Raw genomic sequence first — 57,671 nt, 5'->3', positions numbered from 1 at the left:
CATCAGTATTGGGACGCACCCAGTCGATCTGGTCAGGTTCTCCATCTCCGTTCACATCGAAGGTGACATATTTTCCAACTGAGAACACGGTATAAAGTTTCTGACGCGACTGCGTGTGCCCGGTGATGTCGATCCGACCATTGCCGTTAAAGTCGATGATCAAAGGGCAGTCCCCCGCTCGGGCGATGGTCTGTTTCACCGTTGAAACGTAAATCATGAGCAGCACTGCCGGCATCATCAACGTTAGCTTGAGCACAAGTTTGTCCAAAGGGTTTTTCAGAACCTGTTTGCTTTTGGCTCGACCCGCCATCCCAACTTCCCCGCCCGTTTCCCGACCAAAGAAACTGCACTTTTTCCTTTGCGTCAAGTAGGGTAAGCGGTGCCCCCCTCGCACGTTGACCGGAAGTTCTGTGTCTGCGTAGAGGACCAGTGACCTAAACATTCACGGCAACTCTACGCCACAAGCAGTCATTGCAGATGTATTAACTGATTATGCATTCCTATTTGCCAACATCCGATATGTTCCCTGTCCAAGTGGTCAAAGAAAGCAACCGGCGTTGATTGAAACAATAGGAATGGTGCTGAGGATACCGCTGTCGACCTCGGTCTTCTTGACCCATTCGTGCAGCGTCGCTGGCGAGCAGCCAATTTTGGCAGCGATAGATGAAACGGCAGCCCAGCGCGATGCGTGCTCGGCTTCGTGGTCCAGCACCATACGGATGGCCCGTTGACGGACTTCAGGTGAAAACTTGTTCGTTGCCTTTCTCATAATGGCTCCATTCTCTCAGAAGTTGGTTCCTCCGGCAAACCCGGGGCGGTTCACTTAACTCAGCGTCCGAAAAACCGGCAGCGGCTCAAACGGCCCCATTGCGGAAATAATTTCCGCTAGTGAAACCGTCTGAAAGCGCACGTGGCGTGTCGCAATATGCTCACCAACTCAGCCGTCATTTGTCATCAATTACATACAGAAACATAGCGAGGTGCGTCGGCCCTGCGATCATCGGATGGTTGATTGTATTTTCACAACCTGCTGTCTATCATGAGATAATTCCTGTCGTTCAGATAGTTAGGTATTCCGATGAAAGCGTTCGAATTTGATCACCAATTGATAGGCGCTTATGAGCACTTTTCGCGTTCGTTCAGTGCGATCCGGGCACCTGACCTGAAATCAGAGATCGACGCCCAGTATGATGCGGGGAAGTTCTGGCCTGACGCCCTGTTGTCACTTAACCCGAAGTTCATGGCCGGGCCGACAGCCGATGAACTCGTTGCCACAGGCGACCTCGACGAGGGCACAGGAAATGTCTTCCGCTTTGGCAAGACCCCCCTACGCTTCCATCGACATCAAGCTGAAGCAATTGCGAAGGCGAAGCAGGGCAAGAGCTATGTCGTCACAACCGGTACTGGTTCGGGGAAATCCTTGTGTTTCTTTGTACCGATCGTTGATGCCATCATCAGGGCGCGTCGGAAGAACAAGGTTCGGCGAACCGCTGCAATTATTGTCTATCCGATGAACGCCCTGGCGAACAGCCAGATGAAAGAAATTGACAAATTCATTACCAGCTCTGGCCTGCCCGCCGACCTCAGGCCCGTCGTGAAGCGATATACAGGACAGGAGAGTCGTGAAGAACGCGAGCGAATCGCCGCGGACCCACCGGACATTCTCTTGACGAACTTTATGATGGCTGAATTGCTGCTCACGCGTCAGGATGAACTCGACTCGCAGGTAATCGCGAATGCCGCTGGTCTCGAGTTCATCGTTCTCGATGAACTGCATACTTATCGCGGGCGTCAGGGGGCCGATGTCGCCATCCTCGTTCGGCGCCTGCGTGATAGGTGCTCTCCGGACAAAGAACCGATCTGCATCGGCACCTCGGCAACCATGGCCTCCGAGGGATCGGACGAGAGCCGCGCACTTGCGGTCGCAAAGGTCGCGTCGCGACTTTTTGGTGCCGACATTGGTCCAGACGCGGTCATCGACGAGTCTTTGCAGCGTGCCACTGATGACGCCTTGAAGTCCGAGCACGTCGTTGGCGCCTTGAGCAAAGTCCTAAGGCAGCCTCTGCCGGAAAATTTGGATGACGAAACTCTGAAGCGCCATCCGCTCTCTGTGTGGGCGGAGCTGGAACTCGGATTAGACGATGGTCTTGAACTCCGCAGAAAGAAACCGGTCCCATTTGAAAAGGCCGTTGAACGGCTGTCGCTGGCCAGTGGGGTCGATGCAGAAACTTGCCGCGACTATCTCGAGAAGTTCCTGACCCGAGTAAGTCTGCCTGAAAATGAGCGCGGCGGCGCAAGGGATAGTGCGTTTCTCGCCTTCAAGCTCCACCGGTTCATCTCCGGCGCAGGAGAGATTTTCACGACACTCGCAGCCAGACCCCGGCGGATTCTTTTTGAAGGTCAGCTTGAGGATCCCGAAGCACCAGGCAATCGCCTGTATCCCACCCGGTTTTGCCGAAGCTGCGGCCAAGAGTACCATGTCGTGACGAAGGTCGACGATGATGGGAAGCTGCGCTTCTTGCCCCGAAGCATCGACGACACACCGCTCGACACAGAGGACGACGAAGTCGCGGGCTATCTCTGTCCAGTGAATCCTGATGATAGCGAGTTTCAATTCACCGGCGAGCTTGAGGGATATCCTGAAAGCTGGCGGGAAGAAAAGAATGGCATCGAACGGCTGAGAGGCTATCGCAAGAAGCGTCTGCCGGTATCCTACGTGGTTGGTGCAGATGGCCGTCATGGGGCAGGCGGGAATGACTTCTGGTTCATTCCCGGGAAGTTCGCGTTCTGCGTTTGCTGTCACGACGAGCCCACGCAAGGTATGCGTGAACGCAGCAAACTTGCCGGTCTATCTGGCGAAGGGCGTAGCTCTGCAACAACACTGCTCGTGGCCAGTGCCTTGGAGTGGATGAACAGGCCGGGCAGCGGCGTGACCGAGACGAAGCGCAAACTGTTGGGCTTCACAGACAATCGTCAGGATGCGGCACTGCAGTCGGGACATTTCAACGACTTCCTGTTCGTAAGCCTGTTGCGGGGGGCCATCCTTCGTGCGGTAATCTTTGCCGGTTCCGGAGGTCTCGGAGAAGACGAGTTCGGCATTCAGGTGGTGAAGGCACTAGGCTTCACCGCTGCCAACAAGGAGGCGCGGCAGCATTGGCTGCTGGACGCGACTGCTGGCGCTATAATTCGGGAAGACGCACAGCGTTCGCTTGCAAAGGTGCTAGCTCATCGTGTCTGGACAGACCTGCGTCGTGGTTGGCGCTTCACCAACCCCAGCCTGTCTGTTCTTAACCTGATCGATGTGAGTTTCCTCGGTCTCGAGGAGCTTGCGCAAGATCGCGAACGCTTCATGGCCATCCATCCCGCGCTAGGTGATCTGGATAATGATCAGCGGCAGGCAATTCTCAAAGCGATTTTGTCCGCGATGCTCGAAGGCCTGGCCGTTCAGACGGAGGCCTTGGATCTGACGGTTCTTGATGGTGTGGCACAGAAATCTCGGATGCTGCTTCGAGCGCCTTGGGCAATCGACCAGAAGGAAAATCCGAGAGCACGCTCTTCGCTGGTCCTGCGCGCGGGCAGCAAGAATGTCGTCACGCTGCGTGAAGAGCAAACTCTTCTGCGGGCTGGTCCCAATTCCAGAGTCGCGAGGCTCGTGAACCGGAAATCCGTCCTCGGCACGAAACTGAACAAGGATGAATATTACGAGTTTATGGAGGGGATGCTTACCTTTCTGAGCGATGAGGGACTGCTTCTACCCGTCGAGCTTGATAGTGACATGACAGGCTGGCGCCTGTCGCCATCCGCGGTCCGACTCATTCCGGGGCCGGCTGTTTCTGATGAAAGCCAGCGTGGCAACCGATACTTCCATGACCTTTATACCACGATCGCGAACGACCTGGGCGACGGGCGTAGTCCCTATTGGGGCCTGGAGGGGCGCGAACATACTGCGCAGGTTTCACAAAAACAGCGCGAATGGCGTGAATGGCGGTTCCGGTTCGAACAGGATGATATTGAACATCTGGCGACATCGGAGCACCGCAGTGAAATTCGGGCAACCGGTGAGTCTGACCGTTTCTTGCCAGCGCTATTCTGCTCCCCCACAATGGAACTCGGCGTTGACATCTCGGCTTTGAGCGCAGTGTACTTGCGTAACGTGCCGCCCACGCCGGCAAACTACGCACAAAGGGCTGGACGGGCCGGACGTTCTGGGCAGGCCGCGGTCGTCGTGACCTACTGCGCTTCGGGCTCTCCGCATGACCAGTACTTCTTCGAACGGCGCAATGATATGGTTGCTGGGGTTGTTCGGCCCCCGGCGCTTGACATCACGAATGAAGAGCTGGTTCGGTCACACCTTCATGCGGTGTGGCTGGCAGAAGCAAAACTGGCGATTTCCCCGGATATTCCGGAGATTCTCGACCTTCACGGTAATAAGTTCCCGCTGAAGGAGGAGGTTCTGGCGGTAATTGCAAAGCCCGCACTTGTTTCGCGAGCACTAGGTCCGATGGCGCGTGTTCTGAAACAGATTCTGGCTTCCGATGGTGGTAGCACCCCAATCTGGATGGAAGATCCGCACGAGTTCGTTCTTCACACAGCTATGAACGCACCGAGGGAGCTTGATCGGGCATTTGACCGTTGGCGTGAGCTCTATAGCTCCGCAAGAACGCAGTTGGCCGAGGCGAACAAGCGCTCAGAAATGACCGGCCTATCGGGAGCGGACCGACGCAAGATCAAGGCTGCGCAGATGCAGGCTCAGGATCAAATCGCTATCCTCGAACAAGGCAAAGCCTCGAATGGATCCGATTTCTATTCGTATCGGTATCTGGCGACGGAAGGCTTTTTGCCTGGATACAATTTCCCACGCCTGCCGCTATACGCGTTTGTACCCGGAGACGGGAAGACAGGCTCTTTCTTGTCGAGGGCCCGGTTCCTTGCAATTTCCGAATTTGGACCCAGAAGTCTGATTTACCATGAAGGCCGCGCCTACCGAGTTGTGAAGGCTAAGCTGCCGCCAGAGGTTCGCAAAGGCGATGGATCGGAACTGGCGACAAAAGACATCTACATTTGCTCGAACTGTGGCGCGTCCCACGAAGGTGAAGTGGAGCGCTGCCACGGGTGCAACAATCACATGGCAGGAGAGGTACCTATCAAGAAGACGCTTCGCATTGACAATGTGGAGGCGGCTCCGACTGAGCGGATCACGGCGAACGATGAAGAACGAGTTCGGCAAGGTTTTGATATCCAGACTGTGTTCTCTTGGCCGAGGAAGGGCGGTCAGGTCCAGGTCACTGACGCCGAGTTCGTATGCGAGGAAACCTCCTTGCTGGCCCTTCAATACGCTAATAGCGCCGAAATCAGCCGCTTGAACAAGGGCTTGAAGCGTAGAAGGGACCAGACCGTTTTTGGCTTCCATATTGATCCTAGGTCTGGTTACTGGGCGAAATCCGAGGACGAGGATAGCGACACCGATGTGCCGCCGGACGTGGTGAAACCAGTCCGAATAGTGCCAATCGTCCGTGACAGAAAGAATGCCTTGCTGTTCCGCTTTAAAAAGCCCGAACAATATGAGCCGGAAACGATCGCCACTATCCAACATGCATTGCTGCGTGGGATCGAGGTGGTCTTCCAGCTTGAGGAGGGCGAAATCCTGAGCGAGCCACTGCCCGCAAGAGACAACCGTCGAACAATTCTCACATACGAGGCGACCGAGGGTGGCGCCGGTGTGCTTACGCGCTTGATGGACGACGGAAAAGCAATTAATCAGGTCGCGAGGACTGCACTGAAGCTGATGCATTTCGAGAATGTGGATGCCGCGATTGCCGCAGGTGATGCAGGTCTGCTGCAGGAGAAAGAGAATGGGAGTTGTGTACGTGGCTGCTACCGCTGTCTTCTATCCTACTTCAATCAACCGGACCATGAGCTGATCAATCGTGCGAGCCCGGAAGTGGCGCAGTTTATGATCGATCTCAGCCGGGGGAAGCTTTCCCAAGCAGCAAAGGCAGCAGCCGGCACAAATGTTTCGCCTTGGCTTGAGGGGTTCGGAGCAGCCGGTATTCCTCAAATAGATACGATGCCCGCGCGATTTGGAGGCATTGAGTTAGAGTTCGTGTGGCGTGCGTTCGCGGTTGCTGCGACGACCAAAGAACTCACAGAGGAAGTTGAAGCGGATGCTGTGAGCAAGGGCTGGGTTGTATGCAAACTGCCAGAATCTCCGTCTGATGGGCTGCCGGACGGTTTCATCAAGAATTTTGAAGGTTGATATGAGTTTGAAATTTACTCCCGGAGACCTAATCAAAGCGCGCGGCCGTGAATGGGTAGCGTTGCCGACGCCCGGTGAGGGGCTTCTCGCTCTACGCCCTCTCTCAGGTAACGAAAACGACATCGTCGTTCTCGCACCGGATCTCGAACTGACACCTGTAGAAGCTGCTCGCTTTGACTTGCCAAACGATGCTCGCCCAACAGTCCAGTCGAAGGCGGCGCTCCTTGCGGATGCGCTCCGGCTAACCCTTCGTCGCGGCGCAGGCCCATTCCGGTCGGCCGCACAACTCGCATTCGAGCCGCGCAGCTACCAACTTGTCCCCTTGTTGATGGCTTTGCGTCTTCAGGTGCCGCGCCTCCTGATTGCCGACGACGTCGGCATCGGCAAGACGATCGAAGCCGGCCTGATTCTACGCGAACTGATGGATCGTGGGGAGGTTGACGCCTTTTCGGTGTTATGCCCACCTCATCTCGTTGATCAGTGGATCATCGAACTGAAGGATAGGTTTGGGATCGACGCTGTTGCCGTCACCTCCGGGACGGCTGCCCGTCTTGAGCGAAATCTGCCATTGGCGCAGACACTGTTCGACGCCTACCCCTTCACAGTGGTCAGTCTCGACTACATCAAGGCTGAAAAGCGTCGTGATGGTTTTGCCAGGGCATGCCCGGATTTCGTCATCGTTGATGAAGCGCATGCCTGCGTCGGCACGCATAAAGGGAGACAGCAGCGCTTCGACTTGCTGCAAGGGCTTTCGCGCGATCCCGAGCGGCGAATGATCCTGCTGACCGCAACGCCGCATTCAGGGGATGAAGAAGCGTTCGCACGGTTGCTGTCATTGATCGACAGGGAGTTCGGTACCGTGAACTTCGATGATGCCAAATACCGAGAGCGGCTTTCCAGACATTACGTCCAACGCAGACGCGTCGACCTCGTAGAAGGGGCATGGGACGAAAATCGTGCTTTTCCCAAGCACGAGACCACTGAATACTCGTACCGTTTGAGCGACCAACATCGAGCATTCCATGAGGCAGTACTCGACTATTGTTTCTCGGTAATCACTCGGGCGGGTGATACGCAAAGAGATCGTCGCCTCGCCTTCTGGGGCACACTCGCGTTAATGCGCTGTGTTGGATCTTCGTCCGCTGCGGCCATGAGCGCGCTGCGAAACCGGGCGTCCAACGAAGATGACCGACTGGAACCGCAGATCTTTGACGAGGATGGTGACGACGAAGACGCTGTCGATATCGAGCCAAATACGGTCTTCTCCAATGATCACGCGCTCCAAGGGTTGCTTGACAAGGCCAGCGCGCTACTTTTAGCGGATGATCCAAAGCTGAACGCCCTTATCAAGGCCCTCAAACCTTTGATCAAAGAGGGCGTGAACCCAGTCGTGTTCTGCCGCTACCTCGCGACGGCGGAACATGTGAAGGAAGGGCTTCGCAAAGCCTTTCCCAAGCAGAACGTCCAGGCGGTGACGGGAGAGCTGACACCCGACGAACGCCGCGACCGCATTGCCGAAATGGCAACCGGAAATGCTGACACCGCTGACCAACGGATCCTAGTTGCAACCGATTGCCTATCAGAGGGTGTCAACCTTCAGCAATTGTTCGACACGGTGATCCATTACGATCTTTCCTGGAATCCAACACGCCATCAACAGCGTGAAGGGCGCGTGGATCGCTTCGGCCAGCCTGCCGAGATCGTGCGGTCGATCATGATGTTCTCACCCGATAGCGGGATCGACGGCGCTGTGCTTGACGTGATCCTTCGTAAAGCGGAGGAGATTCGCAAGGCGACTGGTGTGACTGTTCCTCTCCCTGATGAGCGTGGGCCGGTCACCGATGCGCTGATGGCTGCCGTGATGCTTCGCCGCGGCGGCGGAGGCCATCAGCAGCTCACCCTCGACCTGCAACTGACCAACGGCGTCCAAGTGATGGAAACCCGTTGGCGCGATGCAAGCGAAAACGAAAAGCGGTCGCGTGCTCGATTTGCGCAGAATGCCATGAAGCCGAGTGAAGTAGCCCCGGAATGGGAGAAGGTCAAATCTCTGCTCGGGTCGCCCGAAGAAACGCTTGAATTTGTCGAACGAGCCATGTCGCGGTTCGGGGTTCCGCTTGAAAAGAAGAAGTCACTTCAGCTAGCACATGTGCATGCTCTTCAGCCTAGTCTGAAAGAAAAGCTGGAACAAAGTGGCCTTAAAGGATCCCTCAAACTCGCAATGCAGGAGCCGGCGCCGTCAGGGACATCCGTCCTGACCCGAACGCACCCGCTGACCTCCTCCTTGGCGGAAAGCCTTCTCGAGGCCTCGCTTGATAGTGAAGCGCTTCCGGACTTAGGTATCGGTCGCGTGGGCGCCTGGCCGAGTGCCGCCGTCTCCCAGATGACGCGTGTTGTCCTCTTGCGCATTCGCTACAAGCTAACGGTTCATGCAAGGCGCGAACGGCTGCTGCTGGCGGAAGAAGCCGCACTCGTTGCACTCGACAGCAACACCGTCATCACTTTCGGCAGCAAAGCGCGCAAGCTGCTCGCCTCTCCTGCGACTGCGGACCTCGCACCAGTTGCCCGTGATCGTATGATCAACGCGGCACGGGTGGCACTCCCAGATCTGCTGTCTGGTCCAATTGCTGAATTTGTGCGAAAGCGCGCCGCGGAGCTGGTTGAAGACCATGCGCGTTTGCGCGCCGCCGCTGGTTCGGCATCTCGTGTCAGTGTCGAGCCCATCTTTCCCCCTGATGTCATTGGCGTCTTCGTGCTTGTTCCGAGTGAGGTGTAATCATGGCACGCAAAACCATCACCGATATGTCGTCATGGCCGTCGCTGAGTCTTGAAGGCAACCTGATCGCTCCCGCTATGATCGCCAAGATCGATCAGCGCCAGGCTTCCGAGCAGTCCCCCGAGGATTATTCGGTTCGCAAGGGTCTGCAGATCCGCGAAGAAATCGCGACGGCCTTTCGTGTAGGACAATCGCATTTCGACGCCTTTGCAAAGATCGAGCGCCCGTCTGCTGCCGCAACCTCACGCTTTTTCTCCGGTTTTTTGAAGGAGACTTTCGGGTATGCCGACATCGCTGCCGCATCCGCACCGATTGCTCTGTCGACGTCCGGGCGGGTGCCCATCGTGGTTGTCCCGCCTCAGGAGCAACTTGACCGCCGCAGCCCGACGCTCTCGGCGGACCGGTCGCGCTCCCCGGCTTTCGCTCTTCAGGACCATCTGAACGACAGCGAAGATGCCCTTTGGGGCATCGTGACCAACGGTGTGCACTTGCGCCTGATGCGCGACAATGCCTCGCTGACAAGGCCCGCTTACATCGAAGCCGATCTCACCCAGATATTCACGAACGAAGACATCGCTTCCTTCGCAGTTCTCTGGCTTCTAATCCATCGCTCTCGCTTCGGCGCGGCCGATACCCCCGCAACTGATTGCGCTCTGGAACGCTGGCGGGACGCCGGTTCTAAGGAAGGGGAAGCCGCCCGTGATCGATTGGCAGATCAGGTCCAGCTCGCCCTCAAGCTCCTAGGCTCCGGTTTCATCGAGGCCAATCCCGATCTCGCTGCGAAACTGCACTCTGGCGAAGTAAACCTCACCGAGTGGTTCAACGAACTGCTGCGCCTCGTCTACCGTCTGATCTTCCTCATGGTTGCTGAGGATCGAAACCTTCTCCACCCAGACAAGTCAAAGCCCGAGGCCCGCAGCCTTTATGCCGAAGGCTACTCACTGCAGTCGCTGCGCAAGCAATGCTATCGCGCCGCGACCTGGGACAAGCACCATGACCGCTACGAGGGCATGAAGGTCGTTTTCCTTGCCCTTGCCTACGGCCAGCCCGCCCTCGAACTGCCGGCCCTTGGCGGCCTCTTCTCCAACGATAAGCTGCCTCACCTCGAATCCGCCCGCCTGCGCAACCGCGCCTTCATGGAGGCGCTTTACCGCCTCTCTTGGCTCGACCAGAAGACCGGCATGGTTCCCGTAAATTGGCGCGCGATGGAGACCGAGGAGCTGGGCTCCGTCTACGAATCCCTCCTCGAGCTCCAGCCGCAGTTGGGCGATGATGGCAAGACACTGGTCTTCGCGTCGGAGGCGGCCGAGCAAAAGGGCAACCAGCGCAAGACAACCGGCTCCTACTACACGCCTGACAGCCTGGTTCAGGCGCTGCTCGATACAGCACTCGACCCAGTGCTCGACAAGACCGAGGCCGAGGCAGACGATCCCGCCAAGGCGCTACTGAAGCTTTCGGTCATCGATCCCGCCTGCGGCTCGGGCCACTTCCTGCTGGCCGCCGCTCGCCGCATCGCCACGCGCGTCGCCCGCATCCGAGCGGATGGAACGCCGTCGCTTGCCGATTTTCGTCATGCCCTGCGCGATGTCGCGCGATCCTGCCTGCACGGGGTGGACCGCAACCCGATGGCGGTGGAGCTGACCAAGGTCGCGCTCTGGATCGAAACGGTGGACCCCGGCCTTCCCCTAGGCTTCTTCGACGCGCAGATCCGCTGTGGCGATGCGCTGTTGGGTGTCTTTGATCTCAAGGTGCTGGAGGATGGCATCCCCGATGCCGCCTACAAGCCGTTGACGGGAGACGACAGAGACACGGCGAGATACTACACCCGCGCAAATAGAGACGAAAAAGCAGGACAGGGAACTCTGGATTTTACCGGTGGCCGATCCCGTCTGCCGGCCATCCGGCCAATCGCCGCAGAATACACCGGCTTTCGTGCTCTGGGCGAAGACACGCTCGACGATATCATCACCAAGGATCGTCGGTTCCTGTCTATCCGTGAAAGCGAGGCCTTTCACAAGGCGGAAATGGCCTGCGACCTTTATATCGCAGCCTTTCTTTTGCCGAAGACCGGTGGTGCCCCGACTTCGCGGGGCACACGATTGGTTCCGACCACCTCGGATGTGTGGCAGGCGCTGGACGATGGGCAGGTCTGGGGGCCGATCATAGGGCAAGCGACTGCGGCACGTCGCGCCTGCGCCTTTCACTGGCCGCTGGAGTTCCCTGATGTGATACAGCGAGGCGGGTTCGACGTGGTGCTGGGCAATCCGCCGTGGGAGCGGATCAAGCTGCAAGAGCAGGAGTTTTTTGCCGCCCTTTCGCCCGAGATTGCCAATGCCTCGAACAAGGCCGGGCGCGACAAGCTGATCAAGGCGCTGGCTAACGCGCCCGAGGGAAGCCCCGAACGTGCGTTATCCGATACCTTTATTGCCGCCAAGCATGAGGCCGAGGCGACCAGCGAATTCGTTCGCGTGGCTGAAGATCAGGGCGGGCGCTTTGCCCTGACGGGGCGCGGTGATGTGAATACATACGCTCTTTTTGCGGAACTGTTCGCCAACCTCGCGCGGGAGCGCGCAGGGGTGATCGTGCCGACGGGTATCGCCACCGACGCCACCACTGCGCCTTTCTTTACACATCTGGTGGAACAGCAGCGGCTGGCGAGATTGGTGGATTTCGAGAACCGTGCCGGACTTTTCCCCGCTGTACACAGTGCAATGAAGTTCACTCTACTCACCCTGGGTCGCGACGAACCTCAGGCGCACTTCGCTTTTTTCCTAACTACACCCGCGCAACTATCTGAAGCCGAGCGCAATTTCACGCTCTCGCCCGCGCAGATTGCTGTTATAAATCCTAACACGATGACCGCGCCGGTTTTCCGCTCCCGCGCAGATGCGGAACTCACGGCCAAGATCTATGCCAACACTCAGGTCCTGATTGACGAAAGTAAAGGCGCGTCGGGCAACCCTTGGGGCCTGACCGTGCATACCCGCCTTTGGCATATGGCTGAAGACGCCGATTGGTTCCGAACCGCGTCGCAACTGGCTTCCGAAGGGTTGGTAAGAAACGGAAGCACATGGAACAGAGAGAAGTCGAACCCGCTGCAGCCAGAATATTCCCCGCTCACCGAAGCAAAGATGGTCACATATTATGATCACCGGGTCGCAACCTACGGTGAACGCGGAGATGATCGCGGCTATCGTGTTCTCCCTGAAACCACACTTGAACAACACCAAGACACGGCATTTGAACCCGAGCCTTTCTATTGGGTTCCTACAATCGAATTGAATCGTCGGCTCGACCCATTGTCCGGTTTTGGATGGCTCCTCGGATGGAAAGACGTTGCGTCCGCCACAAATGAGCGCACTGCGACATTCTCGATCATTCCACGTTCCGCCGTCGGCCACACGATGCCTCTCATGTTTCCCGTATCATCGCCGCCGACAATCGCGTGTTTGTATGCCAACTTGTGCTCATTAATCCTTGACTATCCCGCACGCCAGTCCATTGCCGGACTCCACCTAACATTGGGATATCTCAAGCAATTGCCAGTCATCCCTCCAGCCTTCTACACGGAACCCCGCCTCACTTTCATCACCCCAAAGGTGCTGGAACTCACCTACACCTCGCACAGCCTTGCCCCTTTCGCCCGCGATCTGGGCTATGATGGCCCGCCCTTCGCCTGGGACGAGGATCGACGTGCCCACCTGCGCGCTGATCTCGACGCCTTCTACGCTCGCGCTTATGGCCTGAACCGCGATGAGTTGCGCTATATCCTCGACCCCGCCGACGTGAAGGGCCCCGACTACCCTTCGGAAACTTTCCGCGTCCTGAAGGAAAAGGAAATCCGCCAGCACGGCGAATACCGCACTCGCCGCCTCGTCCTCGAAGCGTGGGATCGGATGGAGCAAGACGGTGCGTTTATAGCTCTTGGAATGGCTAGTGCTGTATCTGCCACGGCGCAGCCGATCCAGGCTCCGCAGCTCGAAAAGCTCCTGAATACAATATGGGCTTGGCCACAGGGTATCAATGAACGTGACAGGGTACGCGCCCAGCTTCGTGCCCTAGTAGGCATCCTGCCAGAGCCGTCCGACCGTCGCCGCGTCCGTTTGGCCGCGTTGGCCTGTTTGCAGCCAGGTTTGCTTGATGGGTTCCTTTCGGAAGCGGATCGTCGTGAATGGAAACGTCTTGTGGCACATCCAGAGGGCTTGACCCAGCTCGTTCCACCGACAAATGCAGCGTGGGGTGCAGCTTTCAACGAGCTCGTCTCATCAGCCGTACTGGATGTGTCGCCCGATGGCAGCCGCTGGGGTGCTGGCGTAAGGCTCGACCGCTCAACCCTGAATGCAAACGATCCTTCTATCGGTCGCGCACTTTTCGCCTGGTCACGGCTCGAGAGCGTTGATCTGGATCAGGGGCTCGGCCAGGTTCCATCGGCAATCTTGCCTTTCATCCGGGAGGGACGTCTTGCAGCCTGACCTATTTCAGCCAGATGAGATTGAGTTCACCTCGCCGGGAAGTCAGCAGGGCCCACGCCTTTGGGTTCGGCGCATAGCGCTCTGGCAGGATAGTAAGACCCTGTTGCGCAACATTTCGCTTCGGCCCGGAGTGAATATTGTATGGTCGCCGGACCTCTCGATGAATGGGACCGGCGCCACACCTCACGGCAGCGGAAAAACGACATTTTGTCGGCTGATCCGATACTGCCTGGGTGAGCGGCACTTCTCCAATGAAGAACAACGTCCACTCATGCAGCATAAGCTGCCAAACGGCTTTGTCGGTGCAGAGATCATCATTGATGGGGAATGCTGGGTAGTAACACGTCCTATCGGCATGAATCTGCCGTCGCGGACCGAACGTGCCGAGCGGATCGAGGATACGTTTGATCAGATTCTTGTGGGCACCGAACCTCCAACGATAGCATCGGTGATCTCGGAACGGTTTTGTGCTGGTTATAGAGATCAGGTCCCTGGTAACTTAAAGGCAGAGCAAGTCTGGGACGTCCTGCTGTCATGGCTCACCCGCGACCAAGAATGCCGCCTGGACGACTTGTTCGACTGGAGGTCCAAGCGATCTGGTTCCGGATCACCCGCGCAGGAGCTGTCGCTTGAAGCGAAGTTGAGCGTGGTGCGCCTTGCAATCAAAGCGCTCTCCGCTGACGAGGTTCAAGCCAGCATCGCGGCTCGTATACTTGCGCGCGAACGAGATACCCTGCGGGAGAAGCTCGGCCACATCGACTGGTTCCAGGGGCAGCGGTTTGCCGAACTTTCCGAAAGCCTTTCCATTCCCAGCGATCGCGACCCGAACGAGGAAGTGGTTCGCAAGGAGCTCATCGACAAAGCTCAAGAACAACTTGCGAGGGCTATGGGCGCCGACCATGCCATGGGCCAGAGGCCAAGTGATACGCTGCGAAAGAAGCGCCATGCGCTGCAGTCTGAACGGAATGACAGAAGCGAAGACAGGGCTGAGAAAAGAGCGCTTTTCAAAAGCTTGCCTAGTCAGATTGCCGCTGCCCGAGCGGAACAGGGAACCGAGCAAGCGAGGCTCGAAACTGGCGTCATTGTCCGCTGCACAATTTGCCATGTAAATATCGACGAAGTGACCGCAAAGGGATGCGGCATCTCTTTGGAGCGTTGTGACATCGACCAGTTGCGCTCCAGGATGGCTCGGTCAGAGCAACAGGTGATGGAGCTGGAGCGGCAGAAAGGCGCGATGCCCGACGAAATAGATCAGCTCGATCGAGAGATTGTTCAGCTCGACCAAGAGATCGCCCAGGTTGACAATTCGTTAGCGCAGCTTGAGCAACAGGACTCTGCCGCTAACAAGGTTGTCAATCGGGCACGCGAATTGGTTCGTGAGGCGACTTGGTTCGATCGCCAACTTAGTGATCGTATACCAACGGTACAACGCTTGGACGCCATCGATAAAAGGCTGGAAGTGCTCAGTCAGACGGTGGCGCTCGAGCGAGAACGTGTAGCAGCGGCAATAGGCGATCTTGGTGCACTGTTTCAGCAACTCGTTGCCGCCCTAATGCCGAAAGGATGCTACGGGAAAATGAAGCTCGACGGCAAACGCCTTCATGCGGAGATATCGTTTGCACGCGGCGCAGGGCTGTCTACAGCCGCGGTGGAGTCATTCAAAATTGTAGCCTTTGACCTCGCTGCTATGATCCTGGCTGGGAATGGCAAAGCCGACATGCCGTCGTTTCTTATTCATGACAGTCCACGTGAGGCAGACCTCGACGCTGGCATTTATTCGAACCTCTTCGATTTCGCCTTGGGCTTGGAGAGGAAGGCCGATCCTCCACCTTTCCAGTACATCGTTACGACAACAACGGCACCGTCGCAGATCAAACCCGATCATCCGGCCATGCGACTCCAGCTCTCCTCTACACCTCCCGAGGCTCGGCTGTTTGCGATGGATTTTTGATGGTCGGTGCCCCACAGTCATTCGTTACGAGTCACGAATGCGACAAGGTCGCGTTTCAGAATGGCTTTCGCCGGACACATGGCGAAAGCGGCGGCTGGCGGCACTACACCTCTACGACGGCGCAGGGTTCGCTCTGGCTCACGCGGGACAATACAGGCGGCTGGCTCCTCGCATTGGATCACGCTGGCGTCGTCGCGGAAATCGGCCTCGAGCCGCGCGATGCCGAGGGACCCGGCATCGCGCGCTTTTGGTTCGCTGACTTGGTTTTGCTGTATGCAACAATGCCGCGGGTTTACGAACTCGCTGTGAGCCTTCCGGATGCGCCGCTTCAGGAGTTCCTTCACCACACGGAGGTTCTACCTCGGTCGACCGAGGCGGAGCGGCTCGTGGTGCAACGGGTCGGGCAGAACATTTTCCGTGAGCGACTTATGGCATACTGGCAAGGGCGCTGCCCCTTGACGGGCATTACCGACAAAGCTCTTCTCCGCGCCTCCCACATCAAGCCCTGGAAGGACTGCGACAGCGATGCCGAGCGGCTCGACGTTCACAATGGCCTTCTCCTGTCGGCCCTCTGGGATGCCGCATTCGATAGCGGTCTCGTAAGTTTCGATGATGCAGGAAGGCCACTCTTTTCGCCCACGCTCAGCTCCGATGGAAAGGCGTTGCTCTGTTGGGAAAACCCGCTTCCGTTGAGCGATAAACATCGCGAGAAGCTGGCATGGCATCGAGCTTCATTTTTGTATGAGGATGCATCGGCATTTATATGAAGCTGAGGACGTCAAGCGGCTGTACCGGCGTCCGGGAGCGTTGGGTTGCCGAGCCGCAAGCTCAGCCGCTTGCGGCAATAGCGGAAATTATTTCCGCATCCTCAACCCTTGAACAATTTCTCGCGGTGGTATTGCAGAAACTGCGAATGCGGCCGCTCGTCCGCGCGTGCTGGGACAAGCAGGTGCCGCTCTGGATTGATGAGCCTTGTGATGGTGTCGGGCACACCGCTGTCGGCGATCAGCAGGCTGTAATCGTCATCGACCGAAATCAGGCCGCGGTCGAACATCCAGTGCACGGTTCCGGACAAGGCCATACCATTCCGAACACTATCCGGCCCACCATCTGCCACCGGGCGGATGTGTGCTGCCTGGACCTCGGAGCGTCCTCCACCGTTGATCAACTTGAGGCCGGTGACGGCACATGTGTCTTGGTAGGCCGACTTGATGGCCGCCGAGAAGGCCCGCTCCCGGAATGGACGCTGTAGCACTTGGGAGACGATCCGGCGATCGACGCTGTCGATCTCGAAGGGCATCTGCGGATTGTCTCCAAATCCGATGCGCGCCTCCTCGACGGGATCCGGCGCCGGTCTTTCACGATTCCGCTTGCCGAGCACATGCGCGAAGCCGGCGGCGAGGATCAGGTCATATTCTGCATCCGGAATATTTCGGACAGCGCGACCGAACGCTCCTTTGTTGGTCGAGCCGTCGTCCTTTCGTAGCCCGCTCTCATAATAGTGGTCCGCCTCCTTGAAGGGTACGGCGTGATCAAATGGCAGGAAGTCCTCGATCAGCGCATAGAAGTGGTCGGGCTTTGACGGGTCCTCAATGATATCGGTGATCCTGGCCGTTGCGAAATACGCCTGCCTGCCGCCCGTCTTCATGAGGTCGCCGCTTGGCCGCCGCGGCTCGTAGTAGACGATCCAATCTCCCCTCGCGGCCTCGACCTGACGCAGATAGGTGCGCGGGAAATGATACCGCTGCTCCGGAAGGTCGTCGTAGGTCGAGTCGACCTTGGTGGTCAGAATTGCCTTTGCCATAAGCGCGCTCTTTCATGCAGACGAGTTGCGGCCAGTCCGTCCTGACTACCAGGCCGGGCGGGATGTTGAAAGGGGCGCTTGGGTGTACATGGGCCGAAAAACGCCTCAGGCGGCACTCGTATTAAGTGTATACGTTTCTTGCCTCAACGAGAAGCAAGATTCCTTTGTCGATGGGTAAAAGCGCCCGTTCGTGGAGTATATATAGTATTGTTTTACGTATAAAACAAGGAAACAAATTATTGCAAAACCTTTAGTTGGTTTAACTATTTGGATATTGTGCGATAATAGTTGGGTAAGATCATGGAAGCTTACTTTCACAAAAACATAAGGAGATAGACTGTGAAGATCATCAATAAATCATCCGCTTTTGCTTCTGCCGCCCGCCCCTTTTATGAAGAGCACGCGATCGGCGATGATCTGAAGATGCGGCTTGAGGATGAGGCCAAGCTCCTCATCGGTGCGCAGCGCAGATCGACGGAAGAGGCTTTCGAATCCGGGGAGCGTCTCGATAGGGTTGCTTTACTCCTCCCGGAAGGCACCGTGGAGAAATGGGCCGTCGAGTGCTGCGGCTACACTTCGCGCCACATCCGCACTATGCGTGCTGTGGCCCGCAACTTGAATGCCTATAAGCAGATCCTTGTGGATCTCGCTGTTGGTCCGACCGTGCTTGGAAAGCTGAGTGCTGCCACGCCGGAGCAGGTCGAACAGGCCATCGGCTTTGCCGGCATGCACGGTCGCTTGCGGGTGCAGGACGTCACGGCAATTATCGCCGGGTCGAAGTCGGACGTCGATGAGAACCCGGACCGCGATCCGTATGATCTTGGCGGGCTCGACGGGCTCAAGGCGATCATCGCAATCAAGGTCCGCGATGGGTTGAAGTCGTTTGTGGCGCACATCGAGGAGATCCTCACCCATGTTGCCGACGCTTTGCCGAAGAACAACATCGTCAAGAAGACGCTCGCTCAACAGATCGCGCTTACGGCACGTCTCGCCCACCGCGAGCTGGAGAGCCTTGCGGAGTTCGTCACTCCGAACCCTCGGGCAGCCTACGTCATTGACGCCACCCGGTTGCCCGCCGGCTCGCGGTGGGCGGCGGTTAGCGGTCTGCTTTACAAGATGGGCAGTGATACCTCGTGGCCCGACAAGGCTGAGCTTCGGACATGGCTGAAAACGGAGGTCGTGCCGACCCTGGAGTGGGTGACTTCGAAGAAGCCCCTTCCAACTTTCCCGAACGCGAAAACCTCTAACCTCGCGGTGCCTACGGCGGAAGCACTGGTGGTCGAAACTCCCGAGGGTCCGGCACCGGAGGCAGCCGGTGCGCCATCGATCGAAGACGCGGTGACGTCGATGGCGGCGGCCTTTGGCATCGTCGCCACGGTCGACTTGTCGATGCCGGAGAAGAAGGGGGAGGAATCCATCCCGACGTTGACGGAAGCCCTGGCCAAGACCGATAAGCGTGTCCAGCGTCCCGCGTTCTTGGCCAAGGCAAAGCCGACCTCGCCACCATCCGCCACGGCTTAAAGTTGGAAGGCCGGACTACCGGTCTTGCCATCGAGTTCGAGAGGGCCGCCCGTCGGCCCTTCTCATTTCCGGATCCAGCCAGAATTCTGCGGCAACGAGATCCGGTTCGCGATCTACGATCGTTTTCAGATCGGGGACTGTGAGCCCGGCGTTAACCTTGTACCGGCTTTGTTCTGTTTTTATGATCTGGGTCCTTGAGCCCGGCCGCGGGTCCTGCCAGGTTGGGGACGTTCCGGATGGCTGGAACAAGACGGCCCAAGCCGATGCTACCAACATCGACAAGGGCCTGACCCTCAACCTTGTACAAGAAGGAATCGGGCTATGAGCACGAATACCGCTTCTGTTCCCTGTGGGGAAGTTCTCCGTTCTATCATCAACACCAGCGAAGCCGTCTCGGCCGCCGCATCCCGCCCGCGCCCGTTCGGCTTCGGCCGCAATACGGTTCAAGCTGCGACTTCGATCCACGAGCCTGCGGTCCTGCGCCGTCATCCGCATCTCGTTCGCTTCTCTGATGTCGAGGCCGATCTCGATCTGCTGATCGATCGCGCCATTGCAGCCATCGTCGACGGCGAACCGACCGAAGACGAGATCCTCGGTCATTACGTCAACATCGCCTCGCTTGTCCGCGCGGTCTCCTTCCGGGAAGGCAAGTTGTTGGAACAGGCGGTCGACCGCCTGGCGAAAGCCAACCCGGACATCCTCGTCCTGACACAGTCCCTGAAACTGCCGCTCGTCAAAGCAGCAATGGAAGCCTTGTCCGGCAACGACTGGTCGAGCCTTGATGGCGTGAAGCTCGATTGCGAGGCACCGGCGAAAGGCAGCTACACCCCCGACCTGATCGTGGTGAACCGCGCCCGGCATACGGCATACATCCTCGACCTCAAGCGGTCGCTTGCGTCCTATAGCGATACGAGCCGGCTCGAAGAGTTGAAGATCAAGATGATGGCGTCGGCAATGGTCTTGCCCGACTGGCTCTACAAGAACCACAAGCGCCTGATGGTCGATGCGGTGGAAGTGGCGATTGTCGATGGTGCCAGCCGCCCGAGCGATCATGCCAACGGGGTCTGGGCCCTATCCGAGATTGACGACCTTCTGGAGATCGATGGTGTCGCTGCCTGCATGGCAGAACTGCGCCGGCGCTTCGGTCGGCGCGTGCAGCAGCTTCTCGAAGTTGAGGCGCGCAAGGCGATCGGTGTAAACGAGCGGGCCATGACCGTTGCGGCCGAGATGGTCGGTCATTCATCAGTCCCCATTCCTTCGCGGATCAATCTCAACGGGCCGAGCCGGACCTTCGAGGAAGACCAGGCTGTCCGCTCAGGTGATGACGACCTTGCTCGTGATGATCTCGGGGAAGATGTCTTCGGCTCGTGCGATGAGACAGAGGATGATGAGCCAATACCGGTCTTCTTCCGCGTCGGCTATGCCCGTCGTCCGGCGGCACATTGATCTGATGGTTTGAACGCCGTGCCCTGACGCTTGCCGTCGAGAATCGGACGTTGACCGCCATGGCCAGGGGCCGCGGCTTCCTCACCATTCCCTCATCTCTCATTGGCGCCGGACCCGCAGCGGTCTGGCCAAGGAGCCGTCATGTCTTCCGACACCCATCCGGATGTGCCGCTGCGCATCCGTTGCGAGACGATCTCGCCCACTTCATCGCCAAGCCTGGCTTGCCATCGTTCGCATGGCGTAATCCTTCGCTCTCCCGGATCTGGTCTTGGCCGTCCGCTTGCCGACGATCCGGCTGTCCTGATCGGATTGGCGCTCGGACATGTCCGGCAGGGAGAAGGGCTTACCGGCATCGTACCGGACATCATCATCGATCGACTGCGGGCGCTTGCCGATCACGGCAATCCGGCTTGCCGCCTGTTGCTCGACTGGTTGGCCGGACGAAACCGCGATCTCATCGCATCGTCTCACCCGGTTCCGGCTGAGCGGCCTTCGATCAAACTCCGCCCCGGTCGCCGCATGATCCGGGAGCGCCGCCAGGCCGGGCCGGGCAGCTTGAAGCGGCGCAAGCCGACGAAGCCCCAGTCGCCCGATCCCAAAACGGCAATTATTGCCGCGACGACGGAGGGCCGGATCGATGAGTAAGCTATCGCGCCTGCTCGTCCGCCGCCTGGAGCGCATTGCCCGCCGGGAGGCTCAGCGCAATGCGCATCGCAATGGTTTGCTGCACATGAAGATCGTCGAGGTCGGCGGCCATGTCATGCGGTGCTATGCACCGGCCTTCGATACGTCCCGTCTGTCTGGAGATCGCGATCGGGATCTGGCATGGCTGCGCCGGAATTTTGGCGGCTACCTTCTGCCGCCGCCACAGCCGTCCGACATTGTTGTGACCGAAGGCAGGCCTCATGCATTCGTCTCGCCGTTTCCGTCCGGAGGAACGCAGGCCGGAAGCGGTGATCACATCTCCACCACGGATCGTGCGCACCGCGCCTATGCCGTCGGCCTGGTCGGCCAGGCGGGCAGGTCGCCCTTGGTCAGCAACATCGTCACCTCTATCGTACTTGCCCGCGCGATCGAGAATGGCAGCATGCCCTTCGCCAAGATCGCTCGCGCTGCTGCCATGTCGGCACCCGTCGTGTCACTGCATGCGCCGATGGCCGGCTTCGAGCAGGCCATGCGGCGGCTGATCGAAGTGCCCGGCTTCATTCCGGGTGGTGCTTTGAGCGGGATCGATGGCGACTATGTCTATGACGGCTCAAGCTTCGTAGGGTCGGAGAGTACTGGTCGGACCTACATCCAGTTCTTCGGAGATAATGTCCGGCGCGTCAGTGGCGCGGCACTGCAGCGGCGGCTGGTGAATGCGCTGACGCGGGACTATCCCGTCGTGGCAATCTCGGAGAAGTCGGACGCCATTCCATCCGAGATCACCATTGCCGCCGATGTGGATCTCGCCACCGGCTGGCTCGATTACGCGTTCATCAGTACGATGATTGAGGCGATGCATGGCGCTGCTGGTATCGCTGCTCTTGAGCAGTGGTCGACGGCCTACGACGCCCACTACCTGACGATCGATGATGTCGTGCTCGCCTGTCGGCCGGGGCGCAGTGCCCCTGAGGTGATCGCGGTGCTGGCGTCGCTCACCGAGCGCAATCGCATTGCTGCCCGGGACGGCGATGATGACGAAGGCGATCCGGCTTCGTCCGGCGCCGGAAAGCCATCGAAATCGACGCAGGGTGCTGCATCGTCAGAGAAGACCTCGTCCGGAAAGGACAGCGGTGGTGGATGGAAGCGCGACAAGCCATCCGGCGCCGAGGTCATTCAGCCGGAGCCGCTGGATAACACCAATACGCCCGGTCGCCCATCACCGACGGTCGAAACGCTCTCCGGATACGGCAAGGCCAAGATCTGGGCACTGGATCTGAAAGTGGATCTTGCCGATTACAGGGCAGGCTCGCTTGCCTGGGCGGACATGAGCACCAAGCTGCTGCTCTACGGTGCGCCAGGGACTGGCAAGACGACGTTTGCCCGGGCGCTGTGCAATAGCCTGCAGGTTCCCTTGGTTGTCACCTCCGTTTCGACGTGGCTACAGGGTGGGCATCTCAACGATGTCATCGATAAAATGGCCAAGACGTTTGCCGAGGCGCGTGCGATGGCGCCATCGATCCTGTTCATCGACGAGATCGACGGCATTGGAAAACGGCAGCCAGCGGAACAGGAGTACGCCGACTACTGGAATACGCTCGTCAACAAGGCGCTAGAGCTGCTCGATGGTGCCGTGAAGAGCGAGGGGCTGGTCATCGTCGGTGCGACCAATCGGCCGGAACAGATCGATGACGCGATCAAGCGCTCTGGGAGACTGGAGACTCACATCGAAATCCCCATGCCCGATGTCGCGACACTCGCGGAGATCTTCGCTCACCATCTCGGCGATGACATTGCGTCACTGGTCAGCGATACTGGATCGACAAGCACTGACGCCGAAGAGAGGTGTTCAAAGGATGCCGGCACCTTGACGGAAGAACGGTCGGCGTTCGACGGGCGGCCTGACAACAATGACCACGACAAACCTGGTTCCGACGAAGTCAGGAAGGGAGCAGCGAAATGACCGCCACATCGAAGCACAACACTGAACCCGCCATGCCTAACGCCGCCGTTCAGGTGATCCTGAACCGGCTGGCGACCCGCGCCATGGGCCTGACGGGCGCCGACATCGAGCGGATCGTTCGCCAAGCTCGGTTGAAAGCGCGGCGCGAGAAGCGGTCGATCCGCTACAATGATCTCGAAGATGGTATCCGGATGGACCGGCCGCAAGTGCCATACGATCTGCGCTGGCGCTTTGCCATCCACGAGTCCGGCCATGCGGTCGTTCACCACGCTCTCAGACTCGGCCCGATCCATGGCCTCAATATCGATAGCCCAAGTGGCGGTGGCTACAGCCAGCTTGGCTTTACCGCATCCGGCAGCGACACACTGGGCTATCGGGAGGACATGCTGGCAATGCTGATGGCGGGGAGGGCGGCTGAGCAGATCGTGGTTGGCAGCGTCTCAGCGGGATCAGGCGGCACCGACGACAGCGATCTGGCGCGGGCGACGAAGCTGGCGCTTGCTATGGAGCGCAGCCTGGGCTTGGGCGCTATCCAGCCGCTGCTCTATCGCGACGACAAGGATCCGACTGCCGTGCTCGATGGCAATCCGGATCTGGCGGCCCGCATTCATACCCGACTGGAGAAGGCGTTCGCACGGGCTGGCGAGACCCTCACCGAAAACCGGGACGGACTTGATGCCTTGGTCAAGGCGCTGTTCGATGCCCAGGCGCTCGATGGAGTGGCCGTGAAGCGGCTCCTCAAACACAGTGATCGTGCAGGAGGAAGCTGATAGCCTTCGGTGCGCATCGTAACGGGGAGTAAGGTATGAATGTTGCTGTCGTCGCGCACTCTGACTGGAGCATCGACAGGAAGAAGCGCTGGATGTCGGTTGCCATCCGGAACGGCGTGCGATGGCAGGTCCATGCGCCAGAGCTGGTGGGCGACACCCTGAGCCTGATCGACCGGATGAAGGTCAGATCGGTTGCGGAAGGTGCCCTCCTGCTCGGCTTTGATTTCCCAATCGGTCTTCCAGAGGCCTGCGCGCGCGCCACCGGCTTGCCTCGTTCGGATCGGGTATCTGGTCGGACTGGTATAGCGTTGCCGACCACCGTAGCCGCATCTCCCTCCACCGCCCGTTCTATCCGGCGCGGCCGGGCGGCACCCAGCGCGCGCATCTCTTCGATGCTCTCGGCGTGACCGATCCGCAGGCGCTTCTGCTTGTGTGCGAACGCGCGACCCCGGATCGGCAGGCTGCCTGCATGCTGTTTTGGACGCTCGGCGGCAATCAGGTCGGAAAGGGTGCTATCGCCGGATGGCGCGAGATGATCGTCCCCCGGCTGGACGAGATCGCCCTTTGGCCGTTCGACGGACGTCTGGCCGATCTCCTCGATACCAGGCCATGCGTCATCGCAGAGACCTATCCCGGCGATGTCTACCGACAGCTCGGCATGCCCCGCGGCGGCTGGAGCAAGCGGCGGCAGAGCGACCGCCAGCGGATAGCGAAGGCGATGATACCTTGGCTTTTGGCACGGTCGGATCTCGACGCTCATGCTTTCTTGCCGATGATCGAAGATGGGTTCGGCGCGGATAAGGCAGGTGAGGAACGTTTTGATGCGGTCGTCGGCCTGCTCGGCACGCTCGACGTCGTCGATGGGCGGCGTGACGAAGGCGTTCCGGATATCGATGGGGTGCGCCGGTGGGAGGGTTGGATCCTTGGTCATCATCGCAATAATGCAAACTGATGCGAGACGACGTGAGGCAGGTTGTCGGCAATGGATCTCACGTCTTCAGGACCTGAGACAAATTGCGCTCTTTTGATTCTGAGTTCGGGATTTTCGATTCAGAACTCAAACAGAATGATTCAGCAACGCCGTTTGCGCATGCTCAACCTGCATTGGTGCAAGGCAATGTGCCCGCAACGCGAAACAAATTGCGCTCTTTTGATTCAAATCTCTGAGCTGCCGATTCTGAACTCGATATTTTTGATTCCGCCAAACGGCGCTTGCGCCGGTGGGCCGGTCCCCTGACCATTGAGGAGGCCGAGGAGTGGGAGGGCGAATGATGAATGCAAAGGCGGCAAGGCAGCGGCAGAAGGCGCTTCGTGATGCGAACAGGAGTGCGCGGCGGCCTGAGCGGGATGATCTCGCAAGGGTGGCGCTATATTGGCTCATACGCAGGGCGGTCGATAAAGGCCAGGAGGCTGAACTCGCGAAATTCCAGGACGTGATCGTGTCTATGCTGAGCGATCAAGGCTTCGATGAGGGCGAATGCGATAGGGTCTTCGACGATCTCGTCTCGAAATACCGGTCCGGTGGCCTTCCGTTCCGCCGGAAGCTTCACCTCCTTTATCCCGATGGTGTCGATCAGGACGTTTGAGCGGTCGTTCATTTTGGACCACCGCGGTTCCGGTCTTCCTTGTTGCTGGTACCGCTCAGCGCCTAACGGCGTTTGTCCATCTCACGTGTTCTCCCCCCATTACTTCGTAAAACGCCGTTCGATTCTGAATCGAATTTCCAGAGCGTGCCGTGGGCTAAAACGCTTCATTAACGCGCTTCGCTTAGCTCGACCGCCCCCTTGAACTGAGGGGTCCAGTAACAACGAGCATGAAGTGAAATGACGAAACTTACCGCAATGAAAGCCTTCCAGCGCAAGATCGACGCCTATTGCGCGATGCGACTAATTCCAAACTTCTCGACCAACGATGCCGACGCCCTCAATGCCTATATGCGGCTTCTTATCGAGCGACGATGCGGTCCGCAGCGAACCGGAGGTCACACGGATTGGGATATGGTTGCCCGGCTGACTGGCGTGGATGCGACGATGCTCGCCGTACATCACCGTGCAATCGATCCGGCCTTTGATGCCATCCTTCGATGGAGTAGGGATGGCGACGCTGGGAAAGATACGCCACCCGGTTCGCGGAAATCGACCGTGAACAAGAAGAAGGCGCTTTTGGCCGATCAGCCGAAGGCTCGTCCGGGAACTGTCGCAGCAGACAACACGCGGCCTCGGGATAATCTCGCGAAACGAAAGCCCGCGGACATCGTCGACTGCCCGGAACCCTTGTTCCAGCAACGGTCCGATCCTTCCGGTCTCGCCGAGGCACTCCAGCTTCACATGCGACGGCATGGCGAAACCTATTGGGTCCTCCATCGTTCCGTGGTCCGCTCCGATGAGCCTATGGACAAAAACACACTGCTGAGCTCGATCGAAGGACGGCGCGTACCACGCAGCACCGACAGCTTTGACGTGCTCGGACGGATCGAGCGTCGCTACCACCTTCCGGACGGGTACTTCAAGGCAAAACTTCCGCATCAGTCGCGGTCAGCGTCCGGTTTCAACCTGTCGGAACTCGACCCGGCTGAACGTCGAAGGATCGCCTGGCATCTCCCGGACGACTTCAATGCTCTGCCATTTGCCAAGCGCCAGGAGATCCTGGATTGAGTGCGTCGTGTGATCATCAGCGGCTCAACGGATTACAGAAAATTCCAGGCTGCCGCAGCCAAGCAACGTTACGCCATCCGCTTCCCGGGCGTGTCCTATGGCGGACGTGCACCGCGAGACGGCAAGATCGCGGTGCCGGCAAACTATGAGGAGACATGGATCGAGGATCCCGATCTCCTGTCGGGCGTCGTGGATGCACCGCCGGCATTGGCCATGGAAATGGCTGACCTCGTCCGCTTCAAGACCTCGGCCCTCACGTCGATTGGTTTCCAACGCAACGGCGTCTGGGGCGAGGAGACGGCTTCTCAGAAGATCGAGCATCTGGGGCTCATGTTCGGCGCGTTGGCGGCGTCGAGGACGGGTGAGATCAAAGGGTACGGCGTGCCGGTCCGCCACCTGACATTCGGCCTGCTGATCTTCCCGGGCATATGGGACTGGTATCTGCAATGGCGTGAAAGCCGTCGCGGTTTCTACACGGCCTGGGAAGTCGATATGCTACGGATTGCGCTGGCGATCACGAAGGAAGGCACTGGATGGCTCAGACAGCATCCTGAACTTCTCGCTCGCGTTCAGCCCATTCCCGGTCTCGTCTCGCAAAACGAGATCGACGATGCCCGAGAGGATTGGCATGGTGCGTGTGAGGATTTCCACAAGCACGCCGCTCATCGTGTAAAGGAGATCCAGCGCATTGCCCGCGTCCATCGCGATCCCTTCGAGCCGATCATGCCAGTGCTCGAGGCCGACAGTCCGGTTGGCGAGTATCGTAAGATCACCGAGGAGATCATTCGCCTCATGCCGGACGAAGAGCGTTATCCGCGCCCGGCCGCGGAGGCAGTTCGATCGTTCCTCATGTTGCGGCTGGGATTGCATCTGGGGCTTCGCCAGAAAAATCTTCGGCAATTGATGCTCTGCCCACGCGGACAGATGCCGCGTCCGGAACGTGTCCTCGAAAAGCTGAAGCGCGGGGAAATCCGCTGGAGCGAGCGAGACGGTGGCTGGGAAGTGCTGATTCCAGCAGTCGCCTTCAAAAATGCCCACTCGTCATTTTTCGGAGACAAGCCGTTCCGACTGGTTCTACCGGATCTGCTCGACCTCTACCGTTACATCGATGACTATGTCGAACGGCATCGCGCTACGCTGCTCAAGGGCGTTGCCGATCCCGGAACCTTCTTCGTGAAGACGGTGAAGACGACAAGCACCGATGCGGCATATGACGTGACGACCTTCTACGAGGCCTGGAGGCTGACTATCCAGCGTTACGGAATCTATAATCCCTATACCGGACGAGGGGCGATCAAGGGCCTGCTGCCTCATGGTCCACATAACGTGCGGGATGTGCTCGCCACCCACATCCTGAAGCAGACCGGCTCATATGAGCAGGCAAGTTACGCGATCCAGGATACGGCTGACATGGTGGCCAAGCATTATGGCCGCTTCTTACCTCAAGACAAGGCAGCACTGGCTGCGAGAATTCTCAATCGGGTTTGGGAGGCAGCTTAGTTTTCCTGGAGTGCCGAGGCGGAAATCATTTCCGCCTCGGCTTCATTACTTCTTGCCTTCACGTGCCCACGGCGGCGGCTGCTTGTTCTCGATCCATGGGAGAAGATGCAGAGGCTGCCGTTCGACGCCCGATGTGATGACCGGATAATGTTTAAGAGCACTTCGCATCAACGGAAGGCCTGCTGGGTTGGTGTATCGCGTGTTGGTTTCGCTACCTTCGCTGAGCCGTCCGGAGATGTCGTCGATGACTTCAGTCGGCACACCCGCCTGTTTCAACGTGTCGGCCACGCCGTGCCGAAGCGCGTGAATTGCGCGCTTCCACATTTTTTCACCGAGCGCTCCCTGCATGATCGGGACAAAGGTGTCGTAGAACCGATCTCCGGGATCGTTATCCGTCTTGTCAGAGAACAGATCCGGGAAAAGTGCCTCGTACCCCAATTGCTTGATGGCTTGAACGTAGTCGATGAAGCCCAAGCGCACCAGCTCCTCCGGCACAGGTAGTAGTCGGTTAGACTGTTCATTCTTCAATCCACGAATGCTGTTCGCACGAAGGATGATGACGTAGCTGTCGCCATCTTTTGCGATGTCGTTGACATGAAGCCCGGCAAACTCTTTCCGTCGGGGGCCCAGATAGGTGTACAGGATCGGAAGAAAATAAAGCGAATCGTGGAAGACTTGCTTTCCCGGCTGGCGCCTTTTCCCGCGTAGATGCCCATGCGAACCAACATAAAGCGGGCTGGAAAAAATCGGAGCGATATCCGCCGGGGATGGCTTGAATTGTTTGCCACGGACCTCGCCAGCCTTTGGCTTTCTCGGGCGCAAGCCCTCGAAGGTCCATTCCTCGATTTCGAATCCGTGACCTTTCAGATGTTTTAGGAAGTGTTGCAGGTTTCCGAAGTGCTTGCGGATAGTCGTGGAGGCCAGGCCGACCTTCGGCTCAGTTCCTGACGCCTCTGCCGCCAGGCGCAGTTTTGCGCCCTCATCACGAAGTTCCGATGCCGACATGATCCGCATCCTGCTGCTGCGTCCCCAATTAGTCGGAATGTGGTTGAAGTGCTGACGCAACTGGCCAATGTGGAATTGCTCAATCTGCCCGGAATGCTCCACGCCATGCTCGATGAGCACCGATTTGAACATCCGCACCAGCGCCATTGCATCCCGCCCGGTTGCTGGCTCCCATTCGTCGCCCATGTTGGCGATGAGCTTTTCGCACTCCTGCTCGAAATCTGAAACGGCGACCACCCGTTGCTCTGCCTCAGAAGCTTTCGAGGCGGACTTCTTCGTCACCGCCGCGCGCGGGGTCAGATCGAGCTGGGTGATTTCCGTTTCTTCTGGAATGGCGATCAGAGCCGTCGGCAAGGGTCGCTCATGGAAGGAAGCCGGAGGACCAGGATCTGAAGCTGTGTTCTCGGCTGCCTGGGTCGCAGGAACAGGCGAGACGGCTCTGCCGCTGCCTGTGAATTCGCTCTGACTCTTGTCGACGAGGTCGTGGCGCTCGTCAATGTCGAGAAGGGCGGCGGCGCGGCCTTCGAACATCTTCGACGTCGCCCGCTCGCGGTTGGTCGCCGTGTCGTCGATCTCAAAATGGTAGATCAGTCTTCGGATGCCGTCTTCGAATCCGGCGCTGCGTGCCGTGGTTAACTCGCCCCGATAGTTTGCCCGGATAGCATCGACATGCGAGATCGGCACACCATTTTTCATGAGGTAGACGAGGCCAGCGCATCCGTCCTCCAGGGAAAGCTTCACGCGGGTCCCGAACTTCGCCAGAAGCTGACAGGCCCAGCCAACCTCGAGATCGAGTTCCATCTCGACGACATCGCCACCGCGTCCATTGCGCTTGGCCATCGTGCTGATGTCGTCGAGCCTTTCGAGTTCCTTGTCCCGCTCGTGTTCGAACAAGGATTGTAGCTGCTGCTTGGTCGTCATGATGTCCTTCGAATTCATCTTCAATTCGGCCAGCCGCGTGTTGAGCTTGCGGCCAATGATCTGAGCCTTTCTATGGTCAGAACAATGAAGGCTGAGTGAAAGTCGGCTGCCCGGCCTACAGTGGATGAAGGCGGCCGGGACACGTGCTCGCCAATAGAAGATGTTTCCGCGGCGGATCAGATTCTCAACCTCGTGGCGCACTGCCATGACGAATGCCCTGTCTTTTGCCCATGGCATGTCCACCGCGCTCAAGCGTCGTGGGCATCACCTTTGGGCATCAGTTCTGGGCATCAGGTCGCCAATGATGCCAAAACGATATCCGGCACGACTGGAAAATCAAGGAATTAAGAGCTTTTAGGGAGAATTGGCTGGGGAACCTGGATTCGAACCAAGATTAACGGAGTCAGAGTCCGTCGTTCTACCGTTGAACTATTCCCCAGCAAGGGCGGCGTTGCCGTCTGATGAAACGGGCTTATAAACAAATGTCCGGTGATTGCAACTGTCTTTTTTCAGAAAATTCCTGTGTTCTGGCACGGGTGGGCTGGATCAGGCATTTTTCCGAGGTGTTTACCTTTAAAATATTGTTTATATTGAATATGTTGTGCTGGTGTTGGATGGGGGGGAAATGCCGGGTCGGGGTTTGATTTTTTTCGAAGGGGTGGCGTGAGGGCCGTGGTTATACAGGCGTTTTAAAAAGCGTTTGGAGAAGCTTGGTTAGCCTGCTACAATTTTACCAACGAAAATCAAGCAATCGCCAGCGGCACACCGACTATAAGGTGGTGCGCGGCGTTATGGAAGACTTCAGTGGTAGACCCCGGTAGTGGCGATAAGCCGCCAAATGACGGGGCGTCGAAGGCAGACCGTGCGGGGGGCAAACCCTCTCGTCGCGGCAGGGGTAGACGCAAAGGCCACAAGGCCGGACCGCCTGCAGCCCCTGTGACTGGTGACCGGACAGTGCAAGCTGTCTCGGAACGACGCCCTATAGAGAGCGATCAACAGACGCCTGCCAAAAAGCGTAAGCGTCGGAGAAAGAATCGCGGCCAACAGCCAGCAGTGTCACATCTGCAGGCAGGTGCGCACCCCAATCCTGTTTCAAGTCCAAATCCTGTTGCAAGTGATGGTGCCCACGCCAGAGAACTCTCTGCGGCGAATGGGCATAAAGCTGCGCTTTCCGGTGGCTCGGGGCTTGCGGGCGTGCAGGGTGTCGCGGATGGCCGCAGCAAGGCATCGAAGCGTCGGCGCAAGGGGCGTGCCGTCAAGGCCGGGCTGGTGCGTCCATTGCAGCCCGGCAAGACCGTGCAGGCCAAGCAGCATTCGCCGAGCTATGTTCCTCCTGCGGCCCATGCGCACAAGGCGGGCGGTGGAGATGCCGTGCAGGCGCGCAGCCGCCATGGGCATGATAAACCACGGGCGGAGCAGCGCGGCCACAGCCACACGCATCATTATTTTGGCGATGAGCATCCCGCCGAGTTTTATGCAGCGCTTGACCTCGGCACCAACAATTGCCGTTTGCTGATTGCGCAGCCAACCCGCCCTGGTCAGTTCCGGGTGGTGGATGCTTTCTCACGCATCGTTCGGCTGGGTGAGGGGCTTGCGGCCTCTGGTCGGCTGTCGGAAGATGCCATGGATCGGGCCGTCGAGGCACTGAAAGTCTGCGCTAGCAAGCTCAACAGTGTTGAATTGCGCCGCAAACGCCTGATTGCCACCGAGGCCTGCCGCGCTGCCGCCAATGGCGAAGAGTTTCTGGCGCGGGTGAAGCGTGAAACCGGGCTGGATCTGGAAATTATCAACCGCGAGACAGAGGCGCGCTTGGCGGTGTCTGGTTGCTCGTCGCTGGTGGGGCGTGAAACGCGCTCGGTGGTGCTGTTTGATATTGGTGGCGGCTCTTCGGAAATCGCGGTCATTCGTATTCAGGATCATCGGTCCAGCCGTCTGGCCAACCATATCACCCATTGGACATCGTTGCCGGTGGGTGTGGTGACCTTGTCCGAGCGCCACGGTGGACGCGATGTGACGCCTGCGGTGTTTGAAGGCATGATTGCCGAAGTGACGGGCATGTTGGCACAATTTGATTGCCCGCCGATTGCCACCTTTGGCCATGCATCAGTGGATGAGGATTTTCACCTGATTGGCACATCGGGCACCGTGACCACGCTTGCCGGGGTGCATCTGGATTTGCCGCGCTATGATCGCCGCCGGGTGGATGGCCTTTGGCTCAGTGATGATGAGGTTTCTGCCATGCAGGCGAAACTGCTGTCCTGGGATTATCAAAGCCGTGCGGCCAATGCCTGCATTGGGCCGGATCGAGCCGATCTGGTGCTGGCGGGCTGCGCAATTTTGGAGGCTATCCGCCGCCGCTGGCCGTCAACCCGCATGCGCGTGGCGGATCGCGGTTTGCGCGAAGGCTTGTTGACGGACATGATGGCGGATGACGGTGTGTGGCGGCGCAATCGCAGCCGAAGACTGCATGGGGGCAAAGCATTTCCAGAAAAAGTGTGAAACGGTTTTTCGGTTCGGAAATGCGCAGACGAAAGCTATTTCCAGAAAAAGTGTGAAGCGGTTTTTCGTTTTGGAAATGCGATAGTATAGTGACCGCGCCCATGGTGGCAGCGGTTTGAGAGAAAGTTGAGTAAAATCCATGGTGAAACCACCCATTGGCGGCAATCGCACCGGGCGTAAACTGGGCCAGAAGGTCAAAAAAGGCAAGCTGAAGGCATCGTCCAGACGCTGGCTGGAGCGCCATATCAATGACCCCTATGTGCAGCGCGCCAAGCTGGAGGGTTATCGCGCCCGTGCGGCCTTCAAGCTGCTGGAAATTGATGAGAAGCACAATATTCTCAAAGGGGCCAAACGCATTATCGACTTGGGGGCAGCCCCTGGCAGTTGGTCGCAGATTGCCGCCAATGTCACCAATTCGACCGATGATGATATTCGCGTCGCCGCGATCGACTTTTTGGAAATGACGCAGTTGCCGGGTGTGAAAATCCTGCAATTGGACTTTCTTGACCCCGAAGCACCTGCCAAATTGATGGAAGCGGTGGGCGGTGTGCCGGATCTGGTGATTTCCGATATGGCAGCGCCAACAACGGGCCATCAGAAAACCGACCATATTCGCACCATGCATTTGTGCGAGGTGGCGGCCTATTTTGCTGTGGAAGTGCTGGCAGAGGGCGGCCATTTTCTGGCGAAAACCTTCCAGGGCGGCACGGAAAAAGACCTGCTGAATATGCTAAAGCAGAATTTCCGCCAGGTCATGCATATCAAGCCCGCGTCGTCGCGGCAGGAATCGGTTGAGATGTTCTTGCTGGCCAAGGGGTTCAAAGGCAAGCGGGTCGGTCTGCCATCGCAGGAAGATGACGGCGCGTTTGATGATTTGCCCTATGATCCGCGCGAAGATGTTCCTGCGGACGAAGATCAGAGCTGATGTTGCTCTACGTCACGCTTGGTGCCACAGATCTGGAGCGCTCTGGACGCTTTTATGATGCGGCTCTGGCGACGCTTGGAATAGAGCGACGGGTGACGGAAGATGACGAGCTTGGCTACGCGTACCCGTCCGACACACGCTGCCGTCTGTGGGTTTTGACACCCTATGACGGCAAGCCCGCCAGCTTTGGCAACGGATCTATGGTAACGCTCGAAGCGCCAAGCCGTGCTGCTGTCGCATCCTTCCATGCAGCGGCACTTGCCAATGGTGGAGCGGATGAAGGTGCGCCGGGGCTTCGGCCATTTCACGAGCACTTCTATGCCTGTTATGTGCGTGATCCCGATGGCAACAAGCTGTCTGCAGTGTGTGAACGCGCGGAATAACCCTCACTTCACCGGAGCATTTTCCGCAACAGCTGCGACCACAACGGGTTTGCGGTGGCCGGAAACATCTGCTCCGGCATCTTTTGAGAGCCGGATATAGGGAATGGCGGCAGCCAGCGACAGAAGCGCCACCACAGCAAAGGCCAGATGAAAATCACCAAGGCTGAGGTGGTCGCCGGTTAATGTGGTGCTGGCCTCCAGAATAAAGGCAGCGCAGGCAACGCCCAGCGCAAGGCTGACTTGCTGCAGTACCGAGGCAATCGAGGTGGCCTGGCTGGCTTCAACGTTATCAATATCGGCGTAGCCCAGCGCATTGGTGCCGGTGAAAAAGAATGAGCGGCAAAAACCGGAGACAAGCAGAAAGAACATCAGCAGAGCATGCGGCGTTTGCGGCGTGAAAAAGGCGTTCATGAAGGTGGTAGCCGATCCGGCAATGGCCGCCGTGATCAGCACGGTGCGAAAACCGGCAGCGGCAAAGACGCGCTTGGCCATGAATTTTGTGGTGATGGCTCCGATGGCGCCGACGAAAGTGGTCATGCCTGATTCAAACGGTGTCATGCCAAAGCCCAGTTGCAGCATCAGCGGCATGAGAAAGGGAATGGCCCCGGTGGAGATGCGGAAAATCGTGCCACCTGTTTGTGCCGCGCGAAAGGCAGGCTTGCGAAACAGATTGAGGTTGAGCAAAGGGGCGGGATGGCGGCGGGCGTGAATGATATAATAGCCGCCACACAAAACACCGATGATCACGGCGGCAATGCCAATTTCCGGTGGCAGCGCGGGCAGGCTGATAACCGACAAGCCGAATACCACGCCAGAGGCGGCGAGCGAGGTCAGGGCAAAGCCAATATAATCAATCGGCGCGGTTTTGATGGTCTCGATTTCTGGCAGGTAAATGGTGGCCAGGATGATGCCCACCACGCTGATGGGTACGTTGATGAGAAAAATCCAGTGCCAGGTGAAATAGGTGGTAATGAAGCCGCCAATCGGCGGTCCAGCCAGCGGGCCAACCAGCGCCGGAATGGTCAAAAGCGCCATGGCCGACACCAGTTCTTCGCGCTTGGTGGTGCGCAGCAGCACAAGGCGGCCCACCGGCGTCATCATGGCACCGCCAATGCCTTGCAGAAAGCGTGCGCCGACAAACTCAAACAATGAGCTTGAGATTGCGCAGCAGATTGAGCCGATGGTAAAAACCACGATGGCGGAGCGAAAAATCAGCTTGGCCCCAAATTTGTCGGCCATCCAGCCGCTGACCGGAATAAAAATTGCCAGTGCCACCATATAAGCAGTCAGGGCCAGTTTCAGCGTGATCGGCCCGACACCCAAATCATGGGCGATGGCGGGAAGGGCCGTCGCTATCACGGTCGAATCCATGTTTTCCATGAACAAGGCAACGGCAAGGATCAGGGGAACAATACGATTCATGAAGATGTGACCGGAAAATCGGTGTCTCGGCAACCCAGACTTTAACCCAGACTTTAAATTGCGAGACCCTGTTTAAAAGCGATCGCTTTGTAAGCCGGAAAAACGCCGATGCCAATGGCACTTTTTTGTGTTCGAGTTTGTGTTCGACGGCCATCACGGATACGTGATCAGGCTTTCCTTCCGGTGATGCTGCCCTATCTCCCCGAGTTGTTGTGGGATGGATGTGGAGGTTTCTATGGTTTCGATGGACAGACGAACAATGATGGCCGGTGCCGCCTTGAGTGCGCTGGCCGCTCCGGCTGTGATGGTGCGCACGGCCCTTGCCCAAAGTGGAACATCAATGAACATAAATCATGCCATGCCGCCCGAAACTCACCGCTTCAAGGTTGGGACGTTTGAGGTGGTGGTGATCAAGGATGGTGCCCGGCAGTCTGGAGCACCAGGTGAAACTTTTGGTACTGACCAAAAGCCAGAGACGGTTTCAGCGCTTCTCAAGCAGAATTTTCTACCCACTGATGCATTCGTCAACGGGTTTTCACCCGTGCTGATCAACACCGGCTCCGATGTCATCCTGTTTGATACCGGCATGGGCGAGCAGGGCCGGGCCAATGGCATGGGCCGTTTGAGCGAAGGCATGATGGCGGCTGGCTATGCGCCGGAAGATGTGTCCATTGTGGTGCTCACCCACATGCATGGCGATCACATTGGCGGCTTGATGGAAAAGGGCAAGCCTGCCTTTGCCAACGCCCGCTACGTGACTGGTCAGCGCGAATATGATTTCTGGGTGAACCCTGCCCGTGAGGGCACAGCCGCCGCTGGCGGACAAAAAGGCGTGCTGGCCAATGTGAAGCCTCTGGCTGAGAAAATCACCTTTCTAGGGGATGCGGGTGGCGATGTCGTCTCCGGCATTCATGGTGAGGCGGCCTTTGGCCATTCTCCCGGCCATATGATTTATCGGGTTGAATCGCAAGGAAAGCAATTGATTCTAGCCGCCGATACCGCCAACCATTTTGTTTTATCGCTGCAACGGCCCGATTGGGAAGTGAAGTTTGATATGGATAAGGCAGCGGCTGCAAGCACCCGCAAGCAGGTGTTTGATATGGTGGCCGCAGACCGGGTTGCCTTCCTCGGCTATCACATGCCGTTTCCATCGGTTGGCTATGTGGAAAAGCTGGATACGGGCTATCGGTTCGTGCCGAAAAGCTATCAGTTTGATATTTGATGAGAAGGAGGCCTTGTGTCAGCAGGGCCTCAGGTTAAAGACAAAGATGAAAAACGTTTCCTCGAGTCATCCTCGGGCTTGACCCGAGGATGACACAGAAGATGAGGAACGGTTTGCCAGCAGTCGGAAGCCCTGTTGATGAAGGGCCTTATCGCCTCTTCGCAAAAAACTCTTTGAGCAGTTCCGCCGACTCCACCTCACCAATGCCAGTATAAACCTCCGGCGCATGGTGGCAGGTGGGTTGCGCATAAAACCGGGCACCATGGTGCACGCCGCCGCCCTTTGGGTCTTCCGCGCCATAATAGAGACGGCGAATGCGGGCAAAGGAAATGGCGGCGGCGCACATGGTGCAAGGCTCCAGTGTGACGTAAAGATCCGCTCCGGTCAGACGCTCATCGCATAAAAACTGCGATGCGCGGCGAATGGCCAGAATTTCAGCATGCGCAGTGATATCGTTGAGGGCGCGGGTTTCATTGCCTGCACGGGCGATGATTGCGCCATCCTTGACCACAACGGCCCCAATGGGCACCTCGCCACGGCTTGCGGCGGCCTGCGCCTCGCTCAGAGCAACATCCATGAAGCGGCCCATGGGAAGGCCCATGGGAAGGATTGTCTGCGTCATACTCAACTTTCCACTTAACCAAGTCGTCGTGAACTGATAGGACACAGCAAACGACAGGCAAGCAAAAAATGACCGATAAAGAAAAGTTCTCGCGGCCGGGTTCAAAACCCGCTGGCCGCACACGTAAACCATCCACTGAGACATTCGCCAATCAGGTGTCGAAAAAAGACCTTGAAGCGGCGCGTAAACCCGCGCCCGCTGCCGCCAGTGGCGAAGCGCCCCTGAAGCCAGAGCGGATCTCCAAGCTTCTCGCGCGTGCAGGCATTGCCTCGCGCCGCGATGTGGAGCGCATGATCATGGAAGGCCGCGTGGCCCTCAATGGCAAGGTGCTGGAAACGCCAGCGATCAACGCCACCATGGCAGATCGCATTGAAGTGGATGGCGAGCCCATTCGCGGCATCGAGCGCACACGGCTGTGGCTCTACCACAAGCCTTCTGGCCTGGTGACCACCAATTCCGACCCGGAAGGCCGCCCGACAGTGTTTGAAAACCTGCCGGATGATCTGCCACGGGTTATGTCCATTGGCCGTCTCGACATCAACACCGAAGGCCTGCTGCTTTTGACCAATGATGGCGGCTTGGCGCGCGTGCTGGAATTGCCCACCACCGGCTGGCTGCGCCGCTATCGCGTTCGCGCCTATGGCGAGGTGGATCAGGCCAAGCTGGACACGCTGAAAGAAGGCATTGCCGTCGACGGTGTGCTGTATGGCGCGATTGACGCGACGCTGGACCGCAGCCAGGGCCACAATGTGTGGATCACCATGGGTCTGCGCGAAGGCAAAAACCGCGAAATCAAGAACGTGCTGGGTGCGCTTGGCCTTGAGGTCAACCGCCTGATCCGCATTTCCTACGGTCCGTTCCAGCTCGGCGATCTGGCAGAAGGTCGCGTGCAGGAAGTGCGTGGCCGCATGCTGCGCGATCAGCTTGGTCCGCGTTTGATCGAAGAATCGCACGCCAATTTCGATGCGCCGATCTACACCGTTGGTGCGGATGATGAGGATGAAGAGGGATCTGCCAAGGCCAAGCCAAAAGCCGATAAGGGCGATTGGGGCCGGGGCGAAAAGCCGCAAAAGCGCGGTGGCAACAGCAGCCGTGATGATGCCCGCGAAAAGGCTCTTGGCCGTTTGGATACGCGTCGCGATGCGCCAAAAGGCAAGTGGGATGACAAGCCGCGTGGTCCAAAGCGCGACAATGGTAGAGACGATGCCGGTGGCTTTGACAAGCCCAAGCGTCCGCCGATGGGCCAAAGCCGCACCGCCAATGTGTGGATGGCACCGGGCGCACGCCCCGTGGCTGAAAAAGGCGCTGTGGTTGATCAGACCAAAAAGACCGCTCCTTTGGGCCGCTCTGGTGATGCGCCGCAAAGCAAGCGCTATGGCCGCACCAAGGATGGCGCGCCAACCCGCTCGCTGACCAAGCATAACCCTGATCGCGGCAATTCTTACCGCTCAGAAGAGGGCGCGCCGCGCGTGCAGGTCACCCGTGCGCGTGATGCGGATGGCGAATGGATTCGCGCCGAAGGCGTTGAGGAAAAGCCAAAGGGCCGTGGCGGTCGCGATGGTCAGGGCTTTGGTGCCAAGCGTGATTTTGGTGATAGACCCGCCCGTGGTGAGCGCCCATCGCAGGGTGATCGTCCGTCACGTGGTCAATGGCCAGATCGTGGGGGGCCAGATCGCGGCGAACGCGCTGACCGGCCACCACGGGGTGATAAGCCGAGCTATGATGCCCGCGCCGACCGAGGCCCACGTACACAGCGCGAGGACAAACCCGCCTATGGCCCTAAGCCAGCCTACGGCGCCAAATCTTCCTATGGGGATCGCACGGATCGTGGAGATCGTCCAGCCCGCGGCGACAAACCTGCGTTTGGGGGTAAGCCTGCTTATGGGCAGCGTTCAGAGCGTGGCGATCGTCCGCCACGCGATGAGCAAGCGCCGCGCAGCGAGCGGCCTTACTCTGGTCGTCCTGCCGGTGATCGCCCAGCCGGTGACAAGCCTTACAGCGGCCGTCCAAATTCGGGTAAGCCCTTTGGTGGCAAGCCGGGTGGCGGCAAGAGCTTTGGCGGAAAACCCTCCGGCGGTCGGCCAACCGGTGGCAAGCCTTCAGGTGGCCGTGGACCATCGTCGGGCGGTAAGCCATCGGGTGGTTCGTTCAAGGGCAAGAGGTAAGGCGGCATGCGAATCGTCGGCGGTGAATTTCGTGGGCGCAGTCTTGCTGCGCCCAAAAGCAATGATATTCGCCCAACCATTGATCGAACGCGCGAAAGCCTGTTCAACATTTTAGCCCATGCCCATCCAGATGCTCTGGATGGGACCCGCATTCTCGACTTGTTTGCAGGCACCGGGGCTGTTGGTCTGGAGGCCATGTCGCGCGGCTGCCGTGCGGCGATGTTTGTCGAAAACAGCGTCGAGGGCCGTGGCCTTTTGTGGGAAAATATCGAAAGCCTTGGTCTGCATGGCCGGGCCAAGATTTTGCGCCGCGACGCCACCCAGCTTGGCCCCGTTGCCAAGATGGAGCCGTTTCATCTGATGTTTGCTGATCCACCTTACGGCAAAGGCCTTGGCGAAAAAGCCTTTATGGCGGCCCATCAAGGTGGCTGGCTGGTGCCGGGCGCGCTCGCCATCCTGGAAGAGCGCAGCGATGTGCTGGTGCAGGTGGCAAGCCCATTTGAATTGCTGGAAGACCGGGTGTTTGGCGATACGAAAATGTATTTTTACGCCTATCGCCCTGCTTGATTTTGACTTGGAAATGCCGGGATCCGGTTTTTCGATTGGGTCGAAAAATACGGACTGAAAAATGCTGCAACACATATAACCCCCGATAGCGCCATATATGGCGCATGGCGCTGTCGGGGGTTATGCAGTATGTCTGGTCGGAAAATGCGCTTCGTTTTACATCTGCAAACCGGATTTTTCTTTGTCCATGTCCATTGATGCCGCTATCCCCTCGTCCTTTTCGCCTCTCTCACGCAACGCGACACCCACCGTTGCACTTGCCCTTGGCGCAGGTGGCGCACGCGGCTTTGCCCATATTCAGGTGCTGCAAGCGCTGGAAGAATTGGGGATTGAGCCCGTTGCTATTGCCGGCTCTTCCATTGGGGCCATCATTGGTGCGGGCAAGGCGGCGGGCATGACCGCCGCAGATATGCGCTCTTATGCGTTGGAAACGGTGGGCAACCGTCGGGCGGTGATGAACCGCTTTTGGGCGTTGCGGCCACCCTCCATGCGCCATGCCATTGGCGGATTTCGGTTGGGGCAATTCAATCTGGAGCGGATTTTACGCACATTTTTGCCAGCACAAATCCCCGATGATTTTTCCAGCCTGAACATCCCGTTGAAAGTGATCGCCACCGATTATTACGCCCATTGTGAAAAACTGTGCGAGAGCGGCGATCTGTATCAGGCACTTGCCGCATCGGCCGCGATTCCCGCCCTCTTCATGCCGGTGTTGCTGGATGGGCGGGTTATGATTGATGGTGGCATTTTCAATCCCGTGCCCTATGAACATGTGATGGATCTGGCCGATATTGTTATCGGCGTCGATATCGTCGGCGGTCCCATTGGTGCCGTCAATGAGATGGATGCGATGCCAAACCGCATCGACAGTCTGTTTGGCGCATCGCAATTGATGATGCAATCCCATCTGGCCCTGAAGCTGAGGCTGAGTGCTCCCGCGATTTTCCTGCGCCCGCAGGTCAATGAGTTTGGCGTAATGGATTTTCTCAAAGCCAAACAGATCTTTGACGCGTCCGAGGGGCTGAAGGATGAGGTGAAGCGGGCGCTTGAGGTGCAATTTGCACGGTTTGATCGCGAAGAAGTACGACGATAAGCAAGGAGTGGCAAGAGCCGCTTTCTATTGTATCAGCGACATATTGTTATACTGCCGAGAAAGATAGCGCAGCGTTGCCATGGCATCGACGGGTTTGCCGAAGTGATAGCCTTGGCCCATCAAACATCCAAGGTCACGCAACAACTCGGCCTCTGCTTCGGTTTCAATGCCCTCTGCCACCACTTCGAGCTGCAAGCCTTGACACATGGTAATGATGGCGCGGACAATATGTTCGCAGGTCGGGTCTGTGGTGATGGCGGAAATGAAGGCGCGGTCGATCTTGACCTTGTCAAAGGTAAAATCGCGCAACCGTCCCAGACTGGACTGGCCGGTGCCAAAATCATCCAGTGAAATGCGCACACCAGCCTGACGCAGCTCGGAAATAATATTGGTGGCGGTCACCGCCGAAAGCATGACGGCGGTCTCAGTAATTTCCAGATCCAGCCTTGATGGCTCCAGCCCGACATTGGCAAGGATTGCCAGCGTGCGCGATGCCGTGGCCGCATCGGTCATCTGCACCGATGACAGGTTGAAGGATAAAAACAGCTCTCTGGGCCAGGTCAGCGCAGCCTCCGCCGCTTTGTGCAGCAAGGTCTCCGACAGCGTATCAATAAAGCCGCGCTCCTCCGCGAGGGGTACGAAAATGGCAGGCGAGACAAAGCCCATATCGGGGTCAATCCAACGCGCCAAGGCCTCAAAGCCCAAGGTTCGGCCATCGTCCAGCGCCACAATGGGCTGGAAATGCACATCAACCGCATCATTGATGATGGCATTGCGCAAGGCCTGCTCCAGCTGGGTAGAACGGCGCATTTCCTGCGCAATTTCAGAGGAGTAGACGGTAATTTGTCCGCGTCCCCGCCGTTTGGAGCGGTAGAGGGCCGTCTCGGCGCTTTTCATCAGCGTGTCAAAATCGGCTCCGGCAAAGGGATGAATTGCAAAGCCAAGCGAGGCTGAAAGGCGCACATTGCGATCGCCCAGATCATAGGGTGCAGAGAGCACATCCTTGATCAGATGGCCGACGCGCTCGGCGCTGCCCGCTTCAAAAACCAAAGGCAGAATAACGGCGAATTCATCGCCTGTGTCACGTGTTACCGTGGCACCGCCGGGAATGCATGCCTGAAGTCTATGGGCAACCTGACAGAGGATTTCGTCACCGGCAAGCGAGCCAAACAGGTCATTGATGGGCTTGAAGCCATCCAGATTGACCAGCGCAACAGTGAAAGGAGCTGGGTCTGCGGCGCGTTCCTGAGATAATGTCAGAACCTTGTCGCGCAAACGGAAGCGGTTTCCGAGGCCGGTTAACGGATCGGTATAAGCGCTGACCTCGCCCTCAAGCTGACCTTTATCTAACCGTTTGGTGTCGGCGGCACCCATCCACTATCCCAGCAATTCATCCAGTTTCATTCTACCACAATGGGGGTCATAACTTAATAAAATTTTAGCAAATTCCCGCTTTGAACTATGGGTTTTTACCCGTGATTTAGTGGGTTGACAGGCAGGAAAGTGAAACGTTTTGAAGCAGAACGCGCTTTCACAGCACCGGATCGACGGTGGATTTTCCTTTTCCCTGACGAACTCTAGTGATGACGGCTTCCTTTCGTCCGCCATTGTTCGCTCAAATGGCGGCGCAACAATTGCTCGATCATATCGGGGCTAAGCGGCTTGATGATCACGTCATCCATTCCCGCTTCAAGGCAGCGGGACCGATCATGATCAAAAGCAGGAACCAGCACGCCAACAACAAGAGCACGCGGTTGCCCTTCCACCTCTTTGCGTCGCATGAGGCGGCAAACATCCATGCCGTTCATGTCGGGCAGGGAGATGTCCATCAACACCACGGGTGGCTTTTCACGCTGCCAGATGGCCAAGGCCTCGGCGGCATTGGTGGCCAGGCGGTAGCTGCATCCCAATCCCTCGAGAATTTGCGAAAACACGATTTGGTTGACCTCATTGTCTTCGACAACAAGGATTTCCAATCCATCGAGAGCGGGTTTGGCTGGCGGCGTTGGGACGGCCGTGCGTTTTGGCACTGCGCTGAGGTTGGTACGTCTGCCCAGTGGCGCTTTAAATTGCTTGCCCAGCATGTCGGCAATGGCTTTGCGCTCGACAATCATCACGGAACGCGCTTTGCCGCGGGCAATATTGGCGGCCGCTGCTGGCATGGCGCTATCAATCACGGCCAGATCAATGGAGATATCGATGGACCCTGTAAGATTGAGAAAGGCCTGCAACTCTGCCTGATTGCGCACAATGCAATGGTCAGTCTGATGGGTTTGCAAAGCGCGCAAGGCGTCGGCTTCAAAGCCGGGATCAGCCGTGACGATAACAATGGTGTCAGGGGTGTGGGTGTCGGGCGAGTGGGAATTAGGAGGGTGTGTGCCGGACGTTTGTACGGCGGATTTCGCTGGCTTCAGAGGCGGCGTCGGTGCTTTTGCGACAGGCTTGGACGCGGGTGTTGCGAGAGTTTGGCGTGGAGAGGTGGAGACAGCGGTGAAGGTCAGCACCAGAAAAGATCGCCCCGTTTTGCCCACCTTATGCAGATAAGCGACGGGCCGGTCTTGCATGCCTGCATTTTGCGGATCGGGATTGGTGATGGCGATCACGCCTGTGCCGTTGTTGGCCTCTTTGGCAGCACTCTGCAACTGGGCCACAAAAGCGGCATCAAACACAGCGCTTGCGGGCAATTCCATCAGCGTGTCCTCGCTGCGCTGCACCATCAAAGCAAATGCCGTGTTGGTGGCGGCAATGGCGAGGTCCTCGTCCAAAACCAGAAGGGGCTGAGGCAGGCTGTTGAGAATATCTTCGGTGACTTTCACCCGTTCCAGATCGGCGCGCCAGGTTTCTTCGCGCTTTTTCTGCTCTGTGACATCGCTTAAAATGCAAATACCAAAGCCCGATGACATGCGCCGCATTGCGCCACGCACGACACGCTTTTTGGATGTAAAGTCCAGCACTTCCAGCCGCTCGCGCCAATGGGCGGCCAAACGCTCGGCCAACCATCCCTCGCGTGAAGATGGTGCGGGGGACGCGGTCGGGCGAAGGCAATGATCATAAATCGCGCCCAGCAAATCACGCAGGCGCGTGCCGGGAGATAGGTAAAATTCAGGAATATCAAACAACAAGGTCAGCTGGGGACTGGCGTAAAGCACCAGATCATCGCCATCCACCACAAGAATAGCGCCGCCATTCGCATCCGAGATAGCGTCGAGAAGAGCGTGCTCAAGCGCCGAGGGGCTGTCTCCGTGCCTATCCATGGCTGCTTCCTAATGCACTATGCTTAAAATCATGGTGCTGATGTGCGACCATGCCAATATACTCAGGCGATTTCATATTGTGCGACTGACCTTGCACAAACCTTGCCTTTGCTGCGGCGTCTGATGTGCTTTTATGATCTGCCAAGATAAGCATGTCGTTTCAAAGCCTCACCAATATTATTCTTATCAAAAGTGTTACAGCGTTCTTTGTGCGCCATATATGGTGAGAGGCGCTGTAATGTGCTCTACAGTGTTTTTTGAATGAACTCTTATGGGATTTATCAACAAAAACGATTAAACTTGAATTAATTTTATTTTTTTGGATTAATTTTCCATAAATTTCGGGGGGGCAGCGCCGGAAAATTGCTGTGCAGCCGCGTCGGCTTGGGCTTCCTTCTTGGTCCTCAATGTCAGATAATGCCCCATGATCATTCAACAACTGCCCGAAACCCTGATCAACCAGATTGCTGCTGGCGAAGTCATTGAGCGACCCGCCAGTGCGGCCAAAGAGCTGATTGAAAACGCCATTGATGCTGGCGCAACGCGCATTGATATCGCCACCGCAGGCGGCGGTAAAACCCTGCTGCGCATTTCTGATAACGGCATGGGCATGGATGCGGGCGATCTGGAATTGGCGGTGCGCCGCCATTGCACATCCAAGCTGAAAACCTCGCTGGATGATATCAAAAGCCTTGGCTTTCGCGGCGAAGCGCTGCCGTCGATTGGCTCGGTGGCAAAGCTGAGTATCACCAGCCGCAGGGCCGAGAGTGACAGCGCCTTTCAGATCGTGGTTGAAGGCGGCAAGGTTTCAGGTGCCAGGCCATCGCCGGGCAATGTCGGCACCGTGGTGGAAGTGCGCGATCTGTTTTTTGCCACACCGGCGCGCTTGAAATTTTTGAAGACGGAACGGGCGGAGGCGGCTGCCATTACCGAAATGGTCAAGCGCATGGCCATCGCCTTTCCGCATATTCGCTTTGTGCTGTCCGGTTCCGACCGCACCACGCTGGAGCTGGGTGCGACGGGTGATGATCATCTGGCCCGGATTGCGCAAGTGCTGGGAGCGGAGTTTCGCGACAATGCCATTGCGCTGGATGCCGTGCGCGAAGATGTGCATATGGGTGGCTTTGCGGCGGTGCCGACGTTTAATCGCGGTAATTCCGCCCATCAATATGCTTTCGTCAATGGACGGCCAGTGCAAGACAAGCTGGTGCTGTCGGCCATTCGCGGGGCCTATGCCGAGACTGTGCCGTTTGGGCGCTATCCCGTTGCGGTGCTGGCTTTGACGCTTGATCCGGCCCTGGTGGATGTGAATGTGCATCCGGCCAAATCCGATGTGCGCTTTCGTGATCCCGGCCTGGTGCGCGGGTTGATCGTGGGTGGTATTCGCGAGGCTTTGGCGCGTGAGGGGGACCGCTCCTCCACGGCAGGAGCGGGCGCGATGTTGCGGGCCTTTCGCCCGGGCGGCGGCGGGGCTGGGCTTTCGCCTCGTCCTTCAGCCGCAAGCTGGAGCATGGAGACGTCACCCTCTCGGCCCAACAATTTTTTCCAGACAATGCCGCAGGGCATGGCGGAAGGCGGGCAGGGACGGTTTGATAGCGTGACTGCGCCGACGGCCCGCACCGACACCACCATTTCGCAGGCCGTGCCAGAGGTGACGGAACAGGGCCGTTTTCGGTTGGGGGCGGCTCGTGCGCAGGTGCACGCCAATTATATCGTTGCCCAAACCGAGGATGGCTTGGTGATTGTCGATCAGCACGCCGCCCATGAGCGTCTGGTGTTCGAGGATATGCGCAAGGCGCTGACGGGGCGGCGTTTGCCAAGTCAGGGTCTGCTGATCCCTGAGATTGTTGATCTGCCGGAAGAGGATTGCGACCGGCTGATGGATCATGCGGTCAATCTTGATCGGCTGGGGCTTGCCATTGAGCGTTTTGGCCTAGGAGCCATTGCCGTGCGCGAAACACCTTCCATGCTGGGCGAAGTGAATGTGAACGGGCTTTTGCGGCAATTGGCCGATGAAATTGCCGAGTGGGATACCGCCGATGGGCTGTTTGCCAAGCTGGAGCACGTGGCCGCCACCATGGCCTGCCATGGCTCGGTGCGCTCCGGCCGAGTGCTTCGGCCCGAAGAAATGAATGCGCTTTTGCGCAAAATGGAAGAAACACCCGGCTCGGGCCAGTGCAATCACGGCCGCCCGACTTACGTGGAACTGAAGTTGGGCGATATTGAACGGTTGTTTGGCCGCAGTTGATAGAAAAATGATGGGCGCACTGGCAATCCGCGGCGCTTGGGTTTATTTCAGAAAAATAGATTTTAAGGAGCGCGGTAGCATGAACCGGTTTGAAAGTGGCGGAAATCGTCAGGCGACAGTGAAATATCTTGATGGTGATTTCCAGATCATGGTGCCCGGATCTTATGTTGTCTGCGCCATGACGGGCAGGCCCATCACCATTGATGAACTGAAATATTGGAGCGTGGACCGTCAGGAAGCCTATGTCGATGCGGCTGCATCGCTGGAAGCGGAAAAGCGCGCTGGCAATTTGCCAAACCAGAAACGCTGATTTTACAGCATTAGAGTTTGTCAGGGAAAAGTGGAATCCGGTTTTCGGATAAACCTGATGCTCTATCAATGCCTGTTGGTGGGCCGGTTGATGCGCGCCCGGCCAGCATCAACCGCTTGGCGGATGAGCAGGCTAGGCGCTGAAGGGTCATCAAAAGCCATTTCAATGTCGAGAACAATGGATTTTTGCATAAGCTCTTGCGCGTTCGGCAAGGCATTGCCGTGCAGGCGCACAAGATCCTTGGCGGTTGTGACTAATTGCAGGTCACTGTCTTTTGCGGTTTTTAAAAGCTCTGCAATCGCCTCATTGGAGAGTGCTTGATGATCCCCAAAGCTGCGGGTGATGACAATGTCCGCACCAATTTCACGCAGGCTTGTGTAGAATTTTTCAGGATCGGCAATGCCGGCATAGGCCAGCACCCGCGCTTGAAGGCGAGGATCAACCGCAACCGGGCGGATGGTGGCGCTGAGCACCGGCTTGCCAGCTCGCGAAGCGCGGCGCACCAAAGGCATGGCCTGATCACCGGTTCCGACATTTAAAAGCGTGTGCATCTGGGAAAATTGCGGCCCCAACGGTGCGCGCAGCGGACCGGCTGGAAAGACAAAACCGTTGCCAGCCCCTTTTCGGCTATCCACCACCAGCAGGGCCAGATCCAGATGCAATTGTGCGCTTTGAAAGCCATCATCCATGATGATCAGGTCCACGCCTTGCGCTTCCAGCGCTTTTGCGCCGTCTTTTCTGCGCGGAGAAATGACGGTGAGAGCTTGGGCTGCCAGGAGCAGAGGTTCATCCCCCACCTGATCGGCACCATGAAGCCTCGGATCAACAACCAGCGTGCCCTTGTTTGTGCCCCCATAGCCACGGCTGAGAAAGCCGGGCTTGAGGCCCATGGCGATGGCGGCCTTGGCCAAAGCCAGAGCGGTTGGGGTTTTGCCAGCGCCACCGAGGGTGAAATTGCCAATGCAGATCACGGGAACGGAGGCGTGGTAGCGGTCTTTTCGTGCCATGCGGCGGGCAGCGATATGGCCATAGAGGGCGGAGATCGGCCAAAGGGCGAGGGCTTTCCAGCCGGTTTTCTGCCACCAGAAGGACGGTGCTTGCAAGGGCATGGCCCGACCTCCGCGTTGATCAGTTCAGAACTGTGTCCAGCTCGGTAATGTTGTTGAGGCAAAAATCGCTGTTGGCTGTCAATGTCTCGCGCGAGCCGGTGCCGGTCAGCACGGCAATGGCGAGGCCTGCGCCCGCATTGCGGCCCATGTGCAGATCGTGATTGTTGTCGCCCACCACCGCCACCTGCTGAGCTGAGAGCCCGGTGGCCGCACAAAAGCCATGCACCATGCCCGGCTCTGGCTTGCAGCCGTGGCCGCTATCATAACCTGCAATGAAATCCACATGGTCCGTCAATCCGAATCGCTGCACAATGGCGCGGATTGAGCGCTCATTGTCAGACGAGGCGATGCCCAGCTTGAGGCCCTTTTGCTTGAGTTGCGCAAACAACTGCGCAAGATCAGTGACGGGCACGGAACAATCAGCGGCGTCTGCAAAAATCCTGTCCAACTCGATGGTGAGGTCGGCCACGTCATATGTGGCCCCGGCATCCACCAAGCCTTGTGCAATCTGGCGGGAGTTGCCAGCTGCCAGCAGGCTATCGGCCACGACAACGCCGGTGTCTGGGTCCATACCGCAGGCAAGCAGCAACGATCTCGCCAATGGCGCATCGCCTCTGGCTGCCAGCAAGGCCAATTGGCGGTTCACCGGCTCCCAACTGGCATCATAATCCAGAAGCGTTCCGTCCTTGTCGAACAAGATGCCCCGGATGTCAGGCGTATTTTCAGTTTTTGTGCCTGCTGTCATTCGCCTGCCGCTGCCTTGGGTTCAAGCCTTGCCTTGACAGTCAAGGGATTGGTGTATGGCTCCAGCGCCTTGAGGGTAATGGACAGCGCGCCGCGCATATCCTGCACGGCGGCGATGCCTGCATCGCCCATCTTATGGCGGGCGAGGGGATTGTTCATCAGAAAATGCACAGCCTTGGCCAGCGTTTCGGCATCCCGCACCACGCGGGCCGAGCCGTGGCGCACCAGACGCTGATAGCTCTCGCGGAAATTTTCCACATGCGGACCACTAAGCACCGCACAGCCCAGCACGGCAGGCTCCATTGGATTGCCACCACCGGCACCCTGCACCAGGGAACGACCGACAAAAGCAATTTCCGTCAGGCGCAGGTAAAGTCCCATTTCGCCAATGCTATCACCCAGGAAAACATCGGTTTCTGCGGTGATCTCATCATTGCGGCTGCGACGGGCAACGGTCAGCCCTTGCTGCACCATCATGGCTTCAATCTCATCGGCGCGCTGCGGATGGCGCGGCACCACAATGGAGAGCTGGCCCATATGCGCCTTTAGCGCGCGATGCACCATGGCGGCGACATTTTCCTCACCGTCCGCGGTGGAAATGGCGGCCCAGGTTTTGCGGTGGCCAATCTGTCTTTGATATTGCCCCAAAAGCTCCATATCAACGCTTGGCGCATCCGTATCAACCTTGATATTGCCCGAAACGGTCACCGGCCATGCCCCCAGATCCCGAAACCGCTCGCCATCCAGATCAGATTTGGCAATCACCATCGCAAGTTTGGAAAATAGCGACGAGGCCACTTTGGCATGGTTTTGCCAGCGGGCAAAAGAGCGGTCGGACAGGCGCGCATTGACCAGAATTTGCGGAATACGGCGGTCGTGCAAGGATTGCAATGTGGCGGGCCAGATCTCGGAATCGACGGTGATCGCCAGATCAGGCTGCCAATAATCCAGAAAGCGGCGCACGGCAGGCAGCGCATCAATCGGCACATATTGGTGGATCACTTCGTCGCGCAGGCGATTGGCGGCAATTTCGGCAGAAGTCACGGTGCCGGTTGTCAGCAAAACGTGAATGCCGGCGCGGCGAAACTCGCGCATAAGAGCGGTGACGGCACCCATTTCGCCCACGCTTGCGGCATGAACCCAGATCAGCGGGCCATGCGGGCGGTTTGCGGCGGCATGGCCAAGACGCTCCATGCGTCGGCTGCGATCTTCCTTGCCTTTGGAAGCGCGCACCGCCAAAAGAATACCAGCGCACGGAAAGAGCACAACACCCGCCCATCGATAGGCAGTCAGTGCAATGCGGGCCAATGCGCTCATTCGTTTCCAACCTTCATTCTCAGCTCCTCTATCGCACAGTCTTTAGCGCGACCGGGAGGAGTTTCACGATAAAAGATGATTGCACACCTATCAAAACCCCAGCTGCTTATGCTTGCAATAGGGTGCAACAATGATGGTCTATCGTCCGTTGCCAATAGTTCTTTAAAAATCTAGCTATTTCAATGGCAATTTTGCGCAAATGATAGCGCTTCGCTCACCTATACGCAAAAAATATGCGGTTGCAGCGCAGGCGTGCAAGACGCACTTGCACGCGCAGATTTTTTGGCTGTTGTTTTGCAGCTTCGCTTCGCTGCAAACCCTTACTCAGCAGGGTTGAGCAGACGGTGCATGTGAACAATGAAATACCGCATATGGGCATTGTCCACGGTCATTTGTGCTTTTGATTTCCACGCTGTCAGTGCCGATGCGTAATCAGGAAAAATCCCGACGATATCGAGCGCATTGAGATCACGGAATTGAACGTCAGCAAGGCTGCTCAGTTCGCCGCCGAAAACCAAATGGAGGAGCTGTTTCTTTTCGCCTGCGTTGGTCATTGTGTCGGTCATGTCATCTTTTCCGTCGTTATCCGCCCGCATTCTCCACCCGCTTGTCATCTGCGTGATTTTGCAGCAGAGGTCAACCTTTGGCGGCATTATTGTTGAGCGGTATTTTTACCCGGTGCGAAGGCTGTCAGCAAGCTTGGAAGCACCGCATCGGAACCTGCCAGTAAATGTCCGTGGCGCACGGTGGGTCGATTATACAGCAGTGGCTTGCCATCAATATCGCTCAATGCGCCGCCTGCGCGCTGCAAAATCAAATCGGCGGCTGCCAGATCCCAATCATGGGAGTTTTTGAAAACCAGCGTTGCATCAATGCGGCCTGCGGCCACCATGGCCAACCGATAGGCCAGCGATGGCACATGCTCCACCCGCTCCAGCCGGTGGCGCACATCCTCATCAAAGGCTTTGAGCAATTCCGGCGGTGTTGCAACCCGCAAGGACTGATGCGGCTCTCTGGTGGCAACCGTGATGGGCTGACTATTGAGCATAGCTGCACCTGCCGCGGTTGCCGTAAACACCTCATCAAGCGCCGGAGCAACCAGCACGCCTGCCACCGGACGGCCCTTGTGCACAACAGCCACCGAGACGCACCATGTTGCGTTGCCCGCCAGAAAGGCGCGCGTGCCGTCAATTGGGTCGATCACGAACACGGTGTCGCAGCGCAGACGGCTCTCGTCATCGTCGGTTTCTTCCGATAGCCAGCCATAGGCGGGGCGGGCCGTGCGCAACACTTCTAATAACAGCGTATTGGCGGCATAATCTGCGGCGCTGACGGGCGATTGCCCTTTGTTTTTCCACCAGACTTCAGGATCGGCACCAAAATAGGTCATGGCCAGTGCGCCCGCTTGCGTTGCGGCGTCGGTGATCAACGCAAGATCTTCTTGCCAATCCAACGTCTGCACACTGTCTTGCTTGCTGTCCATGCTCACCCTGTCGGTCCCCTATTTCCCAGCGATTGTCATGCCTTCAATGGCAATGGTGGGTGCCGCAACGCCAAATTTGCGGTCGATGTCATTGGCAGGCGTGATCGTCATGAACATGTCCTTGAGGTTGGAGGCAATGGTGACCTCAGAGACCGCAAAGGTCAATTCGCCATTCTCTATCCAGAAGCCGGATGCGCCGCGGCTGTAATCGCCGGTGACCATATCAACGCCATGGCCAATCATATCGGTAATGTAAAAACCGTTCTTGATGCCTGAGATCAGGTCTTGTGGCGAAATATCGCCCGGCTCCAGCGCCAGATTGGTGGATGATGGCGAGACTGCGGTGCCGCCGCGCGACCCACGGCCATTGGTGTGCAGGCCCAGCTCTTTTGCGGTGGAGGTGGAAAGAAACCAGTGTTTCAACACCCCGTCTTCGATCATGGTCAAAGGCTCGCCGGTGATGCCTTCACCATCAAACGGCCGCGACGATGAGCCGCGCACCCGGATCGGGTTGTCGGTGATGTTCAAGCCCGCCTTCAAAACCTGTTGACCCATGCGATCACGCAAAAACGAGGTCTTGCGGGCTACCGACGCGCCATTGATGGCACCGGCAATGTGGCCCACAAATCCGCGTGCCACGCGTGGATCAAAAACCACCGTCAGATTTTTGGCAGTCTCCACCTTGCGCGGGTTGATTTTGCGCACCGTGCGCTCACCGGCCCGACGACCGATGATCTCCGGGCTATCGAGATCGGCAAAATAGAGGCGGCTGTCAAAATCATGGTCGCGCTCCATGGCAGTGCCTTCGCCCGCAATCACGCCCACCGAGCGTGAAAAGCGCGAGGCCTGATAGGCGCCGGAAAAGCCATGGGAGGTCACAAGAACCATGCCACCCATGCCCGCAGACGCTCCAGCCCCCAGCGAGTTGGTGACACCTTTCACCGCGCGCGCGGCCTCTTCTGTGGCAAGAGCTGCTTCGCGCAATTGGTCGCTGGAAACCTCGCTGGGGTCGTAAAGCTCAAGGTCGGGGTAGCTGCGGGCGAGATCCGCCTCATCCGCGAGACCCGTATAGGGATCTTCCGGCGAAACCTTGGCCATGGCTACGGCGCGCTCGGCAAGGGCCGCAAGATCAAAGCCGGGATTGGCCGAGACCGAGGCAACCTTGTTGCCAATAAACACCCGCAGCGAAAAATCATCGCTCTCGGAGGATTCGGTTGATTCCACTTTGCCCAGACGCACGCTGACACTTTTGGCACGCGAGCGCACCACAACGGCATCGGCCTTGTCGGCCCCTGCCTTGCGGGCAAGGTCAACAAGCGCGTTGGCGCGAGAAAGCAGGTGGTCGGCTTGATTTTCAGATGACATGGCTTGGCCTTTCGTTATTCATCCATTTATTGTGCATTGCTGATTGCATCAAGGGCATTGCTCTGATTCTGCTCAATCGCGATCTAGAGTTTGTCAGGGAAAAGTGGATTCCGGTTTTCCCGACCAGACAAACGAAAACAAAAGACTCGAGAGACTGTCTGGTTCAATCTGAACCTGACAGTCTCTAGACGACACGGAAAGGCCATCCATGAGTACCGCACCCACCTTGATTTTTACCGAGGCCCTCGTGTTGCTGGGTGGAGCGGTTGTCGCTGCGCCGATTTTTCGAAAACTGGGGCTGGGAACCGTGCTTGGCTATCTGGCCGCCGGTGCCGTGATTGGGCCGCTTGCCCATATCATCACCGGAGCCGAAGAGATTTTGCCGGTGGCAGAGCTGGGTGTGGTCTTTCTGTTGTTCGTCATCGGGCTGGAGCTGAAGCCCTCGACGCTGTGGCGGATGCGGGCCGATATTTTTGGTCTCGGCAGTGCGCAAGTGCTGCTGGGCGGTGGATTGCTGACAATCGCGGCGGTGATGTTTCAGCTTCTGGATTGGAAAGCCGCCGTGGTGGCGGGCTTTGGCCTATCCTTGTCCTCCACCGCGTTTGCGCTGCAAATCCTCAATGATCGCAATGACATGAACAGTGCCTATGGTCAGCGCACTTTTTCTGTTTTGCTGTTTCAGGATCTGGCCATTGTGCCTTTGCTGGCGATGATTTCCATTCTGGGCAATCAGGCAGGCTCACAAAGTGCATCCTTGTGGATGGATATTGGCATTGCAATCGCCGCGACGCTGGCAATGATCCTCACCGGGCGTTACGTGCTGACACCGCTTTTCCAGATCATTGCCCGCACCGGCGCGCGCGAAGTGATGATTGCGGCAGCGCTGTTTGTGGTGCTTGGCTCGGCCATGTTGATGCAGGCGGTTGGCCTCTCCATGGCGATGGGGGCTTTTCTGGCGGGCGTGATGCTGGCCGAATCGTCTTATCGCCACGAGCTGGAAGCCGATATTGAGCCGTTTCGCGGCATCCTTCAGGCGTTGTTTTTCATCGCCGTCGGGCTTTCCGTGCAATTTAATGTGATCTTCGACAATCTTTTGCTGTTGGCGCTGGCTGTGCCTTTGATCATGCTGGTGAAAGGCCTCAGCATTTACGGCCTCTGCCGTCTGGCCGGATCAAGCCATAATGATGCGCTGCGCATCGCAGCCGTGTTGCCGCAAGGGGGTGAGTTCGGCTTTGTGCTGTTCACCACGGCCGTATCCGCAGGTCTGTTTTCCAATGCCACCGCTTCACTACTGATTTCGATTGTTACGTTGACTATGGCCCTCACGCCGGTGGTGGCAAGCCTGGCCAACCATCTGCTCAAAGGCGAAGCACGCGAAGAAATCGAGGAGGATTTTGAAGGGGCTGGTTCTGATGTGCTGATGATCGGCTTTTCCCGTTTCGGCCAGATTGCTGCTCAGATCCTGCTGGCCAGTGGCCGGGATGTGACCATCATTGATGATTCTGCGGATCGTATCCGGCAGGCCTCGATGTTTGGATTTCGCATCTATTTCGGTGACGGAACCCGGCTTGATATGCTGCGGGCTGCAGGGATTGAAAAAGCCAAGATCGTCGCCGTCTGCACGCAAAAGCGGGACGTGACCGATAAGATTGTGGATTTGATCGCGGCCGAATTTCCGCACTGCCGGTTGTTTGTGCGCTCCTATGATCGCGTGCACAGCCTGTCTTTGCGGGCGCGCAATGTGGAGTATGAATTGCGCGAAACACTGGAATCAGGGCTTAAATTTGGTCGCAGTGCCATCACCGCCTTAGGGGTCAGCGAGGATACGGCTGCTGCCATTGAAGATGATATTCGCCGCCGTGACGAAGAGCGTTTGCAATTGCAGGCCGTCGACGGGCTTCGAGCTGGCACCCACATGCTGTATAACCGGCCTGTTCAACCGGAACCGCTGGTAAAACCAAAGCGTGGTGCGGAGCAGCCAGAAGACGCCTTATAAAAAAGCGAAGGCTCATTAAAAAAGGCGAAGCCTTGGGGCTTCGCCTCCTCTGACTGGAGATCAGAGTTTTCTTGACATCACTGTCACATCGTCTCGCAGCATTAAGACTTCTGCTCGCTCAGCGTCTTGAACGCGGGAGCTGTCTTCAGGCTGTCTGCGGTTTCTGTTGTGGTCAAATGCAAGGTCGCAGGGTCCTTGGCATCGTGGGTCACAGTAATTTTGCTGATCGGAACAGCCACGTTCTTTTCACCCATGCCCAGGAAGCCACCTACGCCGATCACGGCGGCCACGACAGTACCGTCCTTTTGCATGATCAAGTCGTTGATCTTACCAATGCTCTTGTCACCGGCGGTGTAGACGTCCTGATCAATGTAGTTCGAAGCGGCAACCTGATCGGTGCCCTGCTGCGTCAAATAAACTTCCTGACTTGCCATTGTGTCCGTGGCCATAGGCGTTTTTGTTTCCGCAGCCATCGGTGCCTTCGGAGCAGTCGTTGTGTCACTTTTCATAGTATCGCTGGCAGCTGGCTTGGCTGTAGTTGCGTTCTGCGCAAATGCCATTGGTGCGACTGCAGTAGAGCCAAGAAGAATCGTCGTTGCTACAATGCTAAGGGTCTTTTTCATCTTAATCCTACCTTTGTGTCTATTGCGTTTTCGATCCCGGCACTTGAAGTTTTGCACCTTCAGCGCCTTGGTTCGAGAGAGAAATGCTTGGGCAGGAGGATCGTTCCGTAAAAATTTGCCTTTTATTTTTTCAATTTGATGGAACTTTATGCAATTTCCATCAGCATTGCCGCAAATGCGCATATAAAATCTCCCGCACCCTTTTCTCTTGCACCGTTGGCAAAAGGGTGCGGGACGGGCGTAAGTGTTAGAGCCGGAAGCTTGGTTCCGGACGGCCTTTGACGGGAACGTCCAGAACAAATGCCTTGCCGCCGTGCGGATCGGCAGCGAGGCCGGCATCATCCAGCCCTTCCGTTGCGCTGGTGATCAGCAGGCGATCGAGATTTGGACCAATGAAGGCCGGGCAGGTGGTTTGGGCCGCAGGCACCTTATAGCGGGCAAGGTGTTGGCCCGCGCTGTCGTAATGGTCGACCGCACCCACACCCCAGCGCGCATTCCAGATGCCGCCATCGGCATCGCAGACGGAGCCATCAATGCCGCCAGCCTGGCCGCGCCCATCAATATGGGCTGTGGGTGTGCCGATGGGCAGGCCTGTTGAAGGGTCAAGCGCCACCTTCATCATCACGTTCACACGGGTATCGACGTAATAACCAAGGGTGCCGTCCGGTGAAAAGCAGATGGAATTGGGAATGCTGATGGCATCAAACAACCGTGTCACGGTTTTGCCAGCCACATGATAGATCGCGCCCGCGCCGTCTGCTGCGGTTTTGCCCATGGTGCCAACCCACAAGGCCCCGCTTTGATGAACACGCCCGTCGTTGGAACGATTGTTGGGCCGATCCGTCTCCAGCACGGTGAGCAGATCAAGCGCGCCGCTTGCCACATCACGCAGGAAAATTCCGTTTTCCGTGGCCAGAATTTGCCGCTCAGCATCCACACGGGCCAGCACGCTGGCCATCATCGGCAGAGAATGACGGACGGTTTCGCCGCTTGCGACAGTGTGCTGATAAAGCGTCTTGCCGAGAATATCGAACCACCAGGCGGTATCGGTTGTGGCATCATAGGTCGGCCCTTCGCCAAGATGCATGCGCGTATCAATCAGAACAGTGCCGGAATAAGGTCTTTCCAAGGGTCTCTCCCATGATGCTTTTGTGTCTTGTGGTTATGTAGCCGATATTGGCGAAAGTCAGGTTCATTTTTTAGCTCACGCTTTGGGTGCCGTCAAAATCTCGAAAAATTGCCAATTCCACCCTTCGGTTAAATTTGTCGATATTGGCTTTTCTATCTATGAAGACCTGTGGGCGTAGCACGTCTTTGTAAGCGTCCTTGAAGCGAGTCCGACAATCGAAACCGGTTCAAGGAGAAAATTATACCCATAATCCTCGCTGTGTTATACCTTGACGCCGCAGGGCCTGTGATTCTGAAATTGACGTTGTTGCTGAGCGGCTGGGCTTGGGGTTGTCGATGTTTCAGGACAGAAATTTCCGGATGAAAACATGAGACGTGTCAATGAAATGGTTGATAATCTGATTGTTCTGCAGGAGGCCCCGTCAAAGATGGCCGATGTGGAGCGGTTTCTGGTTGATCTTGCCACGTCCAAAACGCAGTTCGATGTGTTTCGATTTATGAAGCAGATTGGCGAGTATTTTGGGGCCAAGTTTTTCATGGTCATGAATATGCCGCCGGTTGATGCACTCCATCTTGCCAGTTGCTCTGTGATCACCAATTGGCCTGCCGAATTGCTGAGTGATTATGATCAGGCCACCTTGTTGCCAACCAGCCCCATTTTTCACCGGCTGCGCAACACATCCCTGCCGGTATTGTTTGATCTGGCCACCATTGCTCGCGAGCGCGATGCCAGGACGGCTGATCGCGCCATTCATATTTTGCGGGCTCATAATCTGCTGCGCAATGCCTCCTTCCCGGTGTTTGATTCTGCCGGAAACCGGGGTGCTGTGGCCATTTCGGGCGAGTGGGGGGAGTTGTCGTTTGCAGATGTTGTTTTGCTCCACTATGTGTCTGCCCATGTTTTCAATCGACTGGCAGAAATTCGCGAGATGGATGCCTGCGTCAAGGAAACCCTGACGGAGCGCGAGATTGAGTGCCTGAGCTGGACCTCGGCGGGCAAGACATCGATCGAAATTGCCGAAATCATGGGGCTTTCTGAACACACCATCAACCACTACCTCAACCGCGCCACCAAAAAACTGGATACGGTCAATCGGACCCAGGCCGTTGCAAAATCACTGCGATTGGGCCTGATAAAGTGAGAATTGCGCCGCATGATATGCGGTAAAGAAAGAGCATGATGAGCGGGCAAGAGGCAGTTTTATGGAGGTGACTTTGGGCTTTATGCCCTTTGTCGATAGCGCAGCACTCATTATTGCGTCTGAAAAGGGTTTTGCAGCAGACGAGGGGCTTCGCTTGCGTCTGGTGCGTGAGACCTCCTGGGCCAATATTCGGGACCGCGTGGCGGTTGGCCAATTTGATGGTGCTCCCATGCCAGCGCCTTTGCCGCTGGCCGCCAATCTGGGGCTTTATCCCGTTTCACCCGCTTTGCTGGTTGCCATGACACTGAATTTGGCAGGCGGTGCCGTCACGGTGTCGCAGGCGCTGTTTGATATGCTGAAGCACGCACAACCCAAT

General features: G+C 57.6%; 40 protein-coding genes, 1 tRNA gene and 2 pseudogenes (2 of these 43 only partly in view). 26 read left to right on the top strand and 17 right to left on the bottom strand.

The features are described from left to right. Both BJF95_RS07170 and BJF95_RS07165 read right to left on the bottom strand, forming a co-directional pair. Positions 1-310, bottom strand: partial view of a hypothetical protein gene (locus BJF95_RS07170; protein ID WP_139317427.1) — the beginning only. The gene continues 410 nt to the left of window position 1, outside the view; the window shows 310 of its 720 coding nt (coding positions 1-310); it begins with the start codon at positions 308-310; its stop codon lies beyond the left edge, outside the window. A 276-nt stretch (positions 311-586) separates the two neighbouring features. Further along, positions 587-769: pseudogene (locus BJF95_RS07165) on the bottom strand (transposase); the annotation flags it as partial. A gap of 309 nt (positions 770-1,078) precedes the next feature. Between BJF95_RS07165 and BJF95_RS07160 the strand changes: the two are divergent. The 5 genes from BJF95_RS07160 to BJF95_RS07140 are packed head-to-tail and all read left to right on the top strand — an operon-like array spanning position 1,079 to position 16,219. Continuing rightward, entirely contained in the window at positions 1,079-6,256 is a 5,178-nt protein-coding gene (locus BJF95_RS07160) for a DEAD/DEAH box helicase (RefSeq protein ID WP_075638732.1), read from the top strand. 1 nt (position 6,257) lies between these two features. Then, positions 6,258-9,029 (top strand): DEAD/DEAH box helicase, encoded by a 2,772-nt coding sequence (locus BJF95_RS07155; protein WP_075638731.1) that lies wholly within the window; start codon positions 6,258-6,260, stop codon positions 9,027-9,029. 2 nt (positions 9,030-9,031) lie between these two features. Further along, positions 9,032-13,501 (top strand): Eco57I restriction-modification methylase domain-containing protein, encoded by a 4,470-nt coding sequence (locus BJF95_RS07150; RefSeq protein WP_075638730.1) that lies wholly within the window; start codon positions 9,032-9,034, stop codon positions 13,499-13,501. After that, positions 13,491-15,452 carry a chromosome segregation protein SMC gene (locus tag BJF95_RS07145; protein WP_075638729.1) on the top strand — a complete coding sequence of 654 codons (1,962 nt, stop codon included), beginning with the start codon at positions 13,491-13,493 and terminating at the stop codon, positions 15,450-15,452. The genes BJF95_RS07150 and BJF95_RS07145 overlap by 11 nt, the downstream gene beginning before the upstream one ends. Then, entirely contained in the window at positions 15,452-16,219 is a 768-nt protein-coding gene (locus BJF95_RS07140; RefSeq protein WP_075638728.1) for an HNH endonuclease, read from the top strand. Before BJF95_RS07145 ends, BJF95_RS07140 begins: the two co-directional genes overlap by 1 nt. 101 nt (positions 16,220-16,320) lie before the next feature. Here the strand turns inward: BJF95_RS07140 and BJF95_RS07135 are convergent, their stop codons facing one another. Then, positions 16,321-17,256 (bottom strand): HNH endonuclease, encoded by a 936-nt coding sequence (locus BJF95_RS07135; protein WP_075638727.1) that lies wholly within the window; start codon positions 17,254-17,256, stop codon positions 16,321-16,323. A 339-nt stretch (positions 17,257-17,595) separates the two neighbouring features. On the opposite strand from BJF95_RS07135, the gene BJF95_RS07130 reads away from it, so the two are divergent. The 9 genes and pseudogenes from BJF95_RS07130 (at position 17,596) to BJF95_RS07090 (ending at position 27,752) form a co-directional block, all read left to right on the top strand. After that, the gene (locus tag BJF95_RS07130) at positions 17,596-18,777 is read left to right on the top strand and encodes a hypothetical protein (protein ID WP_075638726.1); all 1,182 of its coding nucleotides are present in this window, start codon (positions 17,596-17,598) and stop codon (positions 18,775-18,777) included. Between the two features lie 321 nt (positions 18,778-19,098). Next, positions 19,099-20,223 carry a hypothetical protein gene (locus BJF95_RS07120; protein ID WP_075638724.1) on the top strand — a complete coding sequence of 375 codons (1,125 nt, stop codon included), beginning with the start codon at positions 19,099-19,101 and terminating at the stop codon, positions 20,221-20,223. Between the two features lie 141 nt (positions 20,224-20,364). Further along, positions 20,365-20,868, top strand: a complete 504-nt coding sequence (locus tag BJF95_RS07115) for a hypothetical protein (protein WP_075638723.1) — start codon at positions 20,365-20,367, stop codon at positions 20,866-20,868. Next, positions 20,861-22,828, top strand: coding sequence for an AAA family ATPase (locus tag BJF95_RS07110; RefSeq protein WP_075638722.1), 1,968 nt, complete (start codon positions 20,861-20,863; stop codon positions 22,826-22,828). Before BJF95_RS07115 ends, BJF95_RS07110 begins: the two co-directional genes overlap by 8 nt. Beyond that, entirely contained in the window at positions 22,825-23,598 is a 774-nt protein-coding gene (locus BJF95_RS07105) for an ATP-dependent metallopeptidase FtsH/Yme1/Tma family protein (RefSeq protein WP_075638721.1), read from the top strand. Before BJF95_RS07110 ends, BJF95_RS07105 begins: the two co-directional genes overlap by 4 nt. A 35-nt stretch (positions 23,599-23,633) precedes the next feature. Continuing rightward, the gene (locus BJF95_RS24215; protein ID WP_210187729.1) at positions 23,634-24,005 is read left to right on the top strand and encodes a hypothetical protein; all 372 of its coding nucleotides are present in this window, start codon (positions 23,634-23,636) and stop codon (positions 24,003-24,005) included. Next, a complete protein-coding gene (locus BJF95_RS24210) occupies positions 24,002-24,550 on the top strand; it encodes a hypothetical protein (protein ID WP_210187728.1) in 549 nt (182 codons plus the stop codon). Before BJF95_RS24215 ends, BJF95_RS24210 begins: the two co-directional genes overlap by 4 nt. 316 nt (positions 24,551-24,866) lie before the next feature. Beyond that, on the top strand, positions 24,867-25,184 hold the full coding sequence (locus BJF95_RS07095; protein ID WP_245297254.1) for a hypothetical protein: 318 nt from the start codon (positions 24,867-24,869) through the stop codon (positions 25,182-25,184). A gap of 237 nt (positions 25,185-25,421) precedes the next feature. After that, a pseudogene (locus BJF95_RS07090) lies at positions 25,422-27,752 on the top strand (hypothetical protein). A 45-nt stretch (positions 27,753-27,797) separates the two neighbouring features. Here BJF95_RS07090 and BJF95_RS07085 read toward each other — a convergent pair. Together BJF95_RS07085 and BJF95_RS07080 are read right to left on the bottom strand one after the other, a co-directional pair. Further along, entirely contained in the window at positions 27,798-29,885 is a 2,088-nt protein-coding gene (locus BJF95_RS07085) for a DUF6538 domain-containing protein (RefSeq protein ID WP_075638922.1), read from the bottom strand. 158 nt (positions 29,886-30,043) lie between these two features. Further along, positions 30,044-30,117: transfer RNA gene (locus tag BJF95_RS07080), tRNA-Gln, on the bottom strand. 365 nt (positions 30,118-30,482) lie between these two features. Here BJF95_RS07080 and BJF95_RS07075 point away from each other — a divergent pair. The 3 genes from BJF95_RS07075 to BJF95_RS07065 all read left to right on the top strand — a co-directional run bounded on the left by BJF95_RS07075 (position 30,483) and on the right by BJF95_RS07065 (position 33,485). Next, positions 30,483-32,177: a Ppx/GppA phosphatase family protein gene (locus BJF95_RS07075; protein ID WP_075638720.1), complete on the top strand. Its 1,695-nt coding sequence runs from the start codon at positions 30,483-30,485 to the stop codon at positions 32,175-32,177. A gap of 139 nt (positions 32,178-32,316) precedes the next feature. After that, positions 32,317-33,102, top strand: coding sequence for an RlmE family RNA methyltransferase (locus BJF95_RS07070; protein WP_075638719.1), 786 nt, complete (start codon positions 32,317-32,319; stop codon positions 33,100-33,102). After that, complete coding sequence (locus BJF95_RS07065) at positions 33,102-33,485, top strand: VOC family protein (protein WP_075638718.1); 384 nt, start codon at positions 33,102-33,104, stop codon at positions 33,483-33,485. Before BJF95_RS07070 ends, BJF95_RS07065 begins: the two co-directional genes overlap by 1 nt. 3 nt (positions 33,486-33,488) lie before the next feature. Here BJF95_RS07065 and BJF95_RS07060 read toward each other — a convergent pair whose 3' ends face one another. Next, positions 33,489-34,907: a DHA2 family efflux MFS transporter permease subunit gene (locus BJF95_RS07060; protein WP_075638717.1), complete on the bottom strand. Its 1,419-nt coding sequence runs from the start codon at positions 34,905-34,907 to the stop codon at positions 33,489-33,491. A gap of 235 nt (positions 34,908-35,142) precedes the next feature. Here BJF95_RS07060 and BJF95_RS07055 point away from each other — a divergent pair, with 235 nt between their 5' ends. After that, positions 35,143-36,129, top strand: a complete 987-nt coding sequence (locus BJF95_RS07055; protein WP_425348678.1) for an MBL fold metallo-hydrolase — start codon at positions 35,143-35,145, stop codon at positions 36,127-36,129. A 148-nt stretch (positions 36,130-36,277) separates the two neighbouring features. Here the strand turns inward: BJF95_RS07055 and BJF95_RS07050 are convergent, their stop codons facing one another. Beyond that, the gene (locus BJF95_RS07050; protein ID WP_245297253.1) at positions 36,278-36,751 is read right to left on the bottom strand and encodes a nucleoside deaminase; all 474 of its coding nucleotides are present in this window, start codon (positions 36,749-36,751) and stop codon (positions 36,278-36,280) included. 68 nt (positions 36,752-36,819) lie between these two features. Here BJF95_RS07050 and BJF95_RS07045 point away from each other — a divergent pair, with 68 nt between their 5' ends. The 3 genes from BJF95_RS07045 (at position 36,820) to BJF95_RS07035 (ending at position 40,576) form a co-directional block, all read left to right on the top strand. After that, positions 36,820-38,916, top strand: a complete 2,097-nt coding sequence (locus BJF95_RS07045) for a pseudouridine synthase (RefSeq protein WP_075638716.1) — start codon at positions 36,820-36,822, stop codon at positions 38,914-38,916. 6 nt (positions 38,917-38,922) lie between these two features. Further along, entirely contained in the window at positions 38,923-39,483 is a 561-nt protein-coding gene (gene rsmD / locus BJF95_RS07040) for a 16S rRNA (guanine(966)-N(2))-methyltransferase RsmD (RefSeq protein WP_075638715.1), read from the top strand. A 187-nt stretch (positions 39,484-39,670) separates the two neighbouring features. Then, the gene (locus tag BJF95_RS07035; RefSeq protein WP_075638919.1) at positions 39,671-40,576 is read left to right on the top strand and encodes a patatin-like phospholipase family protein; all 906 of its coding nucleotides are present in this window, start codon (positions 39,671-39,673) and stop codon (positions 40,574-40,576) included. Positions 40,577-40,600: 24 nt separating this feature from the next. On the opposite strand, the gene BJF95_RS07030 is transcribed toward BJF95_RS07035, so the two are convergent. Both BJF95_RS07030 and BJF95_RS07025 read right to left on the bottom strand, forming a co-directional pair. After that, the gene (locus BJF95_RS07030; protein ID WP_075638714.1) at positions 40,601-41,950 is read right to left on the bottom strand and encodes a putative bifunctional diguanylate cyclase/phosphodiesterase; all 1,350 of its coding nucleotides are present in this window, start codon (positions 41,948-41,950) and stop codon (positions 40,601-40,603) included. A 203-nt stretch (positions 41,951-42,153) separates the two neighbouring features. Beyond that, on the bottom strand, positions 42,154-43,830 hold the full coding sequence (locus BJF95_RS07025) for a response regulator (protein ID WP_075638713.1): 1,677 nt from the start codon (positions 43,828-43,830) through the stop codon (positions 42,154-42,156). 424 nt (positions 43,831-44,254) lie between these two features. On the opposite strand from BJF95_RS07025, the gene mutL reads away from it, so the two are divergent. Further along, on the top strand, positions 44,255-46,078 hold the full coding sequence (gene mutL / locus BJF95_RS07020; protein WP_075638712.1) for a DNA mismatch repair endonuclease MutL: 1,824 nt from the start codon (positions 44,255-44,257) through the stop codon (positions 46,076-46,078). Between the two features lie 79 nt (positions 46,079-46,157). After that, positions 46,158-46,388 (top strand): DUF2093 domain-containing protein, encoded by a 231-nt coding sequence (locus BJF95_RS07015; RefSeq protein WP_075638918.1) that lies wholly within the window; start codon positions 46,158-46,160, stop codon positions 46,386-46,388. Between the two features lie 65 nt (positions 46,389-46,453). On the opposite strand, the gene lpxK is transcribed toward BJF95_RS07015, so the two are convergent. The 6 genes from lpxK to BJF95_RS06985 form a co-directional block, all read right to left on the bottom strand. Beyond that, positions 46,454-47,497 carry a tetraacyldisaccharide 4'-kinase gene (gene lpxK, locus BJF95_RS07010; RefSeq protein ID WP_075638711.1) on the bottom strand — a complete coding sequence of 348 codons (1,044 nt, stop codon included), beginning with the start codon at positions 47,495-47,497 and terminating at the stop codon, positions 46,454-46,456. A gap of 19 nt (positions 47,498-47,516) precedes the next feature. Continuing rightward, the gene (locus BJF95_RS07005; RefSeq protein ID WP_075638710.1) at positions 47,517-48,242 is read right to left on the bottom strand and encodes an HAD family hydrolase; all 726 of its coding nucleotides are present in this window, start codon (positions 48,240-48,242) and stop codon (positions 47,517-47,519) included. Next, complete coding sequence (waaA, locus tag BJF95_RS07000) at positions 48,239-49,558, bottom strand: lipid IV(A) 3-deoxy-D-manno-octulosonic acid transferase (protein WP_075638709.1); 1,320 nt, start codon at positions 49,556-49,558, stop codon at positions 48,239-48,241. Before waaA ends, BJF95_RS07005 begins: the two co-directional genes overlap by 4 nt. Positions 49,559-49,878: 320 nt before the next feature. Then, positions 49,879-50,112, bottom strand: coding sequence for a DUF4170 domain-containing protein (locus BJF95_RS06995; RefSeq protein WP_075638917.1), 234 nt, complete (start codon positions 50,110-50,112; stop codon positions 49,879-49,881). A gap of 98 nt (positions 50,113-50,210) precedes the next feature. After that, a complete protein-coding gene (locus tag BJF95_RS06990; RefSeq protein WP_075638708.1) occupies positions 50,211-51,041 on the bottom strand; it encodes a 3'(2'),5'-bisphosphate nucleotidase CysQ in 831 nt (276 codons plus the stop codon). A gap of 18 nt (positions 51,042-51,059) precedes the next feature. Continuing rightward, positions 51,060-52,406: a TldD/PmbA family protein gene (locus tag BJF95_RS06985; protein WP_075638707.1), complete on the bottom strand. Its 1,347-nt coding sequence runs from the start codon at positions 52,404-52,406 to the stop codon at positions 51,060-51,062. 208 nt (positions 52,407-52,614) lie between these two features. On the opposite strand from BJF95_RS06985, the gene BJF95_RS06980 reads away from it, so the two are divergent. After that, entirely contained in the window at positions 52,615-54,402 is a 1,788-nt protein-coding gene (locus BJF95_RS06980) for a monovalent cation:proton antiporter-2 (CPA2) family protein (RefSeq protein WP_075638706.1), read from the top strand. A 101-nt stretch (positions 54,403-54,503) separates the two neighbouring features. Here BJF95_RS06980 and BJF95_RS06975 read toward each other — a convergent pair whose 3' ends face one another. Together BJF95_RS06975 and BJF95_RS06970 are read right to left on the bottom strand one after the other, a co-directional pair. Beyond that, positions 54,504-55,208: a PRC-barrel domain-containing protein gene (locus BJF95_RS06975; RefSeq protein ID WP_245297252.1), complete on the bottom strand. Its 705-nt coding sequence runs from the start codon at positions 55,206-55,208 to the stop codon at positions 54,504-54,506. A gap of 64 nt (positions 55,209-55,272) precedes the next feature. Then, positions 55,273-56,112, bottom strand: a complete 840-nt coding sequence (locus tag BJF95_RS06970) for an SMP-30/gluconolactonase/LRE family protein (protein WP_075638915.1) — start codon at positions 56,110-56,112, stop codon at positions 55,273-55,275. A 409-nt stretch (positions 56,113-56,521) separates the two neighbouring features. Between BJF95_RS06970 and BJF95_RS06965 the strand changes: the two genes are divergently transcribed. Continuing rightward, the gene (locus BJF95_RS06965) at positions 56,522-57,295 is read left to right on the top strand and encodes a helix-turn-helix transcriptional regulator (RefSeq protein ID WP_342587941.1); all 774 of its coding nucleotides are present in this window, start codon (positions 56,522-56,524) and stop codon (positions 57,293-57,295) included. A gap of 61 nt (positions 57,296-57,356) precedes the next feature. Continuing rightward, positions 57,357-57,671: the 5' portion of a CmpA/NrtA family ABC transporter substrate-binding protein gene (locus BJF95_RS06960; RefSeq protein WP_075638705.1), read on the top strand. Its footprint extends 855 nt past the window's final position; the window shows 315 of its 1,170 coding nt (coding positions 1-315); its start codon is at positions 57,357-57,359; its stop codon lies off the right edge, out of view.

It is taken from the genome of Rhizobium oryziradicis, assembly GCF_001939045.1.
GTDB lineage: Bacteria > Pseudomonadota > Alphaproteobacteria > Rhizobiales > Rhizobiaceae > Allorhizobium > Allorhizobium oryziradicis.
Note: the sequence above shows the minus strand (reverse complement) of the source record. Positions and strands in the feature narration are given on the sequence as shown.

Bases quoted from the DNA above. Each gene is read 5' to 3' on its own strand.
- BJF95_RS24215 (WP_210187729.1), top strand. From the start codon at position 23,634: ATGAATGTTGCTGTCGTCGCGCACTCTGACTGGAGCATCGACAGGAAG.
- BJF95_RS07155 (WP_075638731.1), top strand. From the start codon at position 6,258: ATGAGTTTGAAATTTACTCCCGGAGACCTAATCAAAGCGCGCGGCCGT.
- BJF95_RS07065 (WP_075638718.1), top strand. From the start codon at position 33,102: ATGTTGCTCTACGTCACGCTTGGTGCCACAGATCTGGAGCGCTCTGGA.
- lpxK (WP_075638711.1), bottom strand. From the start codon at position 47,497: ATGCCCTTGCAAGCACCGTCCTTCTGGTGGCAGAAAACCGGCTGGAAA.
- BJF95_RS07135 (WP_075638727.1), bottom strand. From the start codon at position 17,256: ATGGCAAAGGCAATTCTGACCACCAAGGTCGACTCGACCTACGACGAC.
- BJF95_RS07050 (WP_245297253.1), bottom strand. From the start codon at position 36,751: ATGACGCAGACAATCCTTCCCATGGGCCTTCCCATGGGCCGCTTCATG.
- BJF95_RS07105 (WP_075638721.1), top strand. From the start codon at position 22,825: ATGACCGCCACATCGAAGCACAACACTGAACCCGCCATGCCTAACGCC.
- BJF95_RS07140 (WP_075638728.1), top strand. From the start codon at position 15,452: ATGGTCGGTGCCCCACAGTCATTCGTTACGAGTCACGAATGCGACAAG.
- rsmD (WP_075638715.1), top strand. From the start codon at position 38,923: ATGCGAATCGTCGGCGGTGAATTTCGTGGGCGCAGTCTTGCTGCGCCC.
- BJF95_RS06995 (WP_075638917.1), bottom strand. From the start codon at position 50,112: ATGACCAACGCAGGCGAAAAGAAACAGCTCCTCCATTTGGTTTTCGGC.
- BJF95_RS07115 (WP_075638723.1), top strand. From the start codon at position 20,365: ATGTCTTCCGACACCCATCCGGATGTGCCGCTGCGCATCCGTTGCGAG.
- BJF95_RS07025 (WP_075638713.1), bottom strand. From the start codon at position 43,830: ATGGATAGGCACGGAGACAGCCCCTCGGCGCTTGAGCACGCTCTTCTC.
- BJF95_RS07035 (WP_075638919.1), top strand. From the start codon at position 39,671: ATGTCCATTGATGCCGCTATCCCCTCGTCCTTTTCGCCTCTCTCACGC.
- BJF95_RS07030 (WP_075638714.1), bottom strand. From the start codon at position 41,950: ATGGGTGCCGCCGACACCAAACGGTTAGATAAAGGTCAGCTTGAGGGC.
- BJF95_RS06975 (WP_245297252.1), bottom strand. From the start codon at position 55,208: ATGCGCATTTGCGGCAATGCTGATGGAAATTGCATAAAGTTCCATCAA.
- BJF95_RS06965 (WP_342587941.1), top strand. From the start codon at position 56,522: ATGAGACGTGTCAATGAAATGGTTGATAATCTGATTGTTCTGCAGGAG.
- BJF95_RS07110 (WP_075638722.1), top strand. From the start codon at position 20,861: ATGAGTAAGCTATCGCGCCTGCTCGTCCGCCGCCTGGAGCGCATTGCC.
- BJF95_RS07070 (WP_075638719.1), top strand. From the start codon at position 32,317: ATGGTGAAACCACCCATTGGCGGCAATCGCACCGGGCGTAAACTGGGC.
- BJF95_RS07085 (WP_075638922.1), bottom strand. From the start codon at position 29,885: ATGGCAGTGCGCCACGAGGTTGAGAATCTGATCCGCCGCGGAAACATC.
- BJF95_RS07045 (WP_075638716.1), top strand. From the start codon at position 36,820: ATGACCGATAAAGAAAAGTTCTCGCGGCCGGGTTCAAAACCCGCTGGC.
- BJF95_RS07060 (WP_075638717.1), bottom strand. From the start codon at position 34,907: ATGAATCGTATTGTTCCCCTGATCCTTGCCGTTGCCTTGTTCATGGAA.
- BJF95_RS07005 (WP_075638710.1), bottom strand. From the start codon at position 48,242: ATGACAGCAGGCACAAAAACTGAAAATACGCCTGACATCCGGGGCATC.
- BJF95_RS07120 (WP_075638724.1), top strand. From the start codon at position 19,099: ATGAGCACGAATACCGCTTCTGTTCCCTGTGGGGAAGTTCTCCGTTCT.
- BJF95_RS07095 (WP_245297254.1), top strand. From the start codon at position 24,867: ATGATGAATGCAAAGGCGGCAAGGCAGCGGCAGAAGGCGCTTCGTGAT.
- BJF95_RS07150 (WP_075638730.1), top strand. From the start codon at position 9,032: ATGGCACGCAAAACCATCACCGATATGTCGTCATGGCCGTCGCTGAGT.
- BJF95_RS06970 (WP_075638915.1), bottom strand. From the start codon at position 56,112: ATGCATCTTGGCGAAGGGCCGACCTATGATGCCACAACCGATACCGCC.
- BJF95_RS06985 (WP_075638707.1), bottom strand. From the start codon at position 52,406: ATGTCATCTGAAAATCAAGCCGACCACCTGCTTTCTCGCGCCAACGCG.
- BJF95_RS06990 (WP_075638708.1), bottom strand. From the start codon at position 51,041: ATGGACAGCAAGCAAGACAGTGTGCAGACGTTGGATTGGCAAGAAGAT.
- BJF95_RS06980 (WP_075638706.1), top strand. From the start codon at position 52,615: ATGAGTACCGCACCCACCTTGATTTTTACCGAGGCCCTCGTGTTGCTG.
- waaA (WP_075638709.1), bottom strand. From the start codon at position 49,558: ATGAGCGCATTGGCCCGCATTGCACTGACTGCCTATCGATGGGCGGGT.
- BJF95_RS07160 (WP_075638732.1), top strand. From the start codon at position 1,079: ATGAAAGCGTTCGAATTTGATCACCAATTGATAGGCGCTTATGAGCAC.
- BJF95_RS07055 (WP_425348678.1), top strand. From the start codon at position 35,143: ATGGTTTCGATGGACAGACGAACAATGATGGCCGGTGCCGCCTTGAGT.
- BJF95_RS07015 (WP_075638918.1), top strand. From the start codon at position 46,158: ATGAACCGGTTTGAAAGTGGCGGAAATCGTCAGGCGACAGTGAAATAT.
- mutL (WP_075638712.1), top strand. From the start codon at position 44,255: ATGATCATTCAACAACTGCCCGAAACCCTGATCAACCAGATTGCTGCT.